The organism is Hyphomicrobium sp. (assembly GCF_041674905.1).
Lineage (GTDB): Bacteria > Pseudomonadota > Alphaproteobacteria > Rhizobiales > Hyphomicrobiaceae > Hyphomicrobium_B.
The window spans coordinates 57,672-115,342 of sequence record NZ_JBAYUV010000006.1 but is presented as its reverse complement, the minus strand read 5'-3'; the positions used below and the strand labels follow the sequence as shown (position 1 = coordinate 115,342).

The 57,671-nt window shown below is 61.7% G+C and carries 50 protein-coding genes and 1 other RNA gene (2 of these 51 cut by a window edge); 27 read left to right on the top strand and 24 right to left on the bottom strand.

The genetic code is table 11. The features are described 5' to 3' along the window. Nucleotides 1-323, bottom strand: partial view of a patatin-like phospholipase family protein gene (locus tag WC026_RS04375; RefSeq protein WP_372709582.1) — the start only. The gene continues 832 nt to the left of window position 1, outside the view; 323 of the gene's 1,155 nt are visible here — the first part of the coding sequence; the start codon lies at nt 321-323; its stop codon lies beyond the left edge, outside the window. Nucleotides 324-767: 444 nt separating this feature from the next. Between WC026_RS04375 and mgtE the strand changes: the two genes are divergently transcribed. From mgtE to folE, 4 genes are all read left to right on the top strand, one after another. Next, nucleotides 768-2,138: a magnesium transporter gene (gene mgtE / locus WC026_RS04370; RefSeq protein WP_372709581.1), complete on the top strand. Its 1,371-nt coding sequence runs from the start codon at nt 768-770 to the stop codon at nt 2,136-2,138. A 385-nt stretch (nt 2,139-2,523) separates the two neighbouring features. Continuing rightward, the gene (locus WC026_RS04365) at nt 2,524-3,585 is read left to right on the top strand and encodes an efflux RND transporter periplasmic adaptor subunit (RefSeq protein WP_372709580.1); all 1,062 of its coding nucleotides are present in this window, start codon (nt 2,524-2,526) and stop codon (nt 3,583-3,585) included. A 27-nt stretch (nt 3,586-3,612) separates the two neighbouring features. After that, complete coding sequence (locus WC026_RS04360) at nt 3,613-6,792, top strand: efflux RND transporter permease subunit (RefSeq protein WP_372709579.1); 3,180 nt, start codon at nt 3,613-3,615, stop codon at nt 6,790-6,792. Between the two features lie 156 nt (nt 6,793-6,948). Next, a complete protein-coding gene (gene folE / locus WC026_RS04355; protein ID WP_372709578.1) occupies nt 6,949-7,542 on the top strand; it encodes a GTP cyclohydrolase I FolE in 594 nt (197 codons plus the stop codon). Between the two features lie 15 nt (nt 7,543-7,557). On the opposite strand, the gene truA is transcribed toward folE, so the two are convergent. From truA to WC026_RS04290, 13 genes are all read right to left on the bottom strand, one after another. Further along, nucleotides 7,558-8,298, bottom strand: coding sequence for a tRNA pseudouridine(38-40) synthase TruA (gene truA, locus WC026_RS04350; RefSeq protein WP_372709577.1), 741 nt, complete (start codon nt 8,296-8,298; stop codon nt 7,558-7,560). A 55-nt stretch (nt 8,299-8,353) separates the two neighbouring features. Then, nucleotides 8,354-8,794: a hypothetical protein gene (locus WC026_RS04345; protein ID WP_372709576.1), complete on the bottom strand. Its 441-nt coding sequence runs from the start codon at nt 8,792-8,794 to the stop codon at nt 8,354-8,356. 107 nt (nt 8,795-8,901) lie between these two features. Further along, the gene (gene fmt / locus WC026_RS04340) at nt 8,902-9,834 is read right to left on the bottom strand and encodes a methionyl-tRNA formyltransferase (RefSeq protein WP_372709575.1); all 933 of its coding nucleotides are present in this window, start codon (nt 9,832-9,834) and stop codon (nt 8,902-8,904) included. A gap of 85 nt (nt 9,835-9,919) precedes the next feature. After that, nucleotides 9,920-10,435: a peptide deformylase gene (gene def / locus WC026_RS04335; protein WP_372709574.1), complete on the bottom strand. Its 516-nt coding sequence runs from the start codon at nt 10,433-10,435 to the stop codon at nt 9,920-9,922. A 31-nt stretch (nt 10,436-10,466) separates the two neighbouring features. Then, a complete protein-coding gene (locus tag WC026_RS04330) occupies nt 10,467-11,438 on the bottom strand; it encodes an NAD-dependent epimerase/dehydratase family protein (protein WP_372709573.1) in 972 nt (323 codons plus the stop codon). Nucleotides 11,439-11,479: 41 nt separating this feature from the next. Continuing rightward, nucleotides 11,480-12,877 (bottom strand): MATE family efflux transporter, encoded by a 1,398-nt coding sequence (locus WC026_RS04325; protein ID WP_372709572.1) that lies wholly within the window; start codon nt 12,875-12,877, stop codon nt 11,480-11,482. Between the two features lie 52 nt (nt 12,878-12,929). Further along, entirely contained in the window at nt 12,930-13,535 is a 606-nt protein-coding gene (recR, locus tag WC026_RS04320; protein ID WP_372709571.1) for a recombination mediator RecR, read from the bottom strand. A 104-nt stretch (nt 13,536-13,639) separates the two neighbouring features. Next, nucleotides 13,640-13,960, bottom strand: coding sequence for a YbaB/EbfC family nucleoid-associated protein (locus WC026_RS04315; RefSeq protein ID WP_372709570.1), 321 nt, complete (start codon nt 13,958-13,960; stop codon nt 13,640-13,642). A gap of 36 nt (nt 13,961-13,996) precedes the next feature. Then, entirely contained in the window at nt 13,997-15,841 is a 1,845-nt protein-coding gene (locus WC026_RS04310; RefSeq protein ID WP_372709569.1) for a DNA polymerase III subunit gamma/tau, read from the bottom strand. Nucleotides 15,842-16,002: 161 nt separating this feature from the next. Then, an RNA gene (gene ffs / locus WC026_RS04305) (signal recognition particle sRNA small type) lies at nt 16,003-16,098 on the bottom strand. Nucleotides 16,099-16,332: 234 nt separating this feature from the next. Then, on the bottom strand, nt 16,333-17,085 hold the full coding sequence (locus WC026_RS04300; protein WP_372709568.1) for a glucose 1-dehydrogenase: 753 nt from the start codon (nt 17,083-17,085) through the stop codon (nt 16,333-16,335). 5 nt (nt 17,086-17,090) lie between these two features. Then, a complete protein-coding gene (locus WC026_RS04295) occupies nt 17,091-18,002 on the bottom strand; it encodes a prephenate dehydratase (RefSeq protein WP_372709567.1) in 912 nt (303 codons plus the stop codon). Between the two features lie 54 nt (nt 18,003-18,056). Next, nucleotides 18,057-18,806, bottom strand: coding sequence for a 3-deoxy-manno-octulosonate cytidylyltransferase (locus WC026_RS04290; protein ID WP_372709605.1), 750 nt, complete (start codon nt 18,804-18,806; stop codon nt 18,057-18,059). Between the two features lie 172 nt (nt 18,807-18,978). Between WC026_RS04290 and WC026_RS04285 the strand changes: the two genes are divergently transcribed. The 8 genes from WC026_RS04285 (at nt 18,979) to WC026_RS04250 (ending at nt 31,262) form a co-directional block, all read left to right on the top strand. Beyond that, entirely contained in the window at nt 18,979-19,548 is a 570-nt protein-coding gene (locus tag WC026_RS04285; RefSeq protein ID WP_372709566.1) for a cytochrome c family protein, read from the top strand. A 144-nt stretch (nt 19,549-19,692) separates the two neighbouring features. Beyond that, complete coding sequence (locus tag WC026_RS04280; protein ID WP_372709565.1) at nt 19,693-21,630, top strand: extracellular solute-binding protein; 1,938 nt, start codon at nt 19,693-19,695, stop codon at nt 21,628-21,630. A gap of 28 nt (nt 21,631-21,658) precedes the next feature. Next, nucleotides 21,659-23,536 (top strand): extracellular solute-binding protein, encoded by a 1,878-nt coding sequence (locus WC026_RS04275; protein ID WP_372709604.1) that lies wholly within the window; start codon nt 21,659-21,661, stop codon nt 23,534-23,536. Further along, nucleotides 23,536-24,657 (top strand): microcin C ABC transporter permease YejB, encoded by a 1,122-nt coding sequence (locus WC026_RS04270; RefSeq protein WP_372709564.1) that lies wholly within the window; start codon nt 23,536-23,538, stop codon nt 24,655-24,657. Before WC026_RS04275 ends, WC026_RS04270 begins: the two co-directional genes overlap by 1 nt. A gap of 5 nt (nt 24,658-24,662) precedes the next feature. Further along, complete coding sequence (locus WC026_RS04265) at nt 24,663-25,874, top strand: ABC transporter permease (RefSeq protein ID WP_372709563.1); 1,212 nt, start codon at nt 24,663-24,665, stop codon at nt 25,872-25,874. Beyond that, nucleotides 25,874-27,505 carry an ABC transporter ATP-binding protein gene (locus tag WC026_RS04260; RefSeq protein ID WP_372709562.1) on the top strand — a complete coding sequence of 544 codons (1,632 nt, stop codon included), beginning with the start codon at nt 25,874-25,876 and terminating at the stop codon, nt 27,503-27,505. Before WC026_RS04265 ends, WC026_RS04260 begins: the two co-directional genes overlap by 1 nt. 154 nt (nt 27,506-27,659) lie before the next feature. Further along, nucleotides 27,660-29,462: an OmpA family protein gene (locus WC026_RS04255; RefSeq protein WP_372709561.1), complete on the top strand. Its 1,803-nt coding sequence runs from the start codon at nt 27,660-27,662 to the stop codon at nt 29,460-29,462. A gap of 69 nt (nt 29,463-29,531) precedes the next feature. Beyond that, entirely contained in the window at nt 29,532-31,262 is a 1,731-nt protein-coding gene (locus WC026_RS04250) for a DUF4166 domain-containing protein (protein WP_372709560.1), read from the top strand. 19 nt (nt 31,263-31,281) lie between these two features. Here the strand turns inward: WC026_RS04250 and WC026_RS04245 are convergent, their stop codons facing one another. Together WC026_RS04245 and WC026_RS04240 are read right to left on the bottom strand one after the other, a co-directional pair. Beyond that, on the bottom strand, nt 31,282-32,028 hold the full coding sequence (locus WC026_RS04245; RefSeq protein WP_372709559.1) for a thermonuclease family protein: 747 nt from the start codon (nt 32,026-32,028) through the stop codon (nt 31,282-31,284). A gap of 102 nt (nt 32,029-32,130) precedes the next feature. Then, entirely contained in the window at nt 32,131-32,904 is a 774-nt protein-coding gene (locus tag WC026_RS04240) for a pentapeptide repeat-containing protein (RefSeq protein WP_372709558.1), read from the bottom strand. A gap of 101 nt (nt 32,905-33,005) precedes the next feature. Between WC026_RS04240 and WC026_RS04235 the strand changes: the two genes are divergently transcribed. Together WC026_RS04235 and WC026_RS04230 are read left to right on the top strand one after the other, a co-directional pair. Continuing rightward, nucleotides 33,006-35,354 (top strand): AsmA family protein, encoded by a 2,349-nt coding sequence (locus WC026_RS04235; protein WP_372709557.1) that lies wholly within the window; start codon nt 33,006-33,008, stop codon nt 35,352-35,354. A 309-nt stretch (nt 35,355-35,663) separates the two neighbouring features. After that, nucleotides 35,664-36,185 carry an S-adenosylmethionine decarboxylase family protein gene (locus tag WC026_RS04230; RefSeq protein WP_372709603.1) on the top strand — a complete coding sequence of 174 codons (522 nt, stop codon included), beginning with the start codon at nt 35,664-35,666 and terminating at the stop codon, nt 36,183-36,185. Between the two features lie 229 nt (nt 36,186-36,414). Here the strand turns inward: WC026_RS04230 and WC026_RS04225 are convergent, their stop codons facing one another. Beyond that, nucleotides 36,415-36,837 carry a DUF1801 domain-containing protein gene (locus WC026_RS04225; protein WP_372709556.1) on the bottom strand — a complete coding sequence of 141 codons (423 nt, stop codon included), beginning with the start codon at nt 36,835-36,837 and terminating at the stop codon, nt 36,415-36,417. Between the two features lie 44 nt (nt 36,838-36,881). Next, nucleotides 36,882-38,327 (bottom strand): DHA2 family efflux MFS transporter permease subunit, encoded by a 1,446-nt coding sequence (locus tag WC026_RS04220; protein WP_372709555.1) that lies wholly within the window; start codon nt 38,325-38,327, stop codon nt 36,882-36,884. A gap of 271 nt (nt 38,328-38,598) precedes the next feature. Here WC026_RS04220 and WC026_RS04215 point away from each other — a divergent pair, with 271 nt between their 5' ends. Both WC026_RS04215 and WC026_RS04210 read left to right on the top strand, forming a co-directional pair. Continuing rightward, nucleotides 38,599-40,545: an acyl CoA:acetate/3-ketoacid CoA transferase gene (locus WC026_RS04215; protein WP_372709554.1), complete on the top strand. Its 1,947-nt coding sequence runs from the start codon at nt 38,599-38,601 to the stop codon at nt 40,543-40,545. 155 nt (nt 40,546-40,700) lie between these two features. Beyond that, on the top strand, nt 40,701-41,711 hold the full coding sequence (locus WC026_RS04210) for a c-type cytochrome (RefSeq protein ID WP_372709553.1): 1,011 nt from the start codon (nt 40,701-40,703) through the stop codon (nt 41,709-41,711). Nucleotides 41,712-41,804: 93 nt separating this feature from the next. Here WC026_RS04210 and WC026_RS04205 read toward each other — a convergent pair whose 3' ends face one another. Continuing rightward, complete coding sequence (locus WC026_RS04205) at nt 41,805-43,346, bottom strand: P-loop NTPase (RefSeq protein ID WP_372709552.1); 1,542 nt, start codon at nt 43,344-43,346, stop codon at nt 41,805-41,807. 169 nt (nt 43,347-43,515) lie between these two features. On the opposite strand from WC026_RS04205, the gene mobA reads away from it, so the two are divergent. Genes mobA through moaA form a run of 3 tightly spaced genes read left to right on the top strand, consistent with a single transcriptional unit; the run spans nt 43,516 to nt 45,811 of the window. After that, complete coding sequence (gene mobA, locus WC026_RS04200; RefSeq protein ID WP_372709551.1) at nt 43,516-44,139, top strand: molybdenum cofactor guanylyltransferase MobA; 624 nt, start codon at nt 43,516-43,518, stop codon at nt 44,137-44,139. A gap of 9 nt (nt 44,140-44,148) precedes the next feature. Further along, nucleotides 44,149-44,703 (top strand): molybdopterin-guanine dinucleotide biosynthesis protein B, encoded by a 555-nt coding sequence (mobB, locus tag WC026_RS04195; protein ID WP_372709550.1) that lies wholly within the window; start codon nt 44,149-44,151, stop codon nt 44,701-44,703. Nucleotides 44,704-44,761: 58 nt separating this feature from the next. Beyond that, nucleotides 44,762-45,811 carry a GTP 3',8-cyclase MoaA gene (moaA, locus tag WC026_RS04190; protein ID WP_372709549.1) on the top strand — a complete coding sequence of 350 codons (1,050 nt, stop codon included), beginning with the start codon at nt 44,762-44,764 and terminating at the stop codon, nt 45,809-45,811. A gap of 96 nt (nt 45,812-45,907) precedes the next feature. Here the strand turns inward: moaA and WC026_RS04185 are convergent, their stop codons facing one another. Further along, nucleotides 45,908-46,270: a response regulator gene (locus WC026_RS04185; RefSeq protein ID WP_372709548.1), complete on the bottom strand. Its 363-nt coding sequence runs from the start codon at nt 46,268-46,270 to the stop codon at nt 45,908-45,910. Between the two features lie 36 nt (nt 46,271-46,306). After that, a complete protein-coding gene (hpt, locus tag WC026_RS04180; RefSeq protein ID WP_372709547.1) occupies nt 46,307-46,849 on the bottom strand; it encodes a hypoxanthine phosphoribosyltransferase in 543 nt (180 codons plus the stop codon). Between the two features lie 172 nt (nt 46,850-47,021). On the opposite strand from hpt, the gene ftsE reads away from it, so the two are divergent. The 4 genes from ftsE to WC026_RS04160 all read left to right on the top strand — a co-directional run bounded on the left by ftsE (nt 47,022) and on the right by WC026_RS04160 (nt 50,374). Next, on the top strand, nt 47,022-47,678 hold the full coding sequence (gene ftsE, locus WC026_RS04175; protein ID WP_372709546.1) for a cell division ATP-binding protein FtsE: 657 nt from the start codon (nt 47,022-47,024) through the stop codon (nt 47,676-47,678). Further along, nucleotides 47,662-48,780, top strand: a complete 1,119-nt coding sequence (locus WC026_RS04170; RefSeq protein ID WP_372709545.1) for a cell division protein FtsX — start codon at nt 47,662-47,664, stop codon at nt 48,778-48,780. Before ftsE ends, WC026_RS04170 begins: the two co-directional genes overlap by 17 nt. 156 nt (nt 48,781-48,936) lie before the next feature. Continuing rightward, complete coding sequence (locus tag WC026_RS04165; protein WP_372709544.1) at nt 48,937-49,581, top strand: YdcF family protein; 645 nt, start codon at nt 48,937-48,939, stop codon at nt 49,579-49,581. Further along, nucleotides 49,574-50,374: a lysophospholipid acyltransferase family protein gene (locus tag WC026_RS04160; RefSeq protein ID WP_372709543.1), complete on the top strand. Its 801-nt coding sequence runs from the start codon at nt 49,574-49,576 to the stop codon at nt 50,372-50,374. Before WC026_RS04165 ends, WC026_RS04160 begins: the two co-directional genes overlap by 8 nt. 15 nt (nt 50,375-50,389) lie before the next feature. Here the strand turns inward: WC026_RS04160 and WC026_RS04155 are convergent, their stop codons facing one another. Then, the gene (locus WC026_RS04155) at nt 50,390-50,710 is read right to left on the bottom strand and encodes a multidrug efflux SMR transporter (RefSeq protein WP_372709542.1); all 321 of its coding nucleotides are present in this window, start codon (nt 50,708-50,710) and stop codon (nt 50,390-50,392) included. Nucleotides 50,711-50,999: 289 nt separating this feature from the next. Between WC026_RS04155 and WC026_RS04150 the strand changes: the two genes are divergently transcribed. From WC026_RS04150 to WC026_RS04140, 3 genes are all read left to right on the top strand, one after another. After that, entirely contained in the window at nt 51,000-51,191 is a 192-nt protein-coding gene (locus WC026_RS04150; RefSeq protein ID WP_372709541.1) for a hypothetical protein, read from the top strand. 368 nt (nt 51,192-51,559) lie between these two features. Continuing rightward, nucleotides 51,560-53,995: an adenosylcobalamin-dependent ribonucleoside-diphosphate reductase gene (locus WC026_RS04145; protein WP_372709540.1), complete on the top strand. Its 2,436-nt coding sequence runs from the start codon at nt 51,560-51,562 to the stop codon at nt 53,993-53,995. Between the two features lie 295 nt (nt 53,996-54,290). Beyond that, entirely contained in the window at nt 54,291-54,716 is a 426-nt protein-coding gene (locus tag WC026_RS04140; RefSeq protein WP_372709539.1) for a hypothetical protein, read from the top strand. An 11-nt stretch (nt 54,717-54,727) separates the two neighbouring features. Here WC026_RS04140 and WC026_RS04135 read toward each other — a convergent pair whose 3' ends face one another. After that, on the bottom strand, nt 54,728-55,690 hold the full coding sequence (locus WC026_RS04135) for a prephenate/arogenate dehydrogenase family protein (protein ID WP_372709602.1): 963 nt from the start codon (nt 55,688-55,690) through the stop codon (nt 54,728-54,730). Then, entirely contained in the window at nt 55,690-56,793 is a 1,104-nt protein-coding gene (gene hisC, locus WC026_RS04130; RefSeq protein ID WP_372709538.1) for a histidinol-phosphate transaminase, read from the bottom strand. The genes WC026_RS04135 and hisC overlap by 1 nt, the downstream gene beginning before the upstream one ends. 146 nt (nt 56,794-56,939) lie before the next feature. Here hisC and WC026_RS04125 point away from each other — a divergent pair, with 146 nt between their 5' ends. Then, nucleotides 56,940-57,671: the 5' portion of a homoserine O-acetyltransferase gene (locus WC026_RS04125; protein ID WP_372709537.1), read on the top strand. 471 nt of this gene lie beyond the right edge of the window; 732 of the gene's 1,203 nt are visible here — the first part of the coding sequence; the start codon lies at nt 56,940-56,942; the stop codon falls past the right edge of the window.

Sequence of the window (57,671 nt, the reverse complement as noted above, 5' to 3'; positions counted from 1 at the left end):
AGCGACGCGATCGGGGTCAAAGACAGAACCCAGTGCAGGCCGCGCAACGAAATCGACACGAAATCGGTGCGATAGACGTCCCGGCAATGGAGGTTCTGCCAAAGCTCGACGAGCTTCGCGACGCCCTCGTTGAAGCCCGCCGCATTGGCGGCGAGAAACGCGGCGCTGATGGCGCCCACGGACGAACCTGCGATGACGGGAAACGGGTTGCGATCGAGCGGCGTCAATTCGGCCAGGGCCTTGATGACTCCAACCTGAAAGGCCCCTCTGGCACCGCCGCCGGGGAGAACAAGTCCGAGCGTGGGGGTCGTATTATCCGTCATGATTGCTCTCTGCGTTCCGGCAAATTTTGCGTTCGTTACCGGACAATGTCCCCATACTCTTGTAGCGCCGTATTATCGTCGATCGCGTGCGATGCCGCCTATCTCCCAACGGAACTATCGCGGGCGGAGCCGAACTGAAACTTTATGCAAGAACGGGCACGTCCGCATTACCGGATTTCGGCATCCGGGACACGCTTCGGATTCCAATCAGGCAGAGATGGACCCGACGCACAGAAACAATCTCGATCTCGCCTTGACAGGCGATGCCGATCAGCCCATGTGACGCGAACGCGGTGGCCGATGACCTCGGCGCCGTGAATCCAAAGGAACCCAACCCTTGTCTAGCGACAGTAGTCGTCGAACTCCCCGGCCGTCGAGGCCCGTGGTCTGACCGTTGGGTCGGCTCGCCACGGTCCGTTTAGACGGCGGATCGTGAGGTGAGCCATGGAAGAAGTCCACTACGTGACGGGCGACGACGTCGACCCGATCCTGCTGGTCGAACTGCTCGATGAGCACGACGCCGACATCGTCGTGCGGCTCAACGAGCAGGATGTCGAGACAGCCGCCTCCATACTTTCGCAATTTCCGCTGGAACGGGCCGTCGATATTTTCGACAGGCCAGAGCTGTCGCGCGCGGGCGATATTATCCTTGAGCTTCCCGAGGACCTTGCGAGCCGCATTCTGAAGGGCATGTCCGCCGACCGCGCGGCCAACATGCTGCGTCAGCTCGATGGACCCGATCGCACCGATCTTCTCGCGCGCATTGATTTCGAGACGGCGCAATCGCTGAAGCTGCTGCTCGCTTATCCTGAGGGAACAGCCGGCAGCATCATGACGACGGAATTCGTGAGCGTGCCGTCGACCTACACCGTCGCGGAAACTATGAAGCACATTCGCGAAGTGCAGCACACACGGGAAACGGTTTATGCGATCTACGTTCTCGATCCCGCTTCGCGCGAGCTTCGCCAGGTCGTGTCGCTGCGGCAGCTGATCTCCAGCGAACCCGACAGCAATATCCTGGATGTCGCTTCCGACCGCGAACCGATCTGGGTCGATCCGGACGTCGATCGCGAAGAAGTGGCGCGACTGATCTCGATTCACGACCTTCTGGCCGTTCCGGTGCTTAATGCGCGGCATCGGATGCTCGGCATTGTCACGTTCGACGACGTCATCGACGCGATCCTCGCGGAAAGTACCGAAGACGTGCAGCGCTTCGGCGGCGTCGAAGGCATGGCCGAGCCGTACATGGACATCACCTTCCTCGAAATGATCAAGAAGCGCGCCGGTTGGCTGTGCGCTCTCTTCCTCGGCGAAATGCTGACGGCCAGCGCCATGCAGCATTATTCCGACGAGCTTGCAAAGGCCGTGGTGCTGACGCTGTTCATTCCCCTCATCATGAGCTCCGGCGGCAACTCGGGATCGCAGGCGACGTCGCTTTTGATCCGCGCGCTCGCGCTTGGACAAATTCGACTCAAGGACTGGTGGCGCGTCGCCGTCAGAGAAATTCCCACAGGCCTGACGCTCGGTACCATTCTCGGCGTCATCGGCATTGCGCGCATCAGCTTGTGGCAATATCTCGGAATCTTCGACTACGGCGAGCATTGGCAGCTCGTCGCGCTGACCGTGGGCCTCGGGCTCGTTGGCATCGTCACATTCGGCTCGCTTGCGGGCTCTATGTTGCCGTTCGTGCTCAAAAGGCTGGGGTTCGATCCTGCGAGCGCATCGGCGCCGTTCGTCGCAACGCTCGTCGACGTGACAGGGCTGATGATCTATTTCAGCGTGGCGCTGTTGATCTTGCGCGGCACGCTGCTCTGACGCGAAACATCAAACTGCTGGTACGCAAATCCGTCATGCGGGCGTACCAGCAGTTTAGTTTGTGCAATCGGTGACAGCGATGGTTTTGTTGCTCGTACAGTGACGCCGATGAGCGACGATAACGTGCGCTAAAAGGCGTAATCAGAGAAATTCGAGTAGCGGACGGGCTCTGCTGTGATACGTTCCCGCCTTCATCAGGCTGGCGCGCGGGTACGCCGGAAATCTTTCGCTCATAAGAATTTTGGCGCAATCCATGACGATATTCGAGTCCTTGCGATCCACGCTCCGGCGGCATGCATTCATGCCTTGCGTGGTCTTGGCGTCCGTTGTGTTTGTTAGCGGAGCCACGTCGACGCACGCACAAGAAGGACCTCCCGCGTTTCCGGTGACGGTCGCTCCACCGCTCTCCGAGCACATCAAAACATGGGATGAATATCCCGGCCGTTTCGAAGCGTTCCAGCGTGTCGAGCTGAAGCCGCGCGTCAGCGGCTACGTCGATGAGGTGAATTTCAAGGAAGGTTCAGACGTCAAGTTCGGCGATCTGCTTTTCACTCTCGACAAACGGCCGTTCGAGATCGCTGTCGAGGCTGCGAAGGCCGAGGTCGCGCGGGCGCATGCGCAGGTTGAATTCGCAAAGGCCGATCTCGCACGCGCGGCGCCGCTCGTCGAATCGAGAGCGCTGAGCGAGCAGGTTTACGAGCAGCGGAAGTCGAGCCTGGGCGTCGCGGAAGCGCAGGTCATGTCGGCGGCGGCGCAGCTCAAGTCGGCGGAACTCAATCTCGAATGGGCCGAGGTTCGCGCGCCGATCTCCGGGCGCATCTCGGATAAAAAAATCGACGTCGGCAATCTCGTGATCGGCGGACAGGTCAACGCGACGCTGATGGCGACGATCGTCTCGACCGATCCCATTCACTTCGTATTCGATACGTCGGAAGCGGATTATCTGCGCTACCAGCGGCTGAACCAGTTGGGCCAGCGCGACTCCTCGCCGAATACGCCAACCCCCGTTCGGCTGAAGCTCGCGGACGAGAGCGACTGGAGCTATCACGGCACGATGGACTTCATCGATAACGCCTTCAACGAACATTCCGGGACGCTGCGCAGCCGGGCGATCATTTCGAACAAGAACGGGCTTCTGACGCCCGGCGTTTTTGCTCGCCTCGCGCTCTATGCCGGCGACGTCGATGCGTTTCTCGTTCCTGACGACGTCATCGTCTCGGATCAGGCGCACAAAATCGTCTACACCGTCAACGCCGACAACGTGATCGTCGCGACGCCGGTGGAGCTTGGCCAGATTTACGAGGGTCTGCGCGTGATCAAATCGGGGCTCAAGCCCGGCGATCGCGTCGTGATCGAAGGCGTGGCCAATCCGGCCATCAGACCTGGAACGAAGGTTGCGCCGACCCAGGGCGCAATCAAGCCGCCCGAAAAAACCGCGCAGAAATAGCTCGCGCTTAAACGCAGAAAACGTCCGATGCGCCTCACCCATTTTTTTATAGACCGGCCGATTTTCGCGTCCGTCGTGTCGATGATCATCACGATCCTCGGATTGATCTCGGTGAATTTCCTGCCGATCGCCGAGTATCCGGAGATCGCGCCGCCGACGGTCAGCATTCACGCGACATATCCGGGCGCTTCCGCGCAGGTGATTGCGGAGACCGTTGCGACGCCGATCGAGCAGGAAGTCAACGGCGTCGACGACATGCTCTACATCAACTCGCAGTCGACGGGTGATGGGCAGGTGACGATCAGCGTCATCTTCAAGCCCGGCACCGACGTCGATCAAGCGCAGGTGCTGGTGCAGAACCGCGTGTCGGTCGCGGAACCGCGTCTGCCGGAAGACGTGCGGCGGCTCGGCATTTCGGTGCGCAAGGCTTCGCCCGACCTGATGATGGTCGTGCACATGGTGTCGCCGGACGGAACGCGCGATCAGCAGTACATTTCGAACTATGCGACGCTCTACGTCAAAGACGTGCTGACGCGTATCGACGGCGTCGGCGACGTCAACGTGTTCGGCGCGCGCGACTACTCGATGCGGATTTGGCTCGATCCCGACAAGATGTCGTCACGCGGGCTGACGGCGGGCGATGTCGTCGCCGCTCTGCAAGCGGCGAACCTGCAGGTCGCGGCTGGTTCGATCAATCAGCCGCCGGCGACGTCGGACGGCGCGTTCACGCTCAACGTCCAGACGCTTGGGCGGTTGAAATCGACGAGCCAGTTCGAAGACATCGTCGTCAGGGCGGAGCCCGGCGGACAGGTCGTCCGCGTTCGCGATATCGCACGCGTCGAGCTTGGCGCGCAGGACTATACCGTCAACGCCTATCTCGATAATCGCAACGCGACGGCGCTCGTTCTGTTTCAGAAGCCCGGCTCCAATGCGCTGGCGACGGCGGCGGCCGTCAAGCAGCAGATGGAAACGCTGAAGAAGAGCTTCCCGCCCGGCCTCGACTATACCGTCGTTTATAACCCGACCGAATTCATCCAGTTCTCGATCGACGCCGTCGTCAAGACGCTCGCCGAAGCCATCCTGCTCGTCGTTCTTGTCGTCATTCTGTTTCTGCAAACGTGGCGGGCGGCGATCATTCCTATCCTCGCCATTCCAGTGTCGCTGATCGGCACGTTCTTCATCATGAGCCTGCTCGGCGTCACGTTCAACACGCTGTCGCTGTTCGGACTGGTGCTTGCGATCGGCATCGTCGTCGATGACGCCATCGTCGTCGTCGAAAACGTTGAGCGCTACATCGAGAAAGGCATGAGTCCGAAGGCCGCGGCTCACAAGACGATGGACGAAGTCGGAACGGCGCTGATCGCGATCTCGCTCGTGCTCATCGGCGTGTTTCTGCCGACGGCCTTCATCACAGGCCTGCAAGGGACGTTCTTCAGGCAGTTCGCCATCACGATCGCAGCTTCGACGGCGCTGTCGCTGATCGTTTCGCTGACGTTGTCGCCAGCCATGGCGGCGCTGCTCTTGAAGCCGCATCGCGCCGCGCACGAGAAGCAGAACATTTTTGCGAGAATTCTCGGGGCGCCGCTCAGATTGTTTTTCCGCGGCTTTAACTGGGCGTTCGGTGCACTGTCGCACGGCTATGCGTGGCTGACGGGCAAGCTCATCAAAATCAGCCTGCTTCTCATCCTGGTCTATTGCGGACTGCTTTTCGCGACGTACACCCGGCTGGTCTCGACGCCGACAGGCCTCATACCGCCGCTCGACCGGGCTTATCTTATCGTTGCGTTGCAGCTGCCGCCCGGATCGACGCTCAGCCGAACGGATGCCGTCGTCCGCAAGGCAAGCGACGTGCTGCTGTCGCGCCCGGGTATCGAGCATGCGGTTGCCTTCGTCGGGTTCGACGGCGCGACGTTCACGAATGCGCCGAACACCGGCGTGATCTTCGTCGGTCTGTCGCCATTCGCGCAGCGGGCGCACACCGAACTGACGAAAGACACGATTTTAAACGATCTGCGGCAACAGATGGCGCAGATCAAAGAAGCGTTCGTGCTGGTTATCGAACCGCCATCGGTGCCGGGCATCGGCACGGGCGGCGGCTTAAAAGGTTACGTTCAGGACAAGGGCGGACGCGGGCTTCCGGCGCTCGAGGGCGCCGCCTGGGCCATGGCCGGAGCGTCCGGACAACAGCCTGGCTTTGCGCAGGGGTTCACGCTGTTCAATGTGCGCACGCCGGAAATCTACGCCGACATCGATCGCACCAAAGCCGAGCAGCTCGGCGTGCCGATCAGCCGCGTCTTTGAAACGCTGTCGGTCTACATGGGTTCGGCGTTCGTCAACGACTTCAACATTCTTGGCCGCACCTATCGCGTGACGGCGCAAGCCGACAATCCGTTCCGCCTGTCGCTGCGCGACGTCGCCAATCTCAAGACGCGCAGCAACACGGGCGAAATGGTGCCGATCGGGTCGGTCGCGACGTTCAGCGATACGACCGGTGCCTACCGTGTTCCACGCTACAATCTCTATCCCGCCGCCGAAGTTCAGGTGCAGCTACTGCGCGGCTATTCGACGGGCGAAGCCATCAAGACGATGGAAGCGATCGCGGAAAAGGCGCTGCCCTCCGGGTTCGGCTTCGAATGGACGGAAATCGCGCTGCAGGAAAAGCTCGCGGGCAACACGGCGATTATGGCGTTCGGCCTTTCGGTCGTGTTCGTGTTTCTGCTGCTGTCGGCGCTCTATGAAAGCTGGATGCTACCGCTATCGGTCATCCTGATCGTGCCGATGTGTATTCTGGCGGCGATGATCGGCGTGAATATTCGCGGCCTCGACCGCAACATTCTCGTCGAGATCGGCTTAATCGTGCTCGTCGGCCTCGCGGCGAAGAATGCCATTCTCATCGTCGAGTTCGCCAAGCAGGGCGAAGATCAGGGACTGTCGCGCAGCGAGGCGGCGGTCGAAGCCGCACGCACACGGCTGAGGCCCATCCTGATGACGTCGCTGGCGTTCATTCTCGGCGTCGTGCCGCTGGTTTTCGCCGAGGGCGCTGGCGCTGAAATGCGGCAGTCGCTTGGAACCGCGGTTTTCTCCGGCATGCTCGGCGTGACGCTCTTCGGCCTGATCTTCACGCCGGTCTTCTACGTCGTCGTCCGCAAACTGTCGCCGCAGCCACGGCCCGAGATCCCGGCGGCGGCAGAGGGATCGCCGGGATAGCCCCGGTGGTGGGCCTTCATATTCTGGCCGCGGGCTTAACGTTCGCGGCAATCATACCTTAAGATCTATAGCCTCAGATCTTTCATCCAGGCGAAAAGTGCGCCAAAATCGGCGTTCCAGATCCGCGAAACGAATAATCCCGAAACCAGTGATCCAATGAGCTCAGATAAGAAGCCGACCCGCGCCGAAGTCGAGGCTGCGGTCAAAACCATCCTCCGCTGGAGCGGCGACGACCCGACCCGCGACGGCCTGCTCGAAACGCCGGCCCGCGTCGTGCGCGCGTATGAAGACTACTTCCGCGGCTACAACGACGATCCGAAAGCCATTCTGCAAAAGACCTTCGAGGAGATCGAAGGCTATGACGAGATGATCGTTCTGCGCGGCATCCGCTTCGAAAGCCATTGCGAGCATCACATGGCGCCGATCATCGGACGCGCGTGGGTCGCCTACATCCCGCGCGGGCGCGTGGTCGGCATCTCGAAGCTGGCGCGCGCCGTTGATGCGTTCGCCAAGCGTCTTCAGATCCAGGAAAAGATGACGGCGCAGATCGCAAACACCATCCAGGAAGTCCTCGATCCGGAAGGCGTCGCCGTCGTGCTCAAGGCGGAGCATCATTGCATGACGACACGCGGCGCGCATAAGCCCGGCACCGACATGGTGACGAGCCGCATGCTCGGCGTGTTTCGCGACAATCCGATCACACGGCAGGAATTCCTGGCGCTCGTCACCGAAGACCAGCGGCACGACTAAAGTTTCACGTCACGCTCACTCGTAATCGACGCCGACGAGATAGAGACCGGCCGCCGGGGCGACCGGTCCGCAGGCTTCGCGATTGGCTGCGCCGAGCGCCGACGCGAGATCGTCGCGGCTCCATTTTCCTTCGCCGACAAGCTTCAAGCTGCCGACCATCGAACGGACTTGGTGGTGCAGGAACGACCGCGCCGAGACGCGGCAGACGATTTCCTCGCCCTGACGCGACACGTCGAATACGTCGAGCGTTTTGACCGGCGATTTCGCTTGGCACTGCGCGGCGCGAAACGTCGTGAAATCGTGCGTACCAACGAGCGCTTGCGCCGCGTCATGCATGGCGGCGGCATCGAGGCCGTGCATCGTCCACCAGACGCGATGGCGTTGCAGGATCGGCGGCGCACGCCGCGTCAGAAGGCGATATTCATAGTGCCGCTTCACGGCCGAGAAGCGCGCATCGAACGTGGCGTCGACTTGATCTGCTGAAAGCACGCCGATCGGATTGGGCCGCAAATGGAAGTTCATCGCGTCGCGGATGCGTCCAGGTTCCCACGTCTTCTCGAGATCGAAGTGCGCCACCTGCCCGAGCGCGTGAACACCGGCGTCGGTTCGCCCAGCGCCGCGCACGCCTGGAGCTTCGCCCGAGAATTTGCTGATCGCCGTTTCGAGCGCGCCTTGGATCGACACGCCTTCGGCCTGGCGCTGCCAGCCGATAAAAGGCGTTCCGTCATATTCGATGGTGATGCGATAGCGGGGCATTCGGAACCAGTGCAACGTCGGAAAGCGCCATCCCTAACGGTTGCGGCGCCGTCGCTCAATGCGCTCCGATAGCGCCCGGGGTGCCTTGGCCGCGCGGACCACCGGTGAAGTGACCGGTACGGCCGTTCCGGAAATGCCGGACGCCGTTGCGTTGCTTCCAGTAGCCGGGACCATAGGACGGGCGCGTATAGATCGGTCCGTCGGGGTTCGTGGCACCGAGATCGCTGCGGCCGCCGTTCGCCGCAGTCGAGCTGTAGTCGTAGACGGTGTTCTCGTTGAAACTCAGCGCGAGCGGCGTGCGGTTCGGGTTGACGATGACGTAGCGGTCCGGCGGCAATGGACGGATGACGCGCACGCCATGCTCGAGTGTGGTGACCGCGCCATAGTAGGGCTGCGTCACGATGCGCGTCGTGAAGCCGTCCGCCGAGGTCGCGCCGGACAGCGTCAGCATTGCCGGCGCAATCGCAATCAGAAACATCGGAAACGAACGGCGCATGGCAAAGTGTCCTCGAAACAGAACGAGCGAGAACGCGAGATTAGCCATATCGACTGAAAAGCGCAGGGTGTTTTCCGAGCATCCTTAATTTGAGCTCAGGGCAGAGTTCAGGCGAGGCGCGTTCCGGGCTCGAGACGCGCGCCGCGCAGGAAATCGGCGGCCTTCATCGGCTGCTTTCCGGCGCGCTGAAGCTCCTCGATGCGGATCGCGCCGTCGCCGCACGCGACCGTCAGTCCGCCGTCGAGCAGAACGCCCGGTTGGCCGGATTGCGATACCGTGGAGGCGTGCAGAACCTTGATGCGCTCGGGCTTGCCGCCGAGGTTCGCTTCGAACCAAGCGCCGGGAAAAGGCGATAATCCGCGGATGTGGTTTGCTACGTCGTCCGCGGATTTTGCGAAGTCGATGCGTGTCTCGCGCTTGTCGATCTTCGCGGCATAAGTGATGCCAGCTTGCGGTTGCGGGATCGCCCGCAGCTTTCCGGCTTCAAGCTCCGCCAAGGCATCGACCATCAGCCCCGCGCCCAATGACGACAGCGTGTCGTGCAGCTCTCCGGCGGTCGTGCTCGGGGCAATCGAGACATCGCGTCCGAGGCAGACGGGGCCGGTGTCGAGACCTTCGTCCATGCGCATGATGTTGACGGCCGTCACGGTGTCACCGGCCATGATGGCCCGCTGGATGGGCGCTGCTCCGCGCCAGCGCGGCAGCTTCGAGGCGTGGACATTGAAGCATCCGAGGCGCGGCGCATCGAGCACGGCGGCGGGCAGCAACAGGCCGTAGGCGACGACGACGGCGGCGTCCGCGTTGAGTGCTGCGAACGCTGCGCGATCCGCGTCCGATTTGAAATTCTTCGGTGTTCGAACGGGAATTCCAAGCGCCTCGGCGCGGCGATGAACCGGCGATTTCAATTCGGACAGGCCGCGTCCGGCGGGTCGCGGCGGCTGGCTGTAGACCGCGACGACGCGATGCCCAGCCGTAGTGATGGCGTCGAGAACCGGTACGGAAAAATCCGGCGTGCCCATGAACACGATGTCGAGCGGCATTCGCCAGTCCTCACTTGCGCGCGCGAAATGTTCTGCGGTTGGCGGTCCGCTCGCGCAACGATTATTGGAGCACGACGGGCGCTCGTCAGCTCCGTACCTCGCGTCCCTGCTTCTTGAATTTCCGGATGACCATGTCGCGTTTCAAGCGCGACAGGAAGTCAATGATGAGTTGCCCGTCGAGGTGGTCGAGTTCGTGCTGAATGGCGGTTGCGAGCAAGCCCTCGGCGGCAAGCTCCTGCTGCTTGCCGTGGCGATCGATGTAGCGAACCGTCACGCTGGCGGGCCGTTCGATTTCCACATGTACGTCTGGGATAGAAAGACAGCCTTCCTCGTGAATCCGGGTCGTCGATCCGAGCGAGACAAGCTCCGGGTTCGCCATCGCGATCGGATTTGGCGGTGCGTCGTCCTCGGCGGCGTCGATGACGACGACACGCTTCAAGACACCGACCTGCACGGCGGCGAGGCCAATGCCCGGCGCGTCGTACATCGTCTCCAGCATGTCATCCATCAGCTTGACGACAGCATCGTCGACCCGCTCAACCGGATCGGAGATCTTGCGGAGGACGGGATCGGGAATTGTTATGATCGGTAGAAGGGCCATGACGCTCACATATGGAAGGCCGTGGCAGTGGTCAATGGCGCGTCCTGTCCAGACCCGGGGGCGCGGCTGATTTGCGCGCGGCGGAGCCAAGGGCTTCTGCAGTCGTCTCGACGGGCTGCCAGCCTGTTTGCCTTAACCGGACGGCGTCGGCGATGAGGTCGCCGCTGAGACGATCGGCGATTTCGGCCTTACCCACCTTGCGGAGCGCGGCAACGATCGCAGCTTCGGGAACGGGCACCAGCATGGACGGGCGGCCACGGCCTTTCCTGAGCGCGCGGATGATGTCCGCTATGGTAACGGGAGCACTGTCGGCAACGATGAAGGTTGCATCCTTCGCGGCCTCGACCCGGAGCACGTGCTCGATCGTCGCGAGTAGGTTGCCGATGCTCAGCAGCGAGCGGCGTCCTTTCATGGCCGCGAACGGCAGGGGATAGGGGCTGGCCGCCAGCCGCATCAGAGCCGCCATGTTGCCCTTGACGCCCGGTCCGTAGACGAGGACTGGGCGAAGGACGGACCAATGCGTATTCGAGCCTGCGAGCAGCTCGGCGGTTATCGCTTCGGCGGCGATTTTGGAACGTCCGTAGGCGTCGGTTGGACTGGCGGGCGTGTCTTCGCTCACGACGCCATCGTGCGTAACGCCGACTTGTGCGCGGACCGACGACATCAAGATGAAATGTTTGACGCGCGCGGCGCGAGCGGCTTTGGCGAGTTGGCGCGTTGCATCGACATTGATCGCGGTATAGGCGGCGTCCGGAATTCCCGGCCGGGCGTGCGCCATGCCGGCGGCATGAATAACCGCATCGACGCCGCGCACGACGTATTCGGCCGCAAACGCGCGTGACATGTCTCCGAGTGCGATGCCTTCGACATTGGGATCGTCGAAGATGACGGGCTGACGCGCGGCGGCGCGGACGAGATAGCCGCTTTCAGACAGCCTGCGAACGAGATGCTGCCCGATGAAACCGGATGCGCCGGTCACGAGAATTCGCGGCTTGGCCGTCATCGCCAGACTCCTCCCTCCAGCGCAGTTCCATACGAGCGAAATTACACCACTTCGTGGACCACAGGATTTTGCGGCGGCTTGAAGGTTTCTCCAATCGCATCGATCAGCTTATAGGCTGAAAGAATGGCGATAATGCCGAAGGCAACGCCGCCGACCATATTGGCCGCGAGCACACCGTAAGCGCCGAAAAACTTGCCGCCCAAGAGCACGAAGGGAACGGTGCCGAACGTCGCCCGGCTCCAGTTCAGAATCGTCGAGAAATGCGGCCGGCCGAGCGTGTTGAATGCGGCGTTGGCGATGAACAGCGCTCCCATGAAGACGAACAGCGGCGACAGCCAGCGGCAGAAGAAAACGATCAGCTCGCGCGCTTCGCCACCGGCATTGAAGAGCGCCGCGATCTCGTTCGCGAGGACGCCGAGGCATAGCCATGCGATGCCGGTGAACGCCGTCATGGTCAGAAGCGAGAACGTGAACACGTCGCGCATGCGTTCGGATGAGCGCGCGCCGAAGTTCTGACCGATGATCGGGCCGATTGCGCCCGAGAGCGCGTAGATGGCGCCGAAGGCAACCGGCGTCAGGCGCGCGAGGATCGCCCAGGCCGCGACCGCCGCATCGCCATAGGCAGCGATGGCATAGGTGACGTAGCCGTTGCCGATAGCGGGCGCGATATTCGTCAGGACGGCCGGTCCGGCGATGTGGATGAAGGCGCATGCGTCCTGCGCCAGGGTCGCGAGTTTCGGACGCGCGAGAAGATCATGCACCTTGAGAACGCTGTAGAAGCCGATGCTCATCATCACGAGGCGCGCGATCAGCGATGAAATGGCCGCGCTTTCGATGCCCAAGCCGAAGTGGACGATCAGGATCAGATCGAGGATCGTGTTGACGATGGCGCCGAACAGCGTGACGAACATCGCGCGGCGCGCATCTCCGGCCGAACGCAAAACCGCCGATGCCGTGATCGCGAGCGCGAGAACCGGCAGCGTCGGCACGAGAATTCGCAAATATAGCGCCGCGAGATCGAGCGTCCGTCCCCGGGCTCCGATCAGCTCCAGCAGCGGTTCGATCGCGAACCACAGCGCCAGAGTGATGGTGACCGAGGCGATCAGCGAGAGCAGATGCGCATTGGTCGCGAGACGCCGCGCCCGCATGCGCCGCCCTGCTCCGAGCGCGGGCGCAACGAGCGACGTCGCGGCAATCGACAATCCGATGCCGACCGACGTCGCGAAAAACAGAATCGAGCTGGCGTAGCCGACGGCCGCGACGATCGCCTCGTCGTTCAGGCGCGAGAGAAAGTAGATATTGGCGAGATCGCCGACGAAAATCGCCATCAGGCCGAGCGCGCCCGCGCCCGTCATCGCCAGGATGTGGCGCAGCAGGGAGCCGGTGACAAAGCGTGGCTGCTGAGCGGCGGGACGCCGTGGCGCTTCGATATTCGTCATCGTGCTTTTTCGCCTTGGACGGCCAAGTTGTGCCTAGCTCTCGTAATTCGCTCTAGAGCTTGCGTCGCGCTTTGAAAGCCGCGGCGAGCGTCCCATCGTCGAGATAGTCGAGTTCGCCGCCGATCGGCACGCCTTGCGCCAGCCGCGAGACCGTCACATCGGTCTCCGTAAGCTGATCGGAAATGTAATGGGCCGTCGACTGGCCTTCGACGGTGGCGTTGAGGGCGAGCAGGATTTCTTTCACCTCGGGTGCCTGAGCCCTCGCGAGCAGATTTGCGACGTTCAACTGCTCCGGCCCGATGCCATCGAGCGGCGACAGGTGGCCGCCGAGCACGTGATAGCGCGCCGAGACGATGTTTGCGCGCTCCAAGGCCCAGAGATCGCCGACCTCTTCGACCACGACGATGAGGCTTTGATCGCGGCGCGGATCGCTGCAGACGCTGCACGGTACGACCGTATCGAGATTGCCGCAGACCGGGCATTCGGAAATTTTTTCGATCGCCTGCTGAAGTGCATCCGATAACGGCAGCAGCAGATCATTGCGCCGCTTCAAGAGCGACAGCACCGCCTTGCGCGCCGAGCGAGGACCAAGGCCCGGCAAGCGCGACAGGAGCTGCACGAGGCGCTCGATCTCAGGTCCTGCGATTTTTCGGGACATGTCTCATGTTATGATGATGCGTGCTGCGATCGCGACTTTCTTCATCATCCTCGATCGAATCGGCGAAGCGAATAATGGCCGGGGATGGCGGCAGAGGAAAGTTCTCAGAATAATTTCATTCCCGGCGGCAAGGGAATTCCGCCCGTGATCTCGGACATTTTGGACTGCATGGCGCTATCGGCCTTGGCACGCGCATCGGCGGCGGCGGCGACGATCAGGTCTTCGAGGATTTCCACCTCATCAGGCTTCATCAGACTGGGATCGATGCGAACGCGCTTGACCTCGCCCTTGCCGTCGACGGTCAGATGCACGAGACCACCGCCCGACTGGCCCTCGATCTCAGCGCGCGCAAGCTCCTCCTGCATTTCTTTGAAACGAGCCTGCATCTGGCCCATTTGTTTCATCATGCCCATCAGGTCTTTCATGCAGTCCTCTGCGTTGCAGCCATTCTAGGCGAGGCGTCAACCGGCCTCGCTCTCCTTATTATCGTCGAGATCCGCAGCCCTGCCGGACAAGCGGCGCACTTCGGCGATCTTCGCATCGGGGAATGCCTGAAGCACGGCGCGCACGGCCGGATGCGCCTTGAGTTGCTCAAGCTCGGCGGCTTCGCGCTCACGGCGCACGACGCCGATCGGGCGTTGGCCCGCTTCCTTCGAAATGACGACGACCCAGCGCCGTGCCGTCCACAGATTGAGCTTTTCGCGGAGGTCGTTGGCAAGCTCGGGCGGAGCATCCGGTAGCAGGAAAATATCGATCGAACCCGCAACCGCGTCGAACTTGACGAGGCTGACTTGGTCTTCGAGATGAATTTTGAGTTTCGCATCGCGCTTTTCGCCAACGAGGGCGACGACCTCGGCGAAGGAACGCGGATCGGGCAGTCGCGGCGCCGACGCCAGCGACGTTTGCTCGTCGTCATCGAGAGTGTCGCCGTCGCTGATGCTGTCGTCGAGATCGGTCTCGTCACCGGCGAAATCGAAGGCGTCGTCGGACGCGGCGTCTGTTTGTTCCGCACGCGGAGCCGTCGTCGCGGCGTTGACGGTCGGCCGCGTGTTCGAGGTGCGCGTTTCCGCCGGCGCCAACGCCGGGCGGCGCGCGGGAAGGCCCGCTCCACCGAGGCTCTTGATCAGTTCATCGGGCGTCGGCAGATCGGCCGTGTAGGCAAGGCGGATCAGCACCATCTCGGCGGCGACGTCAGGGTTCGGCGTGCGTCCGACCTCTTCGAGGCCCTTGATCAGCATCTGCCAGGCGCGCGACAGGTAAGGCATCGAGAGACGGCTGGCGAGATCGCTCAGCCGCTTCTTCTCTTCGGCCGTCAGACTTTCGCCCGCCGGTTCTTCGCCCACGGCTTTGACGCGGGCGATCGCGTGAACTGCTTCGGCGAGATCGCCGATGACCTCGCTGGCTTCGGCGCCATCGCGATGCAGGCTCGCAAAGCCACTGAGCGCGGCCGGGAGATCGCCACGAAAAACGGATTCCGCCAGATCGAAGATGCGCGCGCGATCGGCGAGGCCGAGCATATCGCGAACGCTCGCCGCCGTGACGTGGCCTTCGCCCATCGCGATGGCTTGATCGAGGATCGAGAGGCCGTCGCGAACCGAGCCTTCCGCCGCGCGGGCGATGAGCTGCAGGGCATCGGCGTCGGCCTCGGCGTCTTCGCTCTCCACGATCTTTTTGAAATGCGCTGCGAGCACGGGCTGCTCCACGCGGCGCAGGTCGAAGCGCTGGCAACGCGATACGACGGTAACCGGAACCTTGCGAATTTCGGTCGTCGCGAAAATGAAGCGAACGTGCGCGGGCGGTTCCTCAAGCGTCTTCAGAAGCGCGTTGAACGCGCCCTTCGACAGCATGTGAACCTCGTCGATGATGAAGACCTTCGTGCGCGCGATCAGCGGATTGTACTGCGCGTTCTCGGTAATCTCGCGGATATTGTCGACGCCGGTGTGCGAGGCGGCGTCGATTTCGAGCACGTCGGGATGACGGCCTTCCATGATGTCCTTGCAGTGGACACCCAAGCCCGGCATGTCGATGGTCGGCCTGTCGAAGCCCGGCGCTTCGTAGTTCAGCGCACGAGCGAGAATGCGCGCCGTCGTCGTCTTGCCGACGCCGCGCACGCCGGTCAGCATATAGCCCTGCGCGATGCGCCCCGACGCGAAGGCGTTGCGGAGCGTCGTCACCATCGCGGACTGGCCGATCAGATCATCGAAGGTCGCGGGGCGGTACTTGCGCGCCAGCACGACATAGGGCTTGGGAGCCTCGGCGCCCGAAGCCGGTACACTCTCGGCGGACTCTGATTTCTTTTTTGCCATCGATCCCGGAGTAGCTGACTTTCGCCCAAAGGGCGAGAGAGGCAAGGCGACTCGCGGCCAGGAGCGCCCTCTGCCTTGATGCGGGTGCCTTGTTTCGGGCTACGCCCGATGAGCCAAGCGCCGGATTGCATTTGCGATCCGGATTGCGCTCGTGAGCAAATAATAAAGGCTGGCGAACGACCCGATTCCTGATCGTTAGGGCTGCTTCCTTCCGGACCTGACCCAGTTGGCGACGAATTCGTCCGCCGCCAGCCCGCGCCTATAATGGGGTGAACGGCCGAGAAGTACAACCCCGTGATAGGGCTGTGACATTGCTTCCGAAATTGAATAGAGCGTGATGTGGCTGAGCGACCTCGGTTATGCGGTGCGAAGTGAGCAGGCGTTACGCTTTGGATATTACGCCTCGTTCTTCACCCCACCCCTCCCCTGAGGGCAGGGGGAAAGAGTGATCGGAACCCTCCATCTGGGTCAGTAAGAGCGCGGCTGCCGCGTCAGATGCAGCGGCCGCCGTCGACTTCGATGGCGATGCCGGTGATGAAGGCGCTGGCGGGCTCGGCGAGAAACAGCGCGGCGTTGGCGATGTCGAGCGGCTTCGACATGCGGCCGAGCGGAATGCCGGCGACGAACTTGGCGCGGTTCTCGGGCGTGTCGGGCAGCCCCATGAACTGTTCGAGCATGCCCGTTTCGCCAATGACCGGGTTGATGGCGTTGACTCGGATGTTTTTCGGCGCCAACTCCGCCGCCATCGACTTGGTCAGCGTGATCGCGGCCCCCTTCGAGCCGTTGTACCAGGTGAGGCCCGGACGCGGACGAATTCCGGCCGTCGAAGCCGTCGTTATGATCGAACCGCCACCGCGCTTTTCCATCACCGGCACGACGGCGAGCGTCGTCAGATAGATGGATTTGACGTTGACGGCGTAGATGCGGTCGAAGTCGTCTTCGCTGACCTGCATCAGCGACTGGTTCTTGTGCGTCACACCGGCGTTGTTGACGAGAATGTCGACGCCGCCGAAGCGGTCGACGGCGGCGGCAACCATCGCGTCGACGTCGCCACGCTTGGTGACATCCGTTGCCGTCGCGAGTGCGCGATCCGTGCCGATCTCGTTAGCTAAAGCCATAGCTGCCTCGCCGTTGACGTCGGCGATGACGACCTTGGCGCCTTCAGCCGCGAAAAGCTCGGCTATTCCTCGGCCAAAACCGGAGGCCGCGCCGGTGACGACCGCGACTTTGTCCTTCAGACGCATGCGGATCAGCTCGAACGCTTCAGCGGGATCTGGCCGCTTGCTGCAAGCTCGGCGGCTTCCTTGCGGAACGGGCTCGCGGGGTACGTTCCGAAAATTGTGATCTGCGTCGAGAAGAACGACAGTTCCTCAAGCGCAAGCTGGACGGAACGATCCACTGGATGGCCTTCGATGTCGGCGAAGAACATCGTGGCGTTGAAGGTGCCTTCTTCCTGATAGCTTTCGAGCTTCGTCATGTTGACGCTGTTGGTCGCGAAACCGCCGAGCGCCTTGTAAAGCGCAGCCGGAACGTTGCGCACGCGGAACAGAAACGTCGTCATAACCAGACCGTTGCCAGGCTCGGCATCGTCGGGATCTTTGGCGAGAATGACGAAGCGCGTCGTGTTGTGCGTTTCGTCCTCCATGTCGCTTTTCAGGATTTTGAGGCCGTAAATCTCGGCCGCAAGACGCGAGGCGATGGCCGCCGTCGTCGGATCGTTGCGTTCGGCGACAAGGCGCGCAGAGCCTGCCGTATCGGCCTCCGGAACCGGCTTCAAACCAAGCCTGCGGAGCGTTGTGCGGCACTGGCCGAGCGCCTGCGTATGGCTCATCACGCGCTTGATCGTTTCGAGGCTCGCATCCTCCGTCGCCATGAGCTGATGGCGAACGCGCAGGAAGTGCTCCGCGACGATATAGAGCCCGGCGTCGGGAAGCAGATAATGAATGTCGGCGACGCGGCCCGCGACCGAATTCTCGATCGGGATCATCGCGTAGCGCGTTTCGCCGGATTTCACGGCGGAAAGTGCGTCTTCGAACGTCGGATAAGCGACCGGTTCGAGATCGGGATAAGCTTCGCGCGCCGCGAGATGCGAATTGGCGCCGGGCTCTCCCTGATAAGAAATTTTAGCAGGCGTGTCGGAAGACTCGGTTCGGTGCGACATGGCGTATGGGCGCTTGATGTTAGGAGACAAAAGGGATTGTGAGAGGCGGGCGGATCATGGCGCGATGAGGCGGCGGGCGCGCTCAAGATCGGCGGGAGTATCGACACCGAGGGGAACGGTGTCAACGATCGCGACATCAATGCGCATTCCGGCTTCGAGAGCGCGCAACTGCTCGAGCTTTTCGCGTTGTTCGAGCGGCGACGGCGGCAGCGAAATAAAGCGTTCAAGGCTCGCGCGCCGATACGCATAAATGCCGATGTGGTGGTAAAGCGGCCCATCGCCCGACGGCGCGGTCGCACGCGTGAAGTAGAGTGCGCGGAGGCGATCATCCGCGATCGGCGTGCCAACGACCTTGACGACGTTCGGGTTCGTCCGCTCTTCGGGCTCGGATATGACGGCCGTCAAAGTCGCGATATCGACGTCCGGGGTTGCGAGGGGCGCAACGCAGCGCGTGACGAGATCAGGATCGAGCGTCGGGAGGTCGCCCTGCAGGTTGACGATGATACCGGCGCGGCGCTCGGGGTCGGCTTTCGTGACCGCCTCGAAAACCCTGTCGGAGCCCGAAGCATGATCGGCGCACGTCATGATCGCCTTGCCGCCGGCGGCTGTCACGGCCGCCGCGATTTCCCCGCTATCGGTCGCGACGATGACATCTCCGGCGTTGGCGGCCACGGCACGGCGCCAGACGTGGACGATCATGGGGGTGCCGGCGATGTCGGCAAGCGGTTTGCCAGGCAAACGGGTCGCCTGCATGCGGGCGGGTATAACAATCAGATTATGCTGGGACACTGGCTCAAGAATCATCATTCGGTGACAAACTGTCTCGCTAGCCTAGCAGGTGCGAAATCGTTTGTACGCTTGCATGGGAGAGGTGAGCTTATATACCTCTGCCCGTGGACTCGTACCAGTTGTATAGCATTTTCTCTTTGCACCTAAACTTACGTATTACCATCTGGCCAAATCCGGGGGCTTTGAAATGAGAATTGACGAATTCGAGTTCACCAAGATCGCCGGTGCGATTCTTTCCGCGCTGCTGCTGATCTTCGGGACCAAAACGATTATCGAATTGAACGTCGGGCATGGCGCGTTCAAGCCGGGCTTCACGCTTCCGGCCGCGAGCGCGGGCGGCGGCGCCGAAGCGCCCGCAGGCGCGGCACCGGCCGGGGCTGAAACGCCCGAGGAAGCCGCCAAAAAAGTGCTGGCGTTGCTCCCTAAAGCCAACGCCGAGAACGGCAAGGCGACGTTCAAGAAGTGTGCGTCCTGCCACGTTGCAGAAAAGGACAAGAAGGCGACGGTCGGCCCGAACCTCTGGGATGTCGTCAATCGTAAACGGGCGTCATTCCCTGGATTTGCCTATTCGGATGCCATGAAGGCCAAGGGCGGCGACTGGTCGTTCGAGGAACTTGCGAAATTCATCCACAGCCCGAAAACCTATATTCCGGGAACGAAAATGGTTTTCGCAGGCCTGTCGTCGGAAGGCGACGAGGCGGATCTTCTCGCTTACCTCGCGACACTTGCCGATACGCCCGTTGCCTTGCCAAAATGACGGCAAGTTAACTCGCTATACCGCCTAAAGTTTGCGACCCTGCCGAGCTGTTGGCGGGGTCGCTTCATATTCGGCGTGGGCTTATCCCCGCGCCCGCAGGCTATGGTAGGCTTTCGAGCCCGAGGAGAGAGGTCGAAATCGAATATGCGGATGCGCCTGACGACGTTTACTCTCGCCGCCATGGCGTTTCTCAGTTCTCCGCCGCTTTCGAACGGCGCGCGCGCCGACGAGCCGCAGTGCCGCCCAGCGATTTCGCTCATCGGCGAACCGAAGTACGGCGCCGATTTCAAGCATTTCGATTGGGTCAACCCTGACGCGCCGAAGGGCGGCACGCTTCGTCAGTGGGCGGATGGTACGTTCGACACACTCAATCCGTTCTCGGATAAAGGCGTCAAGGCGGGCGGCCTGAACCTCATCTACGATAGCCTGTTCGCGAACAGTCCTGACGAACCCGAAACGCAATACGGCCTGATCGCCGAATGCACGTCATACCCCGACGACTTTTCCTCCGTCACCTTCAAGCTTCGCCCCGAAGCCAAGTTCAACGACGGCACGCCTATCACGCCCGAGGACGTGATTTTTTCGTTCGACGAGTTCAAGAAGGTCAATCCGTTCTACGCCTTCTATTACAAGAACGTCGCCAAGGCGGAGAAGACCGGCGAGCACGAGGTGAAGTTCACGTTCGACTCCAAGGGAAACCGCGAGCTGCCGATGATCGTCGGGCAGATCAGCATCGTGCCGAAGGCGTATTGGGAAGGCAAAGACGGCAACGGCAAGCAACGTAGCCTCGGCGAAACGACGGTCGAGGTTCCGCTCGGCAACGGCGTCTACAAGATCAAGTCCGTCGATATGGGACGCAAGATCGTCTACGAGCGCGTTGCCGACTATTGGGCGAAAGACCTGCCGGTGATGCGCGGGCAATATAACTTCGACACGCTGGAAGTGACCTACTACCGCGACCGGTCTCCGGCATTCGAAGATTTCAAGACAGGCAAGCTCGATTTCTGGATGGAGAACCGGGCCGCCGCATGGGCCGCGCAATACGATTTCGACGCGCTGAAAAAAGGCCTCGTCAAGAAAGAAGCACTGCCGGTGAAGCGGGTTGCCGGAATGCAGTCATTCGCGTTCAACACGCGGCGGGCGCAGTTCCAGGACCCGCGCGTGCGGCAGGCGTTCAATCTGTTGTTCGATTTCGAAGAGACGAACAAGAAGCTGTTTTACGGTTCCTATGTTCGCCTGGGCAGCTTTTTCGAGAACTCCGATCTTGCGTCCAAGGGCCTGCCTGAGGGGCGCGAACTCGAGATTTTGAATGAGATCAAATCCGAGGTGCCGCCGGAAGTTTTCACGACGGAGTGGAAAAATCCCGTCAACGACAAGGACGGCGATTTCCGCAAGCATCAGCAGGAAGCGCTGAAACTTTTCGAGGCCGCCGGCTGGCAAATCAAGAGCGAAGCAACCGACGACGGGTCGTGCGGATTTTTCTGCAAGGCGATGCGGGCGGTCGGGCTATCATCGGCCAAGACGGCGCGCGTGCTCCGGAACGACAAGGGCGAGCAGATGACCGCCGAGTTCCTGATCAACGGCGATACGTTCCAGAATATCATTCTGCCCTACATTCAGAATCTCAAGGCGATCGGCATCAACGCCTCGGTTCGAGCTATTGACGATTCGTCATACAAGCAACGCGAAGACCATCGCGACTTCGACATCATCGTCGATACTTTCGCACAATCGAATTCGCCCGGAAACGAGCAGCGCGATTTTTGGGGATCGGCCGCCGCCGACAAGACCGGCAGCCGCAACACTATCGGCATCAAGAATCCCGCCGTCGACAAGCTGATCGACAAGATCGTGTTTGCGAAAGATCGTGCCGATCTCGTCGCCGCCACGCACGCGCTCGATCGTGTGCTGCTGTGGAACTTCTATGTCGTTCCGCAATGGTACTACCCTTATGAGCGCATTGCGTATTGGGATATCTTCGGCCGGCCGCAGACGCTGCCCTCGCAATCGGCTTCGTTGCTGCAGGTCTGGTGGATCGACCAGGACAAGCAGAAGGCCGTCGCAGCAGCAAAGGCAAAATGATCCGGTGCCGGTTTCTTTTCAGACGCGAATGCTCGTGATGCCGCGATTAACCGCTCTCGCTGCAGCGGCGGCGGTGCTTCTGTCGCCCCTCCTGATAACGGTCGCCGACGCCGAACCGCGCCACGGGCTTTCCGTTTTCGGCGAACTCAAATATCCGGCCGACTTCCAGCACTTCGATTACGTCAATGCGGATGCACCGAAGGGCGGACGAATCGTGACGCTTGGCACCGGCGGCGCGAACACGTTCGACAATCTCAATCCGCATATCCTGAAAGGTGACGCGGCGCAGGGGCTCGAGTTTCTGTTCGACGCGCTGATGGTTCGCGCGCAGGACGAACCCGACGCGGTTTACGGTCTGGTCGCGCAGTCGGCCGATGTTGCGCCCGACCGCATGTCGGTGACGTTCAAGCTGCGCCCCGAAGCGAAGTTTACGGACGGCACGAAGATCACGGCGGACGACGTCGTTTTCTCGTTCAAGACGATCAAGGAAAAAGGGCACCCGGCGCTGTCGCAGCCGCTGCACGACGTCGTTTCGGCAGAAGCGCTGGACGCGGAAACGGTGCGCTATACGTTCCAGGGAACGCTGACGCGCGATCTGCCGATTACGGTGGCGCAGCTTCCGGTGTTGTCCAAGGCTTATTATTCAACGCAGCCGTTCGAGGAAACGTCGCTGAAGCCGCCGCTCGGGTCCGGACCTTACAGGATCAAGGATTTCAAGCCGGGCACGTTCATTTCCTACGCGCGGCGTGAGGACTATTGGGCGAAGGATCTGCAGGTCAATCGCGGTCGCTTCAACTTCGACGAGATCCGCTACGATTATTATCGCGACCGAAACATCGAACTCGAGTCGCTGAAGTCCGGGCAAATCGATTTCCGCGAGGAGTTTTCGAGCGTCTCGTGGGCGACAGGCTACGACATCGCCGCTGTTCGCGACGGCCGCTTGATCAAGACGACTCTGCCTGACAATCGGCCATCCGGCGCGCAAGGGTTTTTCATCAACACGCGGCGCGATGCATTTAAAGATCCGCGCGTACGGCAAGCGCTCGATCTGGTGTTCGATTTTGAATGGTCGAACAAGAAGCTGTTTTACGGACTTTACAAACGGACGACGAGCTACTTCGAAAACTCCGACATGAAGGCGACCGGGCTGCCGAGTCCGGCGGAATTGGCGCTGCTTGAACCTTACAAGGACAAGCTTTCTCCGGAAGTTTTCGGCGAACCTTACATGCCACCCGTAACTGACGGCAGCGGCAACAATCGCGACAACCTGAAAAAAGCTCGCGACCTGCTGATCGCCGCCGGCTGGAAGCCCGGCGCCGATCACATGCTGCACAATGCCAAGGGCGAGGTGCTGACGATCGAATTTCTCGACTTCGAAGCCGCGTTCGAGCGCATCACGGTTCCTTACACGGACAATCTCAAGCGTATCGGCATCAACGCGTCGTGGCGCCTCGTCGATCCGAGCCAGTACGAGCGGCGCGTGAAGTCCTTCGATTTCGACGCGACGACGCAGCGCTATTCGCTTCGGCTTACTCCCGGCATCGAGATGCGCAGCTATTGGGGCTCGGAGGCTGCCAAGCTCGACGGGTCGTTCAATCTCGCGGGTATTTCAGATCCGGCCATCGACGGATTGATCGACAAGGTGACGGCGGCCAAATCGCGCGCCGAACTCGTTACAGCGACGAACGCCATCGACCGCGTACTTCGCGCCGGGCATTACTGGGTTCCGCACTGGTACAAGGCGTCGTACGGAATCGCTTATTGGAACAAGTATTCGCATCCGGACGTGCAGCCGAAGTATGATGCGGGCGTGCTCGATACGTGGTGGTTCGACCCGAAGAAGGCCGAGGCGCTCGCTTCCGGCAAGCCCGCAACCCAACCGCAACAGCAACCGGCGAAGCCCTGATGGCCATCTATCTTTTGAAACGGGTGCTGCTCGTCATACCGACGCTGTTCGGCATCATGCTGTTTTCCTTCGTCATCATCCAGTTCGCACCGGGTGGACCGGTGGAACAGATGATCGCGCAACTGACCGGAAATTCATCCTCGATCATCAGCCGCATGGGCGGCGGAGGCGGCGATGCCTTGGGCGGCGGCAACTCCGCGACGGCGCAACTCGGACAAGGCGCCGATGCGATCACATCGAAGTATCGCGGCGCGCAGGGGCTCGACCCCGCCTTCATCAAGAGCCTTGAAAAGCAGTTCGGCTTCGACAAGCCTGCACACGAACGCTTTTTCCTGATGATGAAGAACTATGCCACGTTCGATTTCGGCAAGAGCTATTTCCGCGACGTTTCGGTTCTTGAGCTGATCAAGGAGAAGCTGCCGGTTTCGATTTCGCTCGGAATATGGATGACGCTGCTGACGTATCTGATCTCGATCCCGCTCGGCATCCGCAAGGCGGTGAAGGACGGCGAACCGTTCGACACTTGGTCGAGCGCCGTTCTGGTCGTTGGCTACGCCATTCCCGGATTTCTGTTCGCGGTTCTGCTGCTCATTCTGTTCGCGGGCTCGTCGTTCTTCCAATGGTTTCCGTCGCGCGGACTGTTCTCCGACAACTGGGACCAGCTCTCGCTGTTCGGAAAAATCACCGACTATCTATGGCACCTGACGCTTCCGATCATCGCCATGGCGGTCGGATCATTCACGGCGATGACCTTCCTGACCAAGAACTCGTTTCTTGATGAAATCCGCAAGCAGTACGTCGTCGCGGCGCGCGCCAAGGGGCTCACCGAAAATCAGGTGCTCTACGGGCACGTCTTCCGCAACGCGATGCTGCTCGTGATTTCCGGCTTCCCGTCGGCGTTCATCAGCGCCTTCTTCTCCGGTGCGCTGTTGATCGAAACGATTTTCTCTCTGGACGGACTAGGGCTTCTGTCGTTTGAAAGCATCGAGAAGCGCGACTATCCCGTCGTATTCGCGTCTCTGTTCATTTTCTCGCTGGTCGGGCTGTTCGTCGGCATTCTCTCCGACTTCGTCTACACCCTTGTCGATCCGCGCATCGATTTCGAGACGCGCGAGGTTTGAGCCGGATGGATCAGAAAACCGACAGCGAACGGATTGAGACCACCTCGCCCGCGCAGACGACACGCTGGCAACGCTTCAAACGGCGTTTCCATCTGTCGCCAGTCAATCGCCGGCGGCTTGCGCGCTTCAAGGCACACAAGCTCGGCTATCGCTCGTTCCTGCTGTTCGCCGGACTGTTTCTGGTTTCGCTGTTCGCGGAATTCATCGCCAACGACCGGCCGCTGATGATCAGCTACAAGGGCGAAATCCTGTTTCCGGTTCTCGTCGACTATCCGGAAGAGAAATTCGGCGGGTTTCTTGCGATAACGGACTACCGAACTCCCGACATCGCCAACGAGATCAACGCCAACGGGTGGATGATCTGGCCGCCGATCCGATATTCCTACGATACGATCAACAAGGATTATCCGGGACGCATCGGAACGGGTGGTATCTGCCTCGGCTATCCATCGCCGCCGCCGTGGTCATCCTCAATGAAGCTTTGCGATGCGCCGGCCGATCAATTGGCGCGCTTCCATGAGCTTGGAAATACCAATTGGCTCGGCCTCGACAGCCAGGGGCGCGATGTCGTCGCGCGTGTCATTTACGGATTCCGGATTTCGGTTCTCTTCGGACTCATCCTGACAATCGTGTCGTCGGCGCTCGGCATCATCGCAGGCGCCGTGCAAGGCTACTTCGGCGGCAAGGTCGATCTCATCTTCCAACGGCTGCTTGAAATCTGGAATTCGATCCCGGAACTGTTCGTGCTGCTGATCCTGTCGTCTCTGTTCATTCCAGGCTTCTGGACGCTGCTCGGCATTCTGATGATCTTCAGCTGGACGTCGCTGGTCGGGCTCGTGCGCGCCGAATTCCTGCGCGGGCGCAATCTCGAATACGTGCGCGCGGCGCGGGCGCTCGGGCTTTCAGACTGGCAGATCATCTTCAAGCATCTGTTGCCGAATGCGACGGTCGCAACGCTGACGTTCCTGCCGTTCAAGCTGTCTGGCGGCATCGCGGCGCTGACGGCGCTCGACTTCCTGGGCCTCGGCATGCCGCCCGGGTCGCCGTCGCTGGGCGAGCTTCTGCTCGAAGGCAAGAAGCATCTCGAGGCGCCGTGGCTCGGCATCTCTGGCTTCGTCGCCGTGTCGATCATCCTATCGCTCGCGATCTTCATGGGTGAAGCGGTGCGCGACGCGCTCGATCCGCGCAAGACGTTCCGGATGCAGGGGAAAGAATGATGGCCGACACTGCCCCGCTCGTCGACGTGCGCAATCTCTCCGTCGCTTTCGGCGACGGCGCGGACGCGACGCGCGTCGTCAACGGCGTCTCTTTCCATATCGACACGAGCGAGATCGTCGCGCTCGTCGGAGAGTCCGGATCGGGCAAAACCGTTTCCGCGATGTCGATCTTGCAGCTTCTCCCGGCGTCCGCCTCGTATCCGACGGGAGAAATCCTGTTCGAGGGCAAGGATATTCTGAAAGCCAACGAAGCGCAGCTTCGCGCCATCCGGGGCAAGCGTATTTCGATCATCTTCCAAGAGCCGATGACGACGCTCAATCCACTGCACACGATCGAGGTGCAGGTGGGCGAGATCATCAAGCTGCACCAGAAGCTTTCCGACAACGATACGCGCACGCGGGTCGTCGAGCTTCTGACCAAGGTCGGCATTCGCGATGCGGAAAAGCGCCTGTCGGCCTATCCGCACCAGCTTTCCGGCGGTCAGCGGCAGCGCGTGATGATCGCGATCGCACTCGCAAACCAGCCGGATATTCTGATCGCGGATGAACCGACGACGGCGCTGGACGTCACGATCCAGGCGCAAATCCTGGAGCTGCTCAAAGCGCTGCAAAAAGAAATGGGCATGGCGATGCTGCTCATCACGCACGATCTCGGAATCGTGCGGCGCATGGCCGAGCGCGTGTACGTGATGAAGAACGGTGAGATCGTCGAAACCGGAAATACGGAAGACGTTTTCACCGCGCCGAAGCATCCTTACACGCGGCATCTGATCGAAGCCGAGCCGAAGGGCGAACCGCCCGCCGTTGACGCTTCGCGGCCCGTCGTCGTCGAAGCGGACAATCTCAAGGTTTGGTTTCCGATCAAACGCGGCTGGCTGCAGCGGACGGTCGATTACGTCAAAGCGGTCGACGGGCTTTCGATGAAAGTGCGGGCGGGTGAAACGCTCGGCGTCGTCGGAGAATCGGGTTCGGGCAAGACGACGCTCGGGCTGGCGCTCTTGCGGCTGCTCTCGTCCGAGGGTCCGATCGCCTATGTCGGCAAGCGCATCGACGGCCTCAACAACAAGCAGATGCGGCCGTTGCGCAAGGAAATGCAGATCGTTTTCCAGGACCCCTATGGGTCGTTGTCACCGCGTCTGACGATCGAGCAGATCATCGAGGAAGGGCTGCTGATCCAAAATCCGGAACTCGACGAAGACGGCCGCAAAGAGCGGGTCGCGACGGCGCTACAGGAAGTCGGGCTCGATCCCGCAACCCGCGATCGCTATCCGCACGAATTTTCGGGCGGACAGCGGCAGCGCATCGCAATCGCGCGCGCCATGGTCCTGAAGCCGAAGTTCGTCATGCTGGATGAGCCGACGAGCGCGCTCGACATGAGCGTGCAGGCGCAGATCGTCGATCTCTTGCGCGACCTGCAGAGAAAGCGCGATCTCGCGTATCTGTTCATCAGCCATGACCTCAAAGTCGTCAGGGCACTGTGCAACTACGTCATCGTGATGAGAAACGGCAAAGTCGTCGAGGAAGGTCCGTCGCGGGAAATCTTCGATCATCCGAAGGACGACTATACGAAGGCGCTGCTGGCGGCTGCTTTCGATATCAAGGTCGCGCATCGGGCGGTGCTCGCCACGTGAGTGCGAGCTTAAGTTAATATCGATTATTCAGGCCAGGGACAGCTCTCTGCCGCAGAATTGCCGTACCGGCCGCGCTTTTGCTCCCGATGTAAGCGCCCCGCGCGCCGATTCGCATCGGTGACGCGCGACGACGTCAGATTTCGAGAGGAACTTTATGATCTCGCACCGAAAGGCGGCTGTTGCAGCGGCTTCCCTCCTGTCGGCCTTTATCGTGGTACCGACCGTAACTTTCGCGGATGACAAGCCACCCCAAGGCGACTCCGCAACGGAGAAAGACAACAAGAAGCGCGGACGCGATGGCGGCGAGCGGCGGGCGCCGCGCGAGGACGGTCGCAGCGGTGGTGGCGGCGGCGCAGGCTGGCAAGGGAAAGATCCTCGCGAGAACAAACGCGGCGGAGACCGGCAGGCGCAGGAGCCTCGCGAGAACAAGCGCGGCGGCGGCCAGCAGGAATCTAAACCGCAAGGACAGTCAGAACAGCAGCCGCGACCGCAGCCGAACAAGCCGGCTTTTGCACCGGGCAGGAACGAAGACGGCAACCGGCCGTCGTTCACGAAACAGCCAAAACAGCAGGAATCTCCTCCCGTCATCAACGCCGCTCCGAAGGAGACGGTGCCTCCGAATACGTTTTCCAAGGACCGGGCGCAGGACCAGCCCAAGACCGGAGATCATGGCCAGCGTGACGGCAAACGCTTCGGCGATCGGCGGCCGGATTCCAATCCCGGTGCGGCTCCGAACGATGTTTCGCCAGCCGGTGATAGGGCCGGTAACAGACCGGACGCTGGGCCGAACGGACGGCCGAGGCCATCGGTCGGCGGTTTCGGTGGAGCTGCGGATCGGGCGAGAAATCTTCCGAAGCCGCCGTCGGCAGCTGACGCACGCGTGCGCTTCGAAAATCTGCGCAAGCAGCGGACCGAGAAAACCATCGCAGGCGGCGGCGTCATGATCAAGGAGCCGGGCAACCGGACGATCTTCAAGCAGAACAACCGTTTCGTGATTCAGCATGACGAGACGGAACGGCTGCGGCGCGTCGCTCCGAATGCGCGCTTCGAGAAGGGCCGGAGCGGCACGAACATCGCCGTCATCGACCGGCCAGGGAATATGAAAATCTATTCCGAGACGGATGCGGACGGACGTCTGCTCCGGCGCTACCGGCGCGGGCCTGACGGCCGCGATGTGATCATCATCGACAACCGCCGCAGGGACCGCCGTGGCGTCAGAGGTCGCGATATCGCAGCGGGTGTCGGGATCGGCATCGGCGTCGTGGCCGGAGCGGCAATCCTCAACTCCGTTCTCGATGTGCCGCCGCCGCGCGTCCGCATTCCGCGTGACCAGTACATCGTCGAGTACGAAGGCGCGAGCGACGAGGCCGTCTATGACGCGCTGAGCGCGCCTCCTGTGGACGAGTTCAGCGATCGCTACACGCTGGACGAAATCCGCGCGACGGCAACGCTGCGCGACCGCATGCGCCGCATCGACCTCGATGACATCAACTTTGAGTTCGGCTCTTGGGAAGTGGATCCGGGCGAATACCGCAAGCTCGAGCGCGTGGCTCGCGGCATGAAACGCGTGATCGCACGCAACCCCAACGAGGTCTTCATGATCGAAGGCTACACGGATGCGGTCGGCTCGCAGGAAGACAACCTGTCGCTTTCCGATCGGCGCGCGGAATCGGTTGCGGAAGTCCTGACCGAAGAGTTCCAGGTTCCGTTCGAGAACCTCGTCACGCAGGGCTACGGCGAGGACTATCTCAAAGTGCCGACGCAGGCGGCGGAACGTCTGAACCGGCGCGTTGCGGTCCGACGTATCACGCCGCTGCTGGCACGCGGAGACGAACCGCCGGGCCGGGCGGTGCCGCCACCGCGCCGCGACGACGAACGGTACGATCAGGGTCCGGATGATCGCGGTCCCAATGATCGTGGGCCGGGGCCAGGACCAGGCGGACCCGATAGGTATTGATCAAAATAAAAAGGCGCATCTCAACGGTGCGCCTTTTTCCATTCGGTGTGCGGGATGCAGGAAGAGCCGATGCGTCGCGTCGTGCTGATCGGCGCAACGGGATTTTTTGGGCGGCGGCTGGCCGACCGGCTAGCGGCCATTCCCGAAATTTCTCTCGTCGTGACGTCGCGCGATGAGACGCGGGCGCGACATGCGGCGGATGCGATTGAGAGAGCACACGCGTCGTCGACCGTGAGTTTCCTTGCATTCGAATGCAACGATCCGGCAAGTCTCGAGCGCTTGCGGCGGTTCTCTCCCTGGCTCGTCATCGATGCGTCGGGACCATTTCAATCGGCGGATTATCGTCTGGCGCGGGCTGTCCTCGACATGGGCGCGCACTGGATCGATCTTGCCGACGCACGCGACTATCTCCTCGGTTTCGAAGCGGAGCTTGATGGGCTTGCGCGCGGTCGCGGATTGGTGGCGCGCGCAGGGGCAAGCTCCACGCCCGCGCTCTCGGATGCCGTCGTCGCGAGCCTGACGCGCGGCTGGCGGCGCGTCGATACCGTCGATATCGCCATCACGCCGGGAGGAGCAGGCGACGTCGGTGAAGCGGTCATCAGTGCGATCCTGAGCTACGCCGGATCGCCCATCACGATTTTTTCGCAAGGTCAGCGCGCGGAAACTTCGGGGTGGGGCAGCGTGCAACGCTCACGCATCGATGGGCTTGGCGTTCGCTATCTCTCGCCCGTCGAGACGGCGGACGCGGATTTGCTTCCAGCGCGGTTTGCGATCACGTCGCGCGTTGCGTTCCATGCCGGGCTTGAATCGCGCGTCGAGCAGTTCGGGCTGCTCTGCCTCGCGAAACTGAGACAGCTCGGCATCGTCGGAAATTTGCGGCCGCTTGCGCCGCTTCTCCGATCGGCGCGGAAGTTGACGAGCCTTGCGGCCTCAGATCGCGGGGGCATGACCGTCGACTGCGCGGGTGTCGATCAGGATGGCCGCCAGATTTGCTCGCAGTGGAAGCTGATCGCCGAAAAAGGAGCGGGGCCGGATGTACCGGTTTTGCCGGCGTTAGCTCTGGTTCGCGCGCTTCTCAGGGGTGGGGTTGCAGCAGGCGCAGGTGCGGCGGTTGGCATTCTCTCCTTGGACGCGATCGAAGCGGAAATGCTTGCGCCGTCGCTCCGTACATCGCGATCAAGCGCCGTTAGCAGCCGGGAGTCGAGCCTTTTTGCGGAAGCGTGCGGAGCGGACGCCTATCGCGCGCTGCTTCGCCCGCTACGTGCATTCCACGATAATGACGGCGCTGCCGTCTGGTCGGGAGAAGCCGACGTCGACGTGGCGCGGAATCCGCTTGCGCGGTTTGTGCGTTTCGCATTCTGGTTTCCGCCCGCCGGACGCGACGTTCCAATAACCGTCAGCGTCGACCGGCGTGCGGGGCGGGAAACCTGGACGCGAAACTTCGCGGGGCGGCGTTTTGCATCTCACTTGACGCATGAAAGCAGTGACGTCGTCTCGGAGCGCTTCGGGCCGTTCCAGATCCTGCTTCGCATCAATGCCGTTGGCGAGCGGATCGAAATGCCAGTCATTGGCTGGCGGATAGGCCCAATCGTGCTTCCGCGTGCGCTGGCACCAAGATCGGACACGCGCGAATTTGTCGACGATCGCGGGCGGTTCTGTTTCGACGTGGCGATCAGCGTGCCGCTCATCGGCCAGATCGCGCACTACAGAGGCTGGCTCGAACCCAAAGTCACAGCCGCACAAGCCTTGACGTCTGCCGACCCGACTGAAGCGCGCAAAGTCGCGACGACCAGTTCGTGAGCGGCAGAGTTCGTGGCGATTAGTTGGGGAACGCGGGACGCCAGCCGGCTGCGAGAGCCTCAGCTTCGGAGCAGAACCATCGCTCGCCGCGCGCCGTGTCGATCTTCACACGGCCGTACCATGGGCTCCACGGCATATGATAGATATGCCCGTGCGATGAGATGTTGCCCTTGATCGCGCAGCCGCCCGGGGAGGTCGCTTGCGCGACCTGCCATCCGGCATGTCTGAAGTCCCAAGGCGCTTCGGCGGCGCCCTGCCAGACACCGACCTTTTTCGCCCGAGCATCGGCTTCGACGTCAACGTAGGCGCGTGAGTATTTGACGAACGCCCACGCCATGCCGGCGCGGACCATGGCTTCGTTGATATCGATACCGTCCTCGACGCACAGGGCGAGCGTGCGATGATAGACGTCGCTACCGGTGCGGTCGCAGTCGAGGTCTTTCTGTTGCACCATGGCGCGCAAGAACGCGGCGGCGGCCTTGCCGCAGTCCCAGCTTTCACCCGACGCCGTGCGGCACGTCTGTGCCAGCTCCGGCGCGTCGATGCCTTCGAGGCGGATGCGCGTCGGGCCGACATCGAGCGTATCGCCGTCGATGACGCGCGCCTGCCCCGTGATGATCGCCGGATCATTGTTCGCGGCCGGTCCCGTCACGGCAGCGGCGATAGCCGGGACAAGAAGCAAAGTCGCGAGCACAGCGAAAAACGCACCGGTCTTTCGACCGGTGCGGCTCAGTTTTGCGGATAGGACGGACGCCACAACATTCATGAGCGACGAGACTCAGTGAGTCGTGTGGCACAACCTGGGCGGACTCGTGGCCTTGGTATGCAATCTTATATTGCAATAACAACCGGACGCAGAGCTGCGAGATTATCTGGTTGCAGATAGTCCGATCGCGGATTGCAGGCCGCGCGCGTCGGTCAGGTTGGCGCCGCGCGTCGTCGTTCCCGTCAGGTCGGCTCCGTCGAGATTGGCGTCCGCAAAATTTGCGCCGCCGAGGCGAGCGTCTCGCAGATTCGCTCGCGTCAAATCGGCTCCGGTAAAATTCGCGTTCTCGAGGCTGTTCATGCTGAGGTTGGCTTCGCGCAGATTGGCACCGCTGAAATTCGCGGCAGCGAGGCTTGCCATTGGGGTGATCAAGACTTCCTCGCGGGGATCTCGCGGACCAAAGATCGCCGACGTCAGATCTGCGTTGCTGAAATCGACGGCATCAAACCGGCCGTTCAGATGGGCACCTACCAAGCGCGCGTTCCTGAAAGATAGAATCGGCTGTCGCGGCGCCTCCATATCGACAAAGACATTTGGCCTTAGAATACTGGCGCCGGAGAGGTCGGCACCCGACAGATCCGCTCCGATCAGCGTCGCGCGATCGAGCCGCGCCGATTTCAGGCTTGCGCCGGAGAGATTGGCCCCGGCGAGATCGGAACCATAGAGATTGGCGCCGTCGAGCTTCGCCTTTTTGAAATCGAGGCCACTCAGATCGAGGCCTGATAGATCCTTGTTCGAGAGATTGGGTGTTCGTCCCGAGGGCACAGCAAAGAGGAACGCCGTCACCTGTCGCGCGGTCATGTCGGCGGCGCGGGCGCCGGGGATCGCCGCGAAGCAGACAATCATCCACAATATTGCTTTCCGCCGAACCGACATTCGTCCTCCGCGACACAAAAAACGTCCGACGCCCAGGCGACGGATCATATAATGGCCTGAAGTTCTACGTACCAGCCGCTAACCGCATGTCGAGGATTTGAATGGGACCGCAACCCCCTGGGCCACCACCGCAGCTTCCCGGTTCGAGGGGAAACTACGTGCGGGCGCCGCTCGGTTCCGGTCCGCGCCGGGGGCCGCCGCCACCTCCGCCGCGCCGACGCAGCGGTCTCTTGCTCGGCATCGTATATTTTTTTCTGTTCGTGATCGTCATCGGCGGCGCGGGCGTCGCGTATCTCGCCTTCAATCCGCCGAGCGACTTCATCCGGCAGCGGATTGCCGACGAAGTTCGCTCGAGGACCGGGCGCGAACTCGTGATGGCGGGACCGGCGTCGTTCACGTTCTATCCGGCGATCGGCATCTCGCTCAAAGACGTGTCGCTGTCGGGACCACCCGGCATGGACGGCAAGCTCGCCGAGATGCAGGCGTTGGATGTCAGCATCAATGCATCGGCGCTATTGTCGCGGCGAGCTGAAATCCATTCGCTGGTTCTGAGGAATCCGACATTCGATTTCCGCATCGGCAAGGACGGCCGGAAGAACTGGCGATTTGCTTCCGGCGCGGAGCCAGTCCGCTATGCCGAGCTTCAGGAATCCGACACGCGCCGCGACGTCGCGCCGATCGTGATGGCTTCCGCCGATGCTGCACCCGCCGCATCCGCCCGCATCGCGATGCATGACCTGAAGCTCGAGGATGTGCGGATCGAAGGCGGGACGTTCCGTTTCACCGACGAGCGGACCGGCAGAACCGAGCAGGTGCATGGTATCAACGCTAGGCTCGGGCTTCCCTCGCTCAGCAAGCCACTGTCCGCGACCGGCAATTTTGCATGGCGCGACAAGCAGCTCGATTTCGACGGCACAGTCACCGACCTTGCCAATTTCAACCGGCAGCAGGCGGCGCGTCTGACCTTCAATGCGAAGAACGACGTGCTGTCGGCGTCCTATGATGGCAGCGTTCTGCTGGACGAAGGCGTCGCGCTCGACGGTCAGGTCAAAGCCCAATCCGATTCCGCTCGCGCGCTTGCGCAATGGTTTGGGACGCGGCTACCGCCGGTTTCGGGCTTCGGTCTGCTGTCGATCCAAGGCACGTTGAAAACGAACGGCAACGTCACCGATTTCCAAGATGCTCAGTTCGGGCTCGACGGCGCCGCCGCAAAAGGAACGATCCGGGTCACGACCGGCGGCGTGCGCCCGTTCGTCGAGGCCGATCTTTCGATCTCCGAACTCGATCTCAATCACTATCTGACGAGCGCGGTCACCGGCGAGATTGCAACCGAGGGCGGTGGCGATACCAGAACTCCTCCTGCCGCTGCGCCTCCGGCCAGTCCAAGCTTGCAAGGCGGCGCAAAGCAGCCGGACGAGATCGAAAAGTTGCTCAACGCTCCAGCATCGAACCCGGCATCGAACTCGGCTGCGAAAGTCTACGGCGCCGTCCAGCGCGCCGGATGGTCGAGCGAGAAGCTCAATCTGACGCTTCTCGGCGTCGCCGATGGCAACGTGCGCGCCAACGCTGGAAAAATTCATTTCAAGAACATGACGCTCGGGCGGTCGTCGGTTGCGATCACTGTGAAGGACGCCGCGATGCGGGCCGACTTCGACGACGTGGCGCTATATCAGGGCCACGGCAAAGGCAGCGTAACGCTCGACGGCTCGGCGGGCTCGGCCAACCTCGCCGCGAACGTCAACCTGCAAGGTGTCTCGGCGCTGCCGTTCCTCCGCGACGCCGCCAATTTCGAATGGCTTTCCGGCAAAGCCAACGTGGCGCTGAACCTCGCCGCCAACGGCCAGAGCCAGTTGCAGCTCGTCGAAAGCCTCAATGGCAACGCGGCATTCCGGTTTGCCGATGGGGCGGTCGTCGGCTTCAACCTACCCGGCGCGCTGCACGGCCTCGCGAAGGGCGATTTTTCCGGGTTCAGGAAATCGCCGTCGGAGAAGACTGACTTTAGCGCGCTTGCCGCGTCCTTCACCGTCACCAATGGCGTGGCGCAAAATCAGGATCTGCAGCTGCTCAGCCCACTGCTGCGCGTGAGTGGCGCGGGGTCCGTCCACATGCCCGAGAGGACGGTCGACTATACCGTCAAGCCGAAGCTCGTGGCTTCCCTTGAAGGCCAGAACGGCAACGCGACGGAATCGGGCATCGAAGTGCCGGTGAGAATCACGGGCTCGTGGGATCGTCCGAGCTACCGGCCCGACCTCAAAGGCGTGCTCTCCGACCCAGGCAAGGCGGTCGATACGATCAAGGAGCTTGGGAAGAAGTACAAAGGCAAAAGCGTCAACGAGATCGCCGACGACCTGCTCGGCAAGACCGACGACGACGCCACCGGAGACAAGGCCAACACGAAGAAGGCGGCGAAGAATTTGCTGAATAAGCTTTTCGGTAAACAGAACGACTAGCGGGCGTCATTTTTGACGCGGATTTGACGTCAAAAGCGCACGCTTCATCCGTCAAAACGACGCGTGACACGAATTGCGAAACATCCCGTTAAGCTCCTGGGCCGCCACGACGAAAAAAAATTCGGCATGGGGCAAAAAAAATCTTGCGTAGGGGGGGCATAGGCCTCATATGCACGCTCTCTCGTCTGTCCACCTGCCAACATGGTCGAGGTTTTCCAGAACCAATGAGGTAAGGAGCGGGCGAGTCAAACCTGTCTACTGGTTGGGGAGGGTCATATGGCCTTTAATGACACCCTCTTCCAATTGGGGATGGACTTGACTCGTTCAAGCACCGCCCAAAAGGAAGATCACTCGCGCGCTGAGTTCAACGCGGAAGTTCAAGACTCGAATCCGAGTCCGATCGTCGATCGAAGCGTAAACACTGCAGGGACTACGATCTTTATCGATCTCCACGGCGCCAAGCGCCTCGACGACATCAAGTCGGCCGAGCGTGCGACGAAGCGTGCCGTCGAGACCCTGGGTCTCAAGCTCAAGAGTCTCCACCTTGACCGCGTCGCCGGTGGCGGCGTGTCGGGTGTCGCGCTCCTGAGTTCCGGGCACCTCTCTCTGCAGGCATGCTCGCGGACGGGCTTTGCGGCCGTCGACGCGCGTGGATGTGCGGGCGTAAAGCCGGAAGTGGCTTTGCTCGCTCTCGCGGACGCCTTCGGGGCGCGCGAGGCAGTCATCCAGCGCAAGCGGGCGCAGGCGGACCTCGACGTGCCGGCTTTGCGTGTGATCGCGAAAGCGCCACGCAAGACTCAGCGTCAGCGGGCCCAGGCGAAGGCGGCTTAATAAAGAAAGACTTCTGTCTTTTGCGCCGGGCGACTCCCCTTCGGGGAGCCGGCCGCCCGGCGCGGAAGTTGTCTTTGCGCCTAGCGACTCCCCTCCGGGAACTGGCCGCTAAGCGCGTAGTCGCCTTGGCTTTCTTCATACAGTGACAGGCGCCGCGATCGGGTTTCCCGGTCGCGGCTTTCGTGCTGTCTGCAAGGGCGGCGTTGGATGATCGGACTTACTAGCGAGCTTAGGAGCTCTTTGGTTTCTTCCGTGGGCGAGATGCACGGACGGCGGCTTTGGATGTGTTCAACGCCACGGCGGCGCGAACGAGCGCCTTGAATGCTTTTTCATCGATCTTGCCGCCTTCAGGGATGTCGATGGCGCGCCTCGTGCTGCCTTCGAGACTCGCGTTGAACAGGTGCGAGGTATCCTGTAGCGACGCGCCACTGGCGAAGGTCAGCTTTACGAGCGACTTATACGTCTCGCCCGTGCAGACGATGCCATCGTGCTCCCAGACCGGAACGCCAGCCGGATTGGACGGCTTTCTCCATTTCACCTCTTCGATCACATCGGGATCGGCCTCTTTGATGAGGCTACGGATTCGGGCGAGCGTCTGGCCGCGCCAGTCGCCCAGCGCCTTGATCTTGGCGTCTATGAGTTCAGAGGACATCGATCCGCCTCGCGATTTCTCCGGGTCATCCCGCCACCCCGCAGCTAGAAAGGCTCGCTAAGGCGGGCGGCGTCCTTGGCGGGTTCGGCGGCTTTCATCGCTTCGGTCGGTAGCAGGGACGCACCCGCCGATTTCGAAAGCTGGATAAACATAAAGACCGACGACGCCGAGATCGCGGCGATCAGCAGAAAGACGGGCGGGAAGTGCGCGGCCTCGATGGCTGTACCGCCTTCGACCTTCTGCACGAGTTCCAGCCCAATTGCCGCGATGGTGACTCCAACCGAGCCCGACAGGTTCTGGCAGACGGCGGCGAAGCTCGTCGCTCGACTCAGAAGCTCAGGCGGAATGTCGGCGTAGGCGAGCGTGTTGAGGCTCGTGAACTGCAGCGAGCGCGACAGTCCTCCGGCGAGGAACAGCAGAATGATCATCAGCGCGGGCGTGTCGATCGTGAAGACGGCGGGCAGCAATGCGAACAAACTCGATACGATCGCATTGATGAGCAGCACACGGCGAAACCCGAAGCGCGCCAGAATCGTCGCGACCTGCGTTTTCATGAACAGCGCGCCGACGCCCGTCGCGAAGGTCAGCATGCCGGACTGAAAAGCCGTCAGGCCAAAGCCCGCCTGAAACAGCAGCGGCAGCAAAAACGGCCCGGCGCCGAGCCCGACACGGAACAGGAAGCCGCCGACGACACCGGCGCGATAGGTCGGGATCGATAGCAGATTGAGATCGATCAGCGGCTCGGGAACGCCCATCGCGTGCCAGACATAGGCAGCCAGCAGCGCTGCTCCGAGCAAGATGAGGGCTCCGATCGTCTCGGGCGTCGCCAAGCCAACGCCTATCAGCGTGACGCCGGTGAGGAACAGCGACAAGCCCGGGCCGATCAAGAGGAAGCCACGCAGATCGAAGCGCGATGGCGCATCCTCGCGCACGTCCGGAATGAAGCGCGTAATCAGCGCGAGGCCGAGTAGCGCCACCGGAATGTTGATCCAGAAAATCCAGCGCCAGTTGAAATACGTCGTGATGAAGCCGCCGAGCGGAGGCCCGACGACGGGGCCGACGAGCGCGGGAATGGAAAGCCATGCAATCGCGCCGATGATTTCCGCACGCGGCACCGTCCGCAGGACGATCAGACGGCCGACCGGGGTCATCATGGCGCCGCCCATGCCTTGGAGCACGCGCGCGGCGACGAGGCTCAAGAGGCCGGTCGACAGCGCGCAGGCAATGGAGCCGATGGCGAACACGACCATGGCGGCGCGAAAGATGTTCTTGGCGCCGAAGCGGTCCGCCATCCATCCCGACGCCGGAATGAAAACAGCGAGCGCAAGAAGGTACGTCGTAAGCGCCAGCTTGAGGTTAATGGGGTTGACGCTGAGGTCCTTCGCGATCGCCGGCAGCGAGGTCGCGAGCACCGTCGCGTCCATGTTCTCCATGAAGAGAGCCGTGGCGACGATCAGCGGGATAAGATTGCGGCGCAGGACTTCGGTCATCTGGGCTCTCTACCACGCATCAAACGCGCATGAGCCCGCATTCCGGCGACATGGCAGCCGTGCGCCAGGGTGCGGCAAAAACCTCTGAAATGCGGCCGGATAGTGCGGCGTTACCCGGTTGAGTGGTGCGCCGACACCCGAGAAAAGCTATTGCGCTCATGTGGGCTCATCAGCAGTCTGCCGAATACGAACAAAGCAACAACACCTCCCGGTTTTCGCAGGATGAAAATCCGCCGAAGCCGAGCGGGGGAGCACCCTGGGAAACGCCAACATGCCCATCAACAAAGTCGTTTCGGCTGATGAAGCCATCGCACGTATCCGCCCGGGTGATGTCATTGCGACCACCGGCTTTGTCCAGAGCTGCATTCCTGAATCGCTGCATGCGGCGCTCGAAAAGCGGTTCGTCGAGACGGGCGCGCCGCGCGATCTGACGCTGATCATGTGCGCGGGCGCGGGCGACAGCAAAGGCCTCGGCACCGGGCGGCTGCATCACGAAGGTTTGCTGAAGCGCGTGATCGCGGCCAATTTCGGGCGCATGCCGAAGGTTGCCGTCGCCGCGCAAGAAGACAAGATTCAAGGCTACAATCTTCCGCAGGGCGTGATTTCCAAACTCTACCGGAGCTGCGCTTCGGGAAGCCCGGGCCTCTTCACCAAAGTCGGTTTGCACACCTACGTCGATCCGCGTCTCGGCGGCGGCAAGGTCAATTCGGTGACGAAGGAAGATCTCGTGCGGCTGGTCGAGGTCGAAGGCAAGGAGTGGCTATTCTACAAGGCGACGCCCATCAACGTTGCACTCATTCGCGCGACGAGCGCCGACTCGCTCGGCAATCTCAGCATGGAAAAGGAAGCGCTGACGCTCGATGTTCTGGCGCAGGCGATGGCCGCGCACAACAACGGCGGAGTCGTGATCGCGCAGGTCGAACGTCTCGTCGCGGACGGCTCGATCAAACCGAAGGACGTGAAAGTTCCGGGCATTCTCGTCGACTGCGTGGTTGTCGCTGAAACGTCCGAGATGCACCGCATGAATTACGGCGTCATGTACGATCCGGCGCTGGCCGGTGAAGTGCGCGTCACCGTCGACAACTTGCCGACCATGAAGCTCGACGAGCGCAAGATCATCGCCCGGCGCGCGTCGTTCGAATTGCCGCCGAACGGCGTCATCAATCTCGGCGTCGGTGCGCCTGACGGCGTCGCCAACGTCGCCAACGAAGAGAAGGTTACGCCCTATCTCGTGATGACGACGGAAGCGGGCGCGGTCGGCGGCGTGCTGGCGGGCGGATCGAGCTTCGGCTCATCCGCGAACGCGCATTCGATCCTCGACCAGAACCAGATGTTCGATTTCTACCATGGCGGCGGTCTCGCGCTCACGTGCCTCGGCATGGCGGAATGCGACAGCATGGGCAACGTCAACACGAGCAAGTTCGGCGGACGGCTCAACGGCTGCGGCGGCTTTATCGACATCTCGCAGAACGCGCGCGCGGTTGTCTTCGCGGGCACGTTCACAGCGGGAGGACTCGAGGTTGCGATCGAGGACGGCAAGCTCAAAATTGTGAAAGAGGGCCGCGCCAGGAAGTTCGTAAATCAAGTCGAGCAGGTCACGTTCTCGGGCAAGTATGCGGCGCAGAAATCGCAGCCGGTGATCTACGTAACGGAGCGCTGCGTGTTCCAGCTCACCGACCACGGACTTGAGCTGATCGAAGTCGCGCCGGGCATCGACATCGAGCGCGATATTCTTCCGCACATGGCGTTCAAGCCGCACATTCACAACCCGATCCCGATGAATCCGGCGATCTTCCGCGAAGGGCCGATGGATCTTCTTTCCGATCTTCTCAATCAGAAACTCGGTGAGCGCATGTCTTACGACGCGGAGCGCAACGTCCTTTCCGTCGATCTCAGCGCGTGGAGCGTGCGCAAAAAAAGCGATATTACCGATCTGCAGAAGGCGATCGCGGAGGCATGCGAAAAGGCAGGCCGTCGCGTCAACACCCTGATCAATCAGGATCGATGCCGGATCGCTGAGGACCTTTACGATGCCTATGCCGACATGGTGGCGTATTTGTCGAAGACTTATTATGCGCGAACCGCACGCTATGCGACGAGCACCCTGACCCGGCAGAAGTTGCAGGATGCCTTGCGGCGTCGCGGATTGCAGACACGCGTGTTCGAGAGCGCCAAGGACGCGGCTGCATCTCTCGAAGAAGCGACCGCGGCGGAATAGGTCGCGGCGCTCTGCGCTACTTACTTTGCCTAAGCGCGCAAATTCGCATCAAATCAGGTCTCAGGACCGCATAAACGGCAAACCAAGTCCGGGAGCCCCGCTTACAAAAGCGATGGGCTCCTGTACCTTGGCCTCGGTGTATCGGGTGCCGAACCATGATCAGTCGTAAAACCGCAGCTTTCAGCGCCACTTTCCTTGTGTTCGCTCTCGCGACGTCTCCGACGTGCCTAGCGGACACCGCGGTTTCTCAATCGAGTCCGCCATCGAGTCCGGCGTGGTCTGTTCCCGACATCGACAAGCTGCCGGACGACACCGCAGGACGAACGGTGCGGTATGGCCGCAATCTCATCAGCAAGACGTCGTCGTTGATCGGGCCTGAAGTGGCGGACGCTACAAAACGCCTCGCGGGAAACAACCTTGATTGTCAGAGCTGCCATATCAACGCGGGGACGCAAGAGTTTGGGATTCCGCTTGTGGGAGTCTATGCGGCGTTTCCCGCTTATGCGGCGCGGATCGGAAGCGTCGAAACGATCGAGGAGCGCATTCAAAACTGCATGGAGCGCAGCATGAACGGCAAGCCGCTGCCGCCTGAAGGACCGGAAATAACGGCGCTCGTTTCTTATCTCAAATTCCTTGCGACCGGCCATCCGGCCGGCGGCGCGATCGAGGGGCGCGACAGCGGCACCATGCCGGAACTCGATCGTGCGGCGGATCCTCAGAAGGGACGGCAAGTCTACGCCACAACGTGCGCGGCCTGTCACGGCAACACCGGACAAGGCCAACGCAACGGCAAAGTGGGAGACGCCAAGGGCTACATGTTTCCGCCGCTATGGGGCGCCGATAGTTTCAACGACGGAGCCGGCATGAACCGGCTGATCACGTCCGCAAATTTCATTCATAGCAACATGCCGGCGGGCACGACTTGGAAGCAGCCGGCGCTTTCACCCAACGACGCCTGGGACGTTGCCGCCTACATCAATGCGCAAGCCCGTCCGGCACTGCCGAACCTCGATCGCGATTATCCGGATAAGCTGGAAAAGCCGGTCGACGCGCCGTATGGGCCTTATGCCGATGGCTTTTCGATAGAGCAGCACAAGCTCGGGCCGTTCTCGCCGATCAAAGCGGCCGTTGCGAAACTAAAACTTCTGGAAGCCGCGCATAAGTAGCGCCTTCCGCGTAGAGTGACGAGGCCAAGCGCAAGCCAGATTACCAACGACAGCAATGGCACCGATGCCAGCAGCGCCAACATCACGTTCCACCTACTCTCTGGTCAAGCCTTTGGCGGCGAGCTCCTCGAGGTATTTGCCCCAGCGTTCGTCTTTCTCGCGGCCGAGTAGATGCAGATAACCCCAGGTGTAAAGTCCGGAGTTATGGCCGTCGTCGAAGGCGATGCGCGTGGCGTAGTTGCCGACCGGCGTCAGGGCCTTGATCTTGACGTGCTTCTTTTTCGGCACCGTGATCCGCTGCGACGGCGAATGGCCCTGAACTTCGGCCGACGGGCTGACGACCCGCAAGAATTCCGCCGACATTTCGAACGAGCGACCGTCCGGAAAAGCCGCCTTTAAAAGTTTTCCGTCATCGGCCACTTCGAGATGCGGAGGCGGCGTCAGCGTACCCTTGGCGCGCTCGACTTCGGTCCAGACCTGACCGGCAAGATCACGGAAGATCTGCGCGTATTTGCTTTCCGGCTCGGCGGCCGTCACCGGCTTGCCGGCGTCCGACGCCTCACGGATTTCCATGCGCAGGGGAACTTCGCCGAGGAACGGCACGCCGAGTTTTCGCGCTTCTTCGCGCGCGCCGCCGTGTCCGAAGATGTCCGAGCGCTCGCCGCACTTCGGGCAGAGGAAGTAGCTCATGTTTTCGACGATGCCGAGGATCGGCACTTCGACGCGCTTGAACATCGCGATGCCTTTGCGGGCATCGATGAGAGCCAAGTCTTGCGGCGTCGAGACGATGACCGCGCCCGATAGCGGCACGCCTTGCGAAATGGACAGCTGGATGTCGCCGGTGCCGGGCGGCATGTCGATGATCAGCGCATCGAGTTCGGCGCCGTCACCGGCCCATTCGGTCTCGCGGAGCATCTGGCTCAATGCGGAGACGACCATCGGGCCGCGCCAGACGACTGGGGTATCCTCGTCGACGAGGAAGCCCATCGACATGACTTTCAGGCCCCACCCTTCAAGCGGCTTGATGACTTTGCCGTGCGCGACCTGCGGTTTGCCGGAAACACCGAGAAGGCGCGGCTGTGACGGCCCGTAAATGTCGGCGTCGATGATGCCGACCTTCAAGCCGATGGCCTGCAGTCCGAGCGCCAGGTTGACGGCGATCGTCGATTTGCCGACGCCGCCTTTGCCGGACGCCACGGCGATGATCTGTTTGACGCCTGGGATGCCCTGGGCCTTGACGCCCTGCCCGGTTGCCGCCGCGGCCGCTGCCTGACGTGGCGCCGCTCCGTCGCCGGTGGCGCCCTTGGCGCGCGCCGCCTGGACGCGCGGATGCTCGACACGCCCGATCGGCAAAACCGTCCGCTTCGGCGGCTTGGGCGCGCCTTCGGTCGCTTCCGCCGTCAGAACGGCGGTGACGCCCTGAATGTCCTTGATTTCAGCAACGACAGCCTCTGCCGCGAGGCGCAATTGCTCCAGTTCGTCGGCGCGCTCGGCCGGAACGGTAATCGAAAAATAGGCGCGATTGTCCTTAATCAGGATTTCGGAGACAAGGCCAAGATCGACGATATTGCTGCTCAGATCGGGGCCTTTGACCCGGCGAAGTGCAGCGAGCACCTCGGCTTTTTCAATCGCCATGTGGGGAGTCTCCTGGGCGCGGCGAGGCGCTGCGCGAAACGGACCTGTTTGGAACCGGTATAAATCGATGCGGGAAAGGATGGAAGCCAGACGCACGCGGCCAATGGGCCGGGTCCGGTTTGCCGCCGCGCAACTTGCGAGGCGCGGGAGGAATGCTAAAGCGTCGTCCATGGCGGACCGCGATCGCATACTCGGAGTCATCCTCGCAGGCGGGAAATCGCGCCGCTTCGGCGGCGGGGATAAAGGCTTGGCCGATCTTGGCGGCGAGACCGTGCTCGAGCACGTCATCGCGCGCTTTCGTCCGCAGGTCGGGCGGCTGATTCTCAGCATCAACGGCGACCCGCAGCGCTTCCAGCGCTTCGATCTTCCAACCATTATCGACCAAGAAAATGCCGAGCTTGGCCCGCTGAGCGGGCTTCTCGCGGCGCTGGACTGGCAAAATCAGTACGCAAACGATTGCACGGCGCTCGCGACGGTCTCGACGGACGTGCCTTTTCTGCCTCGCGATCTCGTTCAGAGGCTCGATGGCGAGCGCGGCGGCGGCATTGCGGTTGCAACGTCGGACGGCCAGCGTCATCCGACCATCGCAATCTGGCCGGTGACTTCCAGGGCTGCCATCGCTGATGCGCTGCAACAACGCTTGCTCAGCGTCAACGCGCTGACGAAACAGCTGAACGCAGTTGCGGTGCCGTTCGCGATGCGTAACATTGATGGTACGGCGTTAGACCCGTTTCTCAACGTCAACACGCTGGATGATCTCACCACTGCACGCGCATTCGTCGGCAAAGCATGAAAGATGCACATGAGCTCAGATTTGCACTCCGGTAATTCCGCGCTTCCGCTCTTCGGAGTCGCGGGTTGGTCGAATTCCGGCAAGACGACGCTCATCGAAAAGCTGGCGCGGCATTTCGCGGACAAGGGCCTGCGCGTCGCGACGATCAAGCATACGCACCACAAGTTCGACATCGATGCGCCGGGTAGCGACACGCAGCGGCATCGCGCGGCCGGAGCGGCGGAAACGGCCATCGTATCGGGCTCACGCGTCGCGATCATCGAGGAGATCGAGGCGGCGGGAGAGCCGGCGCTCGAAACCGTCGCGGCCCGTCTCAAACCAGCGAACGTCATTCTGGTCGAAGGCTACAAGTCGGCGGCCATTCCGAAAATCGAAGTGCGCCGCGCCGCCGTCGCACCGGAAAAGCTGCTGGCGGCCAACGACGCGTCCGTCCTGGCGATTGCCTCCGACTACGAAGTCGACGGACAAGGGAAACCCGTTTTTAACCTCGACGACATCGCCGGGATCGCCGCGCTCATCGAGAAAAAGCTGGGTTTGAGCGAAGATCTGCGCCAGAGAGCCTGACAACCATGCGGCTTGGCATACCCTTGCGGCAGCGGCCGCAACCTCCGATATTAATGGGATGACAGCAGGCTTGGCACAGGCATCGATGTCCGATCAGCCGGCCCCGCGCGGGAGGCATCTTGTCGACCCCTTCGGGCGGGAGATCGAGTATCTGCGTGTATCGGTTACCGATAGATGTGATTTCCGCTGCGTGTACTGCATGTCGGAGCATATGACGTTTCTTCCCAAGCGCGACCTCCTGTCGCTGGAAGAACTCGACCGGCTGTGCGCGGCCTTCGTTCGGCGCGGCGTCAAGAAGCTTCGCATCACCGGCGGCGAGCCGCTCGTTCGCAAGAACATCATGTGGCTTTTCGGAGCCCTCGGGCGGCACCTCGAAAGTGGCGACCTCAAAGAGCTTACGCTGACGACGAACGGCAGCCAGCTCGAGAAATACGCGGGCGATCTCAAGGCCGCAGGCGTCGAGCGCATCAACGTATCGATCGACACCATCGATCCCGATAAGTTCAAGGCGATCACGCGGTGGGGCAATCTGGCGACCGTTCTCAGAGGCCTCGACGCGGCGGACAAGGCCGGTATCAAGATCAAGATCAATACGGTGGCGCTGAAGGGCGTCAACGAGGACGAGATTCCCGATCTCGTTCGCTTTGCGCATGGGCGCGGTGCTGACCTGACGCTGATCGAAACGATGCCGCTCGGCGACATCGGCGAAGACCGCACCGCCCAATACCTGCCGTTGTCGATCGTCAGAGCGCGGCTGATGGATCACTTTACGATGCAGGAAAGCCCGTATCGCACGGGCGGACCGGCGCGCTACGTCAGGGTTGAGGAAACCGGCGGCCGGCTCGGGTTCATTACGCCGCTGACGCACAATTTCTGCGAAAGCTGCAATCGCGTCCGCCTGACCTGCACCGGAACGCTGTTCATGTGTCTGGGCCAGAACGATGCCGCCGACCTTCGGGCGCCGCTGCGCGCTTCGACGGACGAGACGCTGCTCGATGCCGCGATTACCGAGGCCATCGCGCGAAAGCCGAAAGGGCACGATTTCGTCATCGACCGGGGCACGAAGACGCCTTCCCTTGCGCGTCATATGAGTGTCACGGGCGGCTAGCCTTTCCGATGTTTGCGGAATCGTGGAAAGCGCTCTAGCTCTTTGCTTTGTCGTGCTTCTTAGCGGAAAACCGGTTCCCACTTTTCCGGAGGCGCTCTAGGCGAGCACCGCCCTGACAACCTGCTTGATCTGATCGAGCGTGAACGGCTTAGCGATCGACAGTAGACGGCGTGCGCGCAGCCCAGCGGCGCGTTCGAGCTGATCGGAAAATCCGGACATCAGAACCACCGCGAGGTCGCTCTTTGTCTTCAAGGCCTTTTCCGCGAGCGAGATGCCATCGAGCTGAGGCATGTCAACGTCGGTCACGAGCAGATCGATCGGACTTTCGTTGGCGTTGAAAAAATCAAGGGCTTCCAAACCGTCCTGGGTGACGTGCACGGTATGCCCCTCGGCGCTCAAGGCGCGCCGGACGAGATCGCGCACGGCGGCGTCATCATCCGCAAGCAGAATCGTCGCCATCTCACCACACCCCTTACGCGCGACCCAATGGTCGCATCAATCAGCGAGCCGTCCGACGAACGGCAGCTCTCTGTAGCGATGCCCGACGTCCATTCCGTAACCGACGACAAACACGTCGGGACAGGTGAACGCGCAATAATCCGGCTCAATCGAAACAGCGCGCGCCGCCCGCTTATCGAGCAGCACGCAGGTTTCGATCTTCGCCGCGCCCCGCGCCGAAATCAGATCTTTTGCGAAAGCCAGGGTGCGGCCTGAATCGAGGACGTCATCGATCAGGATCACGTGACGCTGCTGCACATCGAGATCGAGGTCGCGAAGGATGGAGACTTGGCCGGACGACGAACGGCTCTTCCGGTAGCTCGACAATGTCAGGAAATCGACTTCCGGAGCAAGCCCTGCAGCATGCATCGCCCGCAGCAGATCGGCCGCGAAGACGAAGCTGCCCTTGAGTATCGGGACAACAAGCAGATTTTCAGGCCGCTTTAAGGCAATTTCCTCCGCCAGCACTTGCAGCCGGGCGAGGATTTCCTCAGCGGAATAAATCGTTTCGATGGAATGTTCGGTCCCGGTATTCGACATGCTTAGATCCTGCATAATCTCGCGGCGCACTCAGCCTCGACGGCTCGCTCAGCTTCCTGTGTACACGACTGCGCCACAATCGTAATCGATTGATCGATCCGGCTTTGACGTGTCTATACGCGTCTAGGCTTCAAAGACGTGACGCAATCCTTTCCTGCCAAGGTTAAACCCCGTGATTCGCTTGACGAACGTCGGATTGAAATACGACAGCGGTCCGGATGTTTTGACCGATGTCACGTTTCATTTGCGCCCTGGCTCGTTCCACTTCCTGCATGGCGAATCGGGAGCCGGTAAGACGTCGCTTCTGCGTCTGATGTTCATGTCGCTGCACCCTAGTCGCGGCGAAATTCGCATGTTCAATGAAGACATAACCGCTGTAAAGCCGCAGAAACGCGCCCAGATGCGCCGGCGCATCGGCATCGTCTTCCAGGACTTCCGGCTACTCGATCATCTGACCGTCTGGGAAAACGTCGCGTTGCCGCTACAGGTGGTTGGCAAAAGGCCCGCCGATTACCGCGAGGACGTGACCGACCTTTTACAGTGGGTGGGTCTCGGGGACCGGATGTATGCTAACCCTTCGGTGCTGTCGGGTGGGGAAAAGCAGCGCGCCGCCATCGCCAGGGCGGTTATCGGCAAGCCGGAAGTGCTGCTTGCGGACGAACCGACCGGTAACGTCGATCCCCAGATGGCACGGCGACTGCTGCGCTTGTTCGTTGAATTGAACAGGCTCGGCACCTCCGTCGTCATTGCGACGCACGATCATCAACTCATGCGGCAGTTCAAGGCGCCGCGCATTGAGGTGCACAGGGGCCATGTCCGGATCATCTAGCCGCTTTCCCGGACGCGCTGAGCCCGCCATGCCGATGCCGGGCAGCTACGATCCCTATGACGAACCGACGACGATGGTGCCGTCGACGGAGCCGCCGCCTTTTGCGCACCAAGGCTCCGCCGGTGCTCACGTCCCTCCGGCGCACGAGCCGGCGAGCGACCTTTACGTTCCGGCACGCGGCAGCGATCGCGGACGCAAGATGAAGGTCATGGCGCCCGTCGTTCCGCCCGGCTCGGTCACCGGCCGCTCGCTGACGCTCGTCATCGCGATCATGTGCTTTCTCGCCTGCCTCACGGCCGGCGCCGTCTGGATGATCAAGGAATCGTCGGATGCGTGGCTGAATGACATCTCGAGCGAGGTGACCGTGCAGGTCACACCACAAGAGAGTGGCGATACGGACAAGGCGGTCGCTGACGTGGTGAGCTATCTCGAGAAGCAGCGCGGGATCGCCAACGTCCGCGCTCTCGCCCTATCCGAATCGGCCGATCTCCTGCAGCCCTGGCTCGGCTCAGGCGATGTGCTCAAATCGCTTCCCGTCCCGCGCCTCATCGCGGTTGAGGTGGACCGCACGCAGCCGCCGGACCTCGCCGGAGTCGGACAGGCGCTCGGCCGCGATTTCAAAGGCGTGTCCCTCGACGATCATCGCCGGTGGCAGCAGCAAATCCGCGCCGTGACCCGCTCTCTCGCGTTGGGCGGGCTCGCCATTCTGGCGCTCGTCGCTGCCGCGACCACCGCGATCATCGTGTCGGCGACGCGCAGCGCCATGGCGTCAAACCGCGAGATCGTCGAAGTGCTGCACTTCGTCGGGGCAACTGACAAATTCATTTCCCGAGAATTCGAAAAGCATTTTCTGCGCCTTGGCATAAAGGCGGGAATCGTCGGCGCGACCTCGGCGATGGTTGTCTTTATGTTCATGCCCTGGTTGACCGAGCTGCTCGGCGGCGGACCAGTCGGCGCCGTCGAAATGCAACGCCTTGTCGGCACCGGGTCGCTGGACGCGCTCGGCTACCTCATCCTCGGTCTTGTTGTTATTATTATTGCAGGCCTTTGCACGGGGACCTCGCGGGTCGGCGTTCACCGTATCCTGAATGGCAAGCACTGATATCTTTCGCGGCGTATGACCGGAGGACTTGCGGCAACCGGCGAAATGCGAAATGAGAATGCCAGCTTGCCGGGGCATCCCAGCCGATTTGACGGCTGAATTCCGGTTAGGCCGTAGACAACGCAGTTTTCGCCTCATCCGCAATCGCGATCCGCAATGAAGAGCCTATCGAAAATCTTCGTTCTGCTGCTGGCGCTTGGGATCGGAGCGCTGGTTTTCGGCTTCGTGCTTTTCTCGGTTTCCGTGACGCGCGACGACGTCAACGGCTGGGACAAGGCTGACGGCATCGTGGTGCTGACCGGCGGCGATCTTCGGGTCGAAGCGGGCGCCAAGCTGATGAACGAAGGCCGTGCCAAACGGCTGCTGATCTCGGGCGTCAACCGGAAAGTCCGGCGCGAAGAGATGCAACGCCTGCTCGGGCTCGACGCGAAGATTTTCAACTGCTGCGTCGATCTCGGCTACGAGGCGCTCGACACCGTCGGCAACGCGGATGAAACGCGCACGTGGGCCAAAAACAACGGCTACAGCAAGCTGATCATCGTGACGTCGCGCTATCACATGCCGCGCAGCCTCGCCGAACTGGCGCTCGTCATGCCGAAGGTGACACTCATTCCCTATCCGGTGACGCCGAGGCATTTCCCCGAGACAGCCTGGTGGCTGCACACGACGACGACCCGCGTTCTCGTCTCGGAATATCTGAAATATTTACCGGCAGTCGCGCGTCTCGTGGCGCAACGCGTTTTGAATTGGCGCGACGACAGCTCCGTTGCAGCGGCAGGATCGAAACGCTCCGATGGCTGACGACATCGCAAAGCCGCGCCCGGGGGCTCTCGTCATCGTTCGCTCGCTGATCTATTTCGCGGTGTTCTACGTCGTGACGGCCCTCTACCTCGTACTCGGCTCCTGGCTGCTTGTCGGGCCGCGGCGGTGGGCGATGAAGGGACTCGAATTGCATGGGCGAACCTGCGTCTGGCTGCTCCGCCTGATCTGCGGCACGAAGCTCCAAGTGCGGGGGCAGAAATATCTCCCAAAAAGCGGCTGCCTCGTCATCGCCAAGCACCAATCAGCGTGGGACACGTTCGGGCTTATTTCGCTCTTTCGCGATCCCGCGATCGTGCTGAAAGACGAGCTCAAGTGGATCCCCTTCTACGGCTGGTTCTGCGTCAAGTTCGAGCACATCCTGGTCAAACGCGGGAAGGCCTCGGCGGCCTTGAAGGCGCTGATCCGCGACGCCCGGCAGCGCGTCGGGATCCGGCGCGAGGTCGTGATTTTTCCGGAAGGAACGCGGACCGTGCCGGGCGCGCCTCCCGACTATAAGCCGGGTTACATCGCGCTTTACGAAGCACTCAACGTCGTCACCGTTCCAATGGCTTTGAACTCGGGCCTGTTCTGGCCGCGGCGAAGCCTGTGGCGCTATCCCGGAACGATCGTCGTCGAGTTCCTGCCGTCCCTGCCGCCCGGATTGCCGCGCGCCGAATTCCGTACCCGCATCGAGACGGCGATCGAAGAGGCGAGCCGGCGGCTCATCAAGGAAGCGGCGATGGCTCCGTCACCACCGCCCCTGGCGCGCGAGGCTGCGCGCTCGTCGGCTTGACACTGCCCGCGGGCGTCAGTCGGAACTCGATACTTTCATTAAGACGATGCCGCCGACGATGAGCACGGCTGCGAGAAAGCGCATTGCTGTCGCCTCCTCGCCCAGAATCGCCACACCGATGATGAATGCACCGACGGAGCCGATGCCGGTCCAGACGACGTATGCGCTGTTCAGCGGCAGCGTCTTCATCGATAGCGATAAGAGCGCAATGCTGGCGAACATCGTGACCGCAGTGATGACCGTCGGCCAAAGCAAGGTGAAGCCATCGGACTTCTTCATGTAGAACGCCCAGACGGTTTCGAGCAGTCCCGCGGAAATGAGTAATACCCAAGCCATGACCGGCCTCCTTTTGAGAGCCGGGTCGTCCCGGTCGCTGATGTGAGGATGGGGAGGTCGTCTTCCCTTACTTTTGATAGCCTGCTTCGACGGCCGTTTCAAAGCTCCGGAGCCGCTTCGGGCGTCATTTCAAGCTTTGGCGCTTTCCAGAGTGTTTAGGCGGGCTCGCGTTTGCAATTGAGACACGAACCCGGATGCGGCCCGTGTCTCAGTTTGCAAATAATTGGCGTTGATAAAATCTCTGCCCGTGGAACGCCATGCTATGCTTAGTGAAAAGCAGGAGCAGGCTATGCCCACCTACACGACGGCCGTCATCCCGAGCCCCAACGAAGACTTCCCGTTCATCGCCGTGGTCACGGATGAATCTGGAACAGTCGTCAGCGAGATACCCGTCCGAACTCAGGCCGATGGCGAGGCCATGCTCGTTGAAGCTCTCAAGGAGCTTCGCGACCACGACTTGGAGGACGGAAAGAGTACCTAAAGGCCCTCGCGGCTGGAAACGCCCCCCGACGTCATCGGCCGCGCCATCCAGATCGCCCGTGTTGTGAGCGTTAAGAGGGGCAAGTACCACCGGGATTACCGATTCAAGTCATTCAGAGAAGATATCAAATCCCTTCGAGACTTTAACGAGCATGTGATCGAATATTTCGACCAACGGATTGCTGCCGACTTGGCTGGAACGAATTGGCTGCAGTGACTCACCGTCTGATCACCGAACTACCGGCGATGTACGCGTCAAAAATTCAAACTTAAACACGGCCCGGACCAGAAAATCGCTTGACGGAATTGTTCATGGAACATATCATGAACATGAGTTGAAAATAGACGCTCCTGATCCCAGTCATCCCCATGAGCGCGATTTTTTCAGGTCTGCCCGCAATTTCCGACGCCATCTGGCGGCGCAAGTATCGCTTTGGCGGATCGCCGAGCGTCGCGGCCGATCAGACGCTCGAGGACACGTTCCGGCGTGTGGCTGCGGCGGCGGCAAGCGCTGAAAAGGGCGGCAAACGCCAGCAGCAGAAATGGGCAGGCTCATTCTACGAGGCGATGGCCGACTTCGGCTTTCAGCCAGCTGGGCGCATTTTAGCCGGAGCGGGCACGGACCGTAACGTCACGCTGTTCAACTGCTTCGTGCTGGGCGAAATCGGAGACGATCTTTCGAGCATTTTCGAGAGCGTCAAAGAAGCGGCGCTGACGATGCAAGCCGGCGGCGGCATCGGGCACGATTTCTCGACGCTCAGGCCGAGCGGCGCACCGGTCAAGAGCATCGGCGCGGACGCCTCGGGGCCCGTCAGCTTCATGGACGTTTGGGACGCCATGTGCCGGACGATCATGTCGGCCGGGCAACGGCGCGGCGCGATGATGGCGACGCTCCGCTGCGATCACCCGGACATCGAAGCGTTCGTCGCGGCAAAAGCGGACTCGCAGCGCCTGCGGAATTTCAACCTGTCGGTACTCGTTACCGATGCCTTCATGGATGCCGTGCGGCGGGACGCTGCGTGGGATCTCGTCTTCGCAGGCAAGGTCTACAAGACAATTCCCGCGCGGGCGTTGTGGGACCAGATCATGCGCGCGACATTCGATTATGCCGAACCGGGCGTGATCTTCATCGATCGCGTCAACGCCGCCAACAATCTTCAGTACTGCGAGACGATTTCGGCGACCAACCCATGCGGAGAGCAGCCGCTGCCGCCTTATGGCGCGTGTCTTCTCGGCTCGATCAATCTGGCGCGTCTCGTCGAAGAGCCGTTTACCGGGACGGCGCGCATCGATATCGCGAAACTCGAAGCGCGCGTTGCGACAGCCATTCGCTTGCTCGATAACGTCATCGACATTTCGCGCTATCCCCTGCCGCAGCAAGCGCAGGAAGCGCGTGCGAAGCGGCGTATCGGCCTCGGCGTCACCGGGCTCGCGGACGCACTCATTTTCCTTGGCTTGCCTTATGGCAGCGTGGCGGCGCGCGAACAGGCGGCGCGGTGGATGGCGATCATTCAGAACGCCGCTTATCGGGCGAGTGCGGCGCTTGCCGCAGAGAAGGGGCCATTTCCCCTTTACGACCGGGATGCATTTCTGGCGCGGCCGAACGTTGCGCGCCTCGATCAGGACGTGCGCGAGGCGATCGCGGCGAACGGGCTGCGCAACGGCTGCCTCACGTCGATCGCGCCGACGGGCACGATCTCGCTGCTCGCCGGTAACGTGTCGAGCGGCGTCGAGCCGGTGTTCGACTTCGTTTTCCGGCGGCGCGTGCTGGGCGACAGCGGTGGAGCGGGCGAAGAGACGGTCGAGGATTTCGCGCACCGCACGTTCCGAGACGCCTTCGGAGACGACGTGGCGCTCCCGGAGGCTTTCGTGACGGCTGAGACGCTGGCACCGCCGGAGCACATCGCGATGCAGGCGGCGCTGCAGCCTTATGTCGACAGCGCGATTTCGAAAACGATCAACTGCCCGGAAGACATCAGCTTCGAAAGTTTCCGCGACATCTATCTCGAGGCTTACGACTCGGGCCTCAAAGGCTGCACGACGTATCGTCCGAATGCGGTAACGGGGGCGGTTCTGTCGCGCGAAGCTCCGGCGGGCGGGGCCGTCAACGAGGCGGGGAGCAAGGTCGAGGCGTTCGCGATCAACAAGCCGTCTGCAACCGGCACGCCGCTTGAAGATCCGTCGACGCCCGGCGTCGTCTACATGACGAAACCGCTCGAGCGCGACGCGGCGCTCGAAGGTGTCACCTATAAGATCAAATGGCCGGCAAGTGCGCACGCGCTCTATGTCACGATCAACGACATCGTGCGCGACGGGCGCAGGCGTCCGTTCGAGGTCTTCATCAATACGAAGAACCTCGAGCACTATGCCTGGACGGTTGCCTTGACGCGGATGATCAGCGCCGTGTTCCGACGCGGCGGCGACGTCGCATTTGTTGCCGAAGAATTAAAGGCCGTTTTCGATCCGGAAGGCGGGCGCTGGATGAGCGGGCGTTACGTTCCGAGCCTGCTGGCGGCCATCGGCGACGTCATCGAGGAGCACATGCTGCGCATCGGCTTTTTGAACCGCGACGAGCTGGACCGCGCCGATGATGATGACGCTGCTCAGCGGCGCCCGGTCGCCATCGCGCGGGGCTCGGCACAGGGCGGCGGCGGGCGATCCGCTGAGCCGTCGCGGGAAGACGACCGCCTGCATTCCGCACCGATCCCCGGAGCGCGGGTTTGTCCCAAGTGCGGGGAGCGCGCCTTGCGGCGCGTCGAAGGCTGCTGGACGTGTGCGATCTGCGCCTATTCCCATTGCGGATGATTTCGTCTGTTAACGGACTGCCGTGACCATGACGGCGTGGCCGGTCCGCTGCCGCCGGTTCGCCGCAATATCCCGTCCGTTAGCAAATGTTGATATTTGCAGGCTCGCGTCCGGCCAATGCTCAGGTGGAGTGTGCGTAATCCGCGTGGTTCTCAACACTTCATTGACCAAGCGTGCTTGGGCAAGGCCGTCCCGTCAAATTTTCGATCCAAAGTTCACGATTCCTCACATCCCAGCGGGGTATGACAGGCGCAAGGAAATCTACGGCGAGGTTCGCCGATCAGGGGTGTGCGTTATGAGTGCCGAGATCATCTGGCTTGCCGACGTCCGTACGCGTCGCACCAGCAAAGAAGCCAGCCAGACGTTCGAGGACGCGGCGCCGACAGTTTCGGATAATCCGCCCCGGTTTCATTTCTGGACCGGCGCATCGGGCAAGCGCTACGTGCACACCGTCTACAGCCTTTTCGACTGCCCGGCGATCGAGGACGCCAACTACATTCTCGTTCGCCGCACAAACAAGTCGGCCCGCACCGTGCTTGCCATCGGCCGCCTGCGCAATCAGAACGCATCGTTGAACCTGGCGGAAATTCGTCAGCATGCGTCGGCTCTTGGCGCCGATGAAGTGCACGTCCATCTGCTCGCGGCTTCGGAGCAGGAAGCGCTCGCCGTGGAAGAAGATCTCATCACGGCGCAATTTTCGGCCGGACCGCGCTCGGCGTAAGTCGAGCCACGTTAACGCTGCGGACCTTTCGCGTCGCCCTTGGCGCGACGGCCGAAATCGGGCTGCGGCGTATCCTGGTTAGCGTGGATCACGCCGCGCCGGATCGCGCGAGCGTCGGTGAACAACTTTTCCAGCGTCGCGCCGTCTCCGAAACGAATGGCGCGCTGAAGCGCCGTCAAATCCTCCGAGAAGCGGCCGAGCATTTCGAGCACCGCTTCCTTATTGTTCAAGAATACGTCGCGCCACATGACGGGATCGGACGCCGCGATACGCGTGAAATCGCGGAAGCCGCCTGCGGAAAACTTGATGACTTCCTTGTCCGTCACCCGCTCGAGATGCGCGGCCGTGTTGACGATGTTGTAGGCGATGAGATGGGGAACGTGGCTCGTGATCGCGAGCACCATGTCGTGATGATCCGGCGACATGACTTCGACCTCGGAACCGAGCCGCTGCCAGAACTCCTGAAGCTTTGCGAGCGCGTTCTTATCAGTGTCCTCGGTGGGCGTCAGAATGCACCAGCGCCCGTCAAAGAGCTCAGCGAACCCAGCGTCCGGTCCCGACTGCTCGGTGCCAGCAACCGGATGCCCGGCGATGAAGTGGACGCCTTCCGGCATATGAGGCGCGATATCGCGCACGGCGGCGGCCTTGACCGAGCCAACGTCCGAGACGATCGCGCCTTTCTCCAGCTGCGGGCCGATGGCCTTCGCGATGGCCTCGTAGGTTCCGACGGGCGAGCACAGGATGACGAGATCGGCGCCGCGCACGGCATCGGCCGGATCGGCGTACATCTTCGCAACGAGGCCAAGCTCTTCGGCGCGCTCGCGTGTTGCGGGTGTCGGGGACGAGCCGACGATTTCACCGGCCAATCCGGCACGGCGGGCGGCGTGACTGATCGACGAGCCGATCAAGCCGACGCCGATCAACGCCAGGCGCTTGAACATCGGCCCGCGCGCGCCGGTCACAGCATTTTCCATCACGCCGCGCCCTTCAGAAACTGCGCCAGCGCCGCGATGGCGCGCTTGTTGTCGTCCTCCGAGCCGATAGTCATGCGCAGCGCATTGGGGAAGCCGTAAGCGCCGACCCTGCGGACGATGACGCCTTGAGATTTCAAGTATTCGTCCGCCGCCGACGCGGTTTTTTTGCCATCGTCCTTGAAATGGAACAACACGAAATTGGCGACGCTCGGCGTCACGTCGAAGCCGAGTTTTGTCAGCTCCGCGACGACCCACGGCAGCCACTCGTCGTTGTGACGCAGCGCGCGTTCCATATGCTCGACATCGTCGATGGCGGCTGCACCACTGGCGATAGCGGGCGCCGACAGATTGAACGGTCCGCGAATGCGATTGAGCACGTCGGCGACGTTCGCCGGGCAATAGGCCCAGCCGATGCGCAACGCTGCAAGTCCGTGGATTTTCGAGAACGTCCGCGTCATCACGGTGTTCGTCGTGGTCGCGACAAGCTCGAGGCCCGCTTCGTAGTCGTTGCGGCTGACGTACTCGGCATAGGCGGCGTCGAGCACGAGCAGGATGTCGGCGCGCAGCCCGGCACGCAGGCGGCGGACTTCGTCGATCGGGATGTAGGTGCCGGTCGGATTGTTCGGGTTGGCGACGAACACGACGCGCGTTTTTGGCGTGACGCGTTCAAGGATCGCATCGACGTCGGTCTTGAGGCCGCGTTCGGGCGCGACGACCGGCGTTGCGCCGTTCGTCAGAATGGCGATGCGATAAACGAGGAAGCCATGCTCGGTGTAGATGGCTTCGTCGCCCGGACCGAGGTAGCCGCGCGCGAGCAGACCCAGAAGCTCGTCGGAGCCCGAGCCGCAGACGATCCGTGCGGCATCGAGGCCGTAGCGGCGTGCCAAGGCATTACGCAACAGCGTCGCCTGACCGTCGGGGTATCGTTCAAGCTCGGAGGCGGCGGCCTTGAAGGCCGCGATGGCGTGCGGGCTTGGGCCGAGAGGCGTCTCGTTCGACGACAGCTTCGCCGGCTTGATGTTGCCGAGTGCCTTGCTCTCGCCGGGGACATAGGCCTCAATGCTCAGGATACCTGGGCGTGCAATGGGCGCCGTCGTTACCATATTCTTCTCAAGCTATTTGAAGGATTTGCCGTTAGCGGGCGCATTGATAGGGTCTTCACCAGTTGAAATCAAAGTTTAAAGTTGACTTTCATTGCAGCAGGCCTAGCAAGCCGCCAAACCCTTAATTCCGGATTTCGGCCGACTCGATGACCGTCGCCCCGTCTGACATTATTGCCTCCGTCGCACGGCGACAGTCAGAGATTGACGCACCGTCGAGCCAGGTCGTGCATTTCGACGTCGGCACGCCGCTGCATCTCGCCTGCCAGCAGGACCTCGCACCATTTTCGGTCGCATATCAGACCTATGGGACCCTCAATTCGGCGAAATCCAACGCTATTCTCATTTGCCATGCGCTGACCGCGGATCAGTACGTCGCAACCCAGCATCCGATCACCGGCAAGCCGGGGTGGTGGAACATCATGATCGGACCCGGGAAACCGATCGACACGGAGCGATTTTTCGTCATCTGCTCGAACGTGCTCGGCGGCTGCATGGGATCGACCGGCCCGGCATCAATCAATCCGAAGACAGGCACGCCTTATGGCCTCGATTTCCCGGTGATCACCGTCGGAGACATGGTGGAAGCGCAGGCACGCCTGATCGACTATCTCGGCATCGACCAGCTTTTCGCGGTCGTTGGCGGATCGATGGGCGGCATGCAGGTGGTCGAATGGGCGTCGCGGTTCAAGGATCGCGTTTTCGCGGCGGTGCCGATCGCGACGACGGCGTGGCACTCCTCGCAGAACATCGCATTTCATGAAGTCGGGCGGCAGGCCGTGATGGCCGATCCCAACTGGGCGGGCGGCAACTACTATGCGAGCGACAACGTGCCGAGGAACGGGCTCGCGGTGGCGCGCATGGCCGCGCATATCACATAC

Coding starts and splice junctions, on each gene's coding strand:
- WC026_RS04235 (WP_372709557.1), top strand. CDS start 33,006: ATGGGACCGCAACCCCCTGGGCCACCACCGCAGCTTCCCGGTTCGAGG.
- fmt (WP_372709575.1), bottom strand. CDS start 9,834: ATGCCGCTCGACATCGTGTTCATGGGCACGCCGGATTTTTCCGTACCG.
- WC026_RS04325 (WP_372709572.1), bottom strand. CDS start 12,877: ATGACGAATATCGAAGCGCCACGGCGTCCCGCCGCTCAGCAGCCACGC.
- WC026_RS04255 (WP_372709561.1), top strand. CDS start 27,660: ATGATCTCGCACCGAAAGGCGGCTGTTGCAGCGGCTTCCCTCCTGTCG.
- recR (WP_372709571.1), bottom strand. CDS start 13,535: ATGTCCCGAAAAATCGCAGGACCTGAGATCGAGCGCCTCGTGCAGCTC.
- def (WP_372709574.1), bottom strand. CDS start 10,435: ATGGCCCTTCTACCGATCATAACAATTCCCGATCCCGTCCTCCGCAAG.
- WC026_RS04315 (WP_372709570.1), bottom strand. CDS start 13,960: ATGAAAGACCTGATGGGCATGATGAAACAAATGGGCCAGATGCAGGCT.
- WC026_RS04210 (WP_372709553.1), top strand. CDS start 40,701: ATGATCAGTCGTAAAACCGCAGCTTTCAGCGCCACTTTCCTTGTGTTC.
- WC026_RS04170 (WP_372709545.1), top strand. CDS start 47,662: ATGTCCGGATCATCTAGCCGCTTTCCCGGACGCGCTGAGCCCGCCATG.
- mobB (WP_372709550.1), top strand. CDS start 44,149: ATGAGCTCAGATTTGCACTCCGGTAATTCCGCGCTTCCGCTCTTCGGA.
- WC026_RS04290 (WP_372709605.1), bottom strand. CDS start 18,806: ATGATTCTTGAGCCAGTGTCCCAGCATAATCTGATTGTTATACCCGCC.
- WC026_RS04230 (WP_372709603.1), top strand. CDS start 35,664: ATGGACTTGACTCGTTCAAGCACCGCCCAAAAGGAAGATCACTCGCGC.
- WC026_RS04160 (WP_372709543.1), top strand. CDS start 49,574: ATGGCTGACGACATCGCAAAGCCGCGCCCGGGGGCTCTCGTCATCGTT.
- WC026_RS04165 (WP_372709544.1), top strand. CDS start 48,937: ATGAAGAGCCTATCGAAAATCTTCGTTCTGCTGCTGGCGCTTGGGATC.
- mgtE (WP_372709581.1), top strand. CDS start 768: ATGGAAGAAGTCCACTACGTGACGGGCGACGACGTCGACCCGATCCTG.
- WC026_RS04150 (WP_372709541.1), top strand. CDS start 51,000: ATGCCCACCTACACGACGGCCGTCATCCCGAGCCCCAACGAAGACTTC.
- mobA (WP_372709551.1), top strand. CDS start 43,516: ATGGCGGACCGCGATCGCATACTCGGAGTCATCCTCGCAGGCGGGAAA.
- WC026_RS04275 (WP_372709604.1), top strand. CDS start 21,659: ATGCTCGTGATGCCGCGATTAACCGCTCTCGCTGCAGCGGCGGCGGTG.
- WC026_RS04135 (WP_372709602.1), bottom strand. CDS start 55,690: ATGGAAAATGCTGTGACCGGCGCGCGCGGGCCGATGTTCAAGCGCCTG.
- WC026_RS04185 (WP_372709548.1), bottom strand. CDS start 46,270: ATGGCGACGATTCTGCTTGCGGATGATGACGCCGCCGTGCGCGATCTC.
- WC026_RS04205 (WP_372709552.1), bottom strand. CDS start 43,346: ATGGCGATTGAAAAAGCCGAGGTGCTCGCTGCACTTCGCCGGGTCAAA.
- WC026_RS04295 (WP_372709567.1), bottom strand. CDS start 18,002: ATGTCGCACCGAACCGAGTCTTCCGACACGCCTGCTAAAATTTCTTAT.
- folE (WP_372709578.1), top strand. CDS start 6,949: ATGAGCTCAGATAAGAAGCCGACCCGCGCCGAAGTCGAGGCTGCGGTC.
- WC026_RS04260 (WP_372709562.1), top strand. CDS start 25,874: ATGGCCGACACTGCCCCGCTCGTCGACGTGCGCAATCTCTCCGTCGCT.
- WC026_RS04215 (WP_372709554.1), top strand. CDS start 38,599: ATGCCCATCAACAAAGTCGTTTCGGCTGATGAAGCCATCGCACGTATC.
- WC026_RS04265 (WP_372709563.1), top strand. CDS start 24,663: ATGGATCAGAAAACCGACAGCGAACGGATTGAGACCACCTCGCCCGCG.
- WC026_RS04300 (WP_372709568.1), bottom strand. CDS start 17,085: ATGCGTCTGAAGGACAAAGTCGCGGTCGTCACCGGCGCGGCCTCCGGT.
- WC026_RS04345 (WP_372709576.1), bottom strand. CDS start 8,794: ATGCGCCGTTCGTTTCCGATGTTTCTGATTGCGATTGCGCCGGCAATG.
- WC026_RS04155 (WP_372709542.1), bottom strand. CDS start 50,710: ATGGCTTGGGTATTACTCATTTCCGCGGGACTGCTCGAAACCGTCTGG.
- WC026_RS04270 (WP_372709564.1), top strand. CDS start 23,536: ATGGCCATCTATCTTTTGAAACGGGTGCTGCTCGTCATACCGACGCTG.
- truA (WP_372709577.1), bottom strand. CDS start 8,298: ATGCCCCGCTATCGCATCACCATCGAATATGACGGAACGCCTTTTATC.
- WC026_RS04250 (WP_372709560.1), top strand. CDS start 29,532: ATGCGTCGCGTCGTGCTGATCGGCGCAACGGGATTTTTTGGGCGGCGG.
- WC026_RS04310 (WP_372709569.1), bottom strand. CDS start 15,841: ATGGCAAAAAAGAAATCAGAGTCCGCCGAGAGTGTACCGGCTTCGGGC.
- hisC (WP_372709538.1), bottom strand. CDS start 56,793: ATGGTAACGACGGCGCCCATTGCACGCCCAGGTATCCTGAGCATTGAG.
- WC026_RS04245 (WP_372709559.1), bottom strand. CDS start 32,028: ATGAATGTTGTGGCGTCCGTCCTATCCGCAAAACTGAGCCGCACCGGT.
- WC026_RS04145 (WP_372709540.1), top strand. CDS start 51,560: ATGAGCGCGATTTTTTCAGGTCTGCCCGCAATTTCCGACGCCATCTGG.
- WC026_RS04225 (WP_372709556.1), bottom strand. CDS start 36,837: ATGTCCTCTGAACTCATAGACGCCAAGATCAAGGCGCTGGGCGACTGG.
- WC026_RS04285 (WP_372709566.1), top strand. CDS start 18,979: ATGAGAATTGACGAATTCGAGTTCACCAAGATCGCCGGTGCGATTCTT.
- moaA (WP_372709549.1), top strand. CDS start 44,762: ATGACAGCAGGCTTGGCACAGGCATCGATGTCCGATCAGCCGGCCCCG.
- hpt (WP_372709547.1), bottom strand. CDS start 46,849: ATGTCGAATACCGGGACCGAACATTCCATCGAAACGATTTATTCCGCT.
- WC026_RS04360 (WP_372709579.1), top strand. CDS start 3,613: ATGCGCCTCACCCATTTTTTTATAGACCGGCCGATTTTCGCGTCCGTC.
- WC026_RS04280 (WP_372709565.1), top strand. CDS start 19,693: ATGCGGATGCGCCTGACGACGTTTACTCTCGCCGCCATGGCGTTTCTC.
- WC026_RS04220 (WP_372709555.1), bottom strand. CDS start 38,327: ATGACCGAAGTCCTGCGCCGCAATCTTATCCCGCTGATCGTCGCCACG.
- WC026_RS04140 (WP_372709539.1), top strand. CDS start 54,291: ATGAGTGCCGAGATCATCTGGCTTGCCGACGTCCGTACGCGTCGCACC.
- WC026_RS04330 (WP_372709573.1), bottom strand. CDS start 11,438: ATGACGGCCAAGCCGCGAATTCTCGTGACCGGCGCATCCGGTTTCATC.
- WC026_RS04240 (WP_372709558.1), bottom strand. CDS start 32,904: ATGTCGGTTCGGCGGAAAGCAATATTGTGGATGATTGTCTGCTTCGCG.